The following is a 43,198-nucleotide window of genomic DNA, read 5'->3' as shown; positions in this document are numbered from 1 at the left end:
CGGCGCTTGCTGGTGCGCGATGGGGCACAGGTATCAGCCACTACTTTCGGTTCGGGCAAGGGTGGCAGCTTGCAGATTATGGCAACGGATTCGGTTGAGTTGATTGGTAGATCGGTCGATGGTCAGTTTCCCAGTGGCTTGTTTGCTTCTAGTGAAGGGAGTGGGGATGCAGGGAATTTAAGGATTGACACGGGGGGCTTGCTGGTGCGTGATCGTGCACAGGTATCCAGCAGCAGCGCGCGAGAAGGAACAGCAGGCAATATCAACATTACAGCCCGCGATACCCTACAAGCTAACAATGGCGGGATCTCAACCACCTCCGCTCGATCTTCCGGGGGAAGTATTGACATCAAAGCTTCTAATATTCGCCTATCGGGCAACAGTGACATCACCAGCAGCGTTAACTCTGGTGCAGGCGGTGGTGGCAACATAGACATAAAAGCTGACTCCATCCTCGCTTTCGACGACAGCGATATCCTCGCTTTTGCCCGTAATGGCAGAGGTGGAAATATCACCCTCGACACTAGAGTCTTCTTCGGCGAAAGCTACCGTCCAGCACCTCGCGATATTGACCCTCGTACACTCTCACGCAATAATCGAGTCGATATTAACGCCACTGGTAATCTTGCTTCGGGAAATATCGCCCTACCCGATACCACCTCCATCCAAAACAGTCTCACCGAGTTACCGGAAAATCGGATTGACACCGACAGCCTTCTGGCCTCTAGCTGCATTGTCCGTCGCGATCGACCAACGACGGGAAGTTTTACCGTCACGGGTACTGGTGGCTTACCGCAACGCCCTGGAGATGTCCAAATGTCCGACTTTCCCACAGTAGATGTGGAAACTTTACCCAGCGACACCACATCCTCAAATACCAACCCAAATCGTTCTTGGCAAAAAGGCGATCCAATTGTAGAACCCCAAGGCGTGTATCGACTGCCGAATGGGAAACTTGTTATGAGTCGAGAATGTCCTTAATTCACTAACAAAAATATGTACCCAATCTTCAGGTGGGTTGCCCTTTCAGGTTCAAGCATCGCGACATCAACTTGCATTACCCTCAGTGCGATCGCCCAATCCGCACCGCCACCAGGTGTCACCATTCCCCCTAACGCACCAGACGCGATCGAACAAACGATTCCCAATCCCTCTTTTACACCCCGTCCTCTCCCCGATGAAACCCCTTCACCACCACCGGCACCCGAACTGCAAACTCCCCCAATTCAAGAGTCACCTGAAGTTACTTCCCCGTCGGGCGATCGCTTTTTCATCAAAAAAGTAGAATTGCTGGGAAACACGGTCTTAGAGGACGAAATTGCCAAATTAATTCAGCCTTACGAGAACCGTTCAGTCACGTTTGAAGAGTTACTCGAACTGCGATCGGCGATTATTCAACTCTATATTAAAAACCGCTACATTACCTCTGGAGCCTTCCTGCCCAACAATCAAGACCTCAGCAGCGGTACAGTCAAAATTCAAGTTGTAGAGGGCGAACTCGAACGGATTGAAATCGGTGGGTTAAATCGATTGCGAGAAGGATACGTGCGATCGCGCCTAGAACTTGCCACCTCTACCCCCTTAAACCAACAACGTTTAGAAGAAGCCTTGCAACTGTTGCAACTCGATCCGCTGATCGAGAGGGTAAATGCCGAGTTAACCGCAGGCAGCACTCCAGGCCGCAATATCTTGCGAATCAATCTCAAAGAAGCCCCTGCCTTTCACAGTGCGATCGTACTGGATAACAACCAATCTCCCAGCATTGGTTCAGTCCAAGGTAGCGTACAAGTCAGTCATGATAATCTGTTGGGATTTGGCGATCGCTTATTAGCCCAATACGGTCGTACTGAAGGACTCGACCTCTACGACATCAACTATACTATCCCCGTGAATGCTCGTAACGGTGCCCTTAACTTCCGCTATAACAATGGCGATAGCCGAATTATAGAACGAGAGTTCCGGGATATCGGTATTAGAAGCGAAACTCAAACCTATTCCGTCAATTTCCGCCAGCCCATTACCAGAACACCGACCCGTGAATTTGCATTAAGCTTAGGTTTAGATCGGCGTCGCAGCCAAACGTATATCCTCGACGATCGGCCCTTTTCCTTCACAGAAGGTCCTGAAAAAGGCGAATCTAAAGTTACAGTAATTCGGTTTTCTCAAGATTGGGTCGATCGGGGCACGAGACGAGTCTTAGCCGCCCGCTCTCAATTCAGTCTAGGGATAGATGCCTTTGATGCAACTGTCAACAATACGGGAACAGATGGGCGATTTTTTTCCTGGTTGGGGCAATTTCAATTGGTGCAGCAGTTATCATCCAGAAATGTGCTAGTAGCGCGAATTGATGCTCAGCTAACTCCTAATTCTTTGCTACCTTTAGAACGCTTCAGTATTGGTGGAGTCGATACAGTTCGCGGCTACCGACAAAACCAACTCGTTGCCGACAATGGCATTCTGGGTTCAGTTGAAGTTCGCATTCCCCTCACGTCAGATACCAGTACACTGCAGTTAGCGCCTGCTTTTGAAATCGGAACTGTCTGGAATAACCAAGATCTTGACCCTGACCCAGCTACAATTGCCAGTTTAGGACTGGGTTTGCGATGGCAGATTGCCCCCGATTTATTGTTGCGCTTAGACTACGGCCTCCCCTTAATTTCAGTTGGCGATCGGGGAAACTCGCTGCAAGATAAGGGTATCTACTTTTCAGTACGCTATCAGCCGTTTTGAAGTAGGCTGTAGTAGTTTGCTAACCTAACTGCATATTTGTGCGATCGAGTTTGCACACTTGTGCAATATATTTTCTAGCTGATTTCTATATCATATAAAATGAAACCAATTTCATCACTTAAATCGACGATTTGCCTGACTTATACTAAATCCGCGTTTTCTACCACATTTATAATTAACCACAGAGAGCGTACAGAGTACAGAGAGAGGGAGAGAGTATAAAGGGGATACTAAACCCTGATTTGGTATCATTAACTGAAGCAAAAAACTTAAATAAACCTAAAAAAACGCGCTCTTTCGTAGTTATTTTGATAATAAAAACATACTTTCCCCAATCAGCTCAAGCTAAATGCTTACTGGCTAAGGAATTACCAATTACCAATTACCAATTACCAATTACGGTTTCAACAATGAGCCAAGATTTACCAGAGCCAAGCACACTCAAAATACTTGTAGTGGATGACCACGAACTAATCTTAAGCGGAACGATCGACTTGCTGAAACGGCAGTACCCACAAGCCGAAATCCTTACCGCTAAAACAACCCAGAATGCTCTCGAACAGGTCGCATCATTTATGCCAGACTTAGTTATTATGGATCTTTCCCTACCAGAAACCTTCGGGCACACTGCCGAAATCAATCGAGGCATAAAAAGCCTGGGAACTTTAATGAAAAACTATCCCACCCTAAATTTGGTTGTGCAAAGCAGTTATGTCAAAGCACTGGTGCGGATTAAACCAGATATCGACGCTCATGAAGGAGGGTTTACCGTAGCTGACAAAGGACTTTCCAGCGAGGAGATGTTGAAGCGCATTGACTTGGCACTCAAAGGAGTTACCCATACCAAAGATTTGAAAATGCCACCAGGGGAAGTCAAGCCAGAGTGGCTTGAGGTACTCAATCTCGCTTTTGAAGAAGAATTGGAAGATAAAGGCATTGCCGATCGTATGAACCTATCCCTCAGAACAGTACGCCACTACTGGACAAAAGTTCAAGACGTTTTAGGGGTTTACCCGGAAGATGGCAAAAGTCTCCGCATTCAAACGGAAAAACGAGCTCGAGAAGAGGGGTTTATTGATTGATCTGTTTTGTTAAGGAAGAAACTATTGTTACGCACTATTTCGAGCAAAATTAGAAAAGAATTTACCATCGGGTCTAGAGGAACACTGCCAGGAATTGTTGCTATAGCTCTGATTGTACTTGTTCGTTTGAGTGGAGCGCTGCAATTGATAGAATGGGTGACTTTCGACTCGTTTCTGAGGCTGCGACCATCGGAACCTATCGACGAACGAATTGTGATTGTGGGAATTGATGAAGCCGATATCCAACGTATCAGAAATTACCCTATACCCGATCGCGAAATTGCCAAACTGTTAAGAAAGTTGCAGAAGTACCAGCCCAGAGTTATCGGTCTTGATATTGTTAAAGATCTACCCGTTGAACCCGGTAATGCCGAACTGGTTGCAACTTTTAAAGATATCAAAAATTTGATTGTAGTGGAAAAAATTCTACCCGATTTTATTAAGCCGCCCCCCGACTTACCCTCAGAAAAAATCGGTTTTATAGATTACCTTTCCGATGATGACGGCAAGGTCAGGCGTGCAATACTAGGAATAAAGAGACCTGAAAACGATAAAAAATACGCCTTTTCCCTGCCTTTGCGACTGGCAGAAACCTATCTCAAAGCTGAAGGCATTGAAGTGAGCAATGGCATTCGCGATCGCGAGGCGATGCGGTTTGGTTCGACCGAACTTCCTCGCTTTTTACCCTATTCTGGAGGCTACGCGGGCGCTGATGATTTTGGCGTTCAGCTACTCCTCAATTATCGCAACGGTCGGAAACGATTTCGCACGCTATCCCTTCAAAATATTAACGATATTGAAGCCGACAAAGGTAATCCTAATGGGCTGCGCGATACCTTTGGCGATCGCATTGTTCTAATTGGGATAACGGCTCCTAGTATTAAAGATTTTGTCAATACTTCTGCGATCTCTAATTTAGAACCGCCTGGGAAAATTTATGGCGTAGAATTTCATGCTCATGTTGCCAGCCAAATCGTCAGTGCAGTTCTCGATGGACGACCCGTTTTAAAAACCTGGTCGCAGGGTTGGGAATATCTTTGGATTGTCGCTTGGGGCGTTTTAGCTATTTATCTCGGTCGGCTGACTCAATCTCCATTAAAAAACCTCGTATATGTTGCCGCTGCCAGTCTTGGGTTAGTTGGAATTAGTTATGCTTTCATCGTCGGGGGATGGTGGATTCCCGCAGCACCAGCTTTATTAGTTTTGGTGATTAATGGTGCCATCTTGAACACTTTCTATCAATACGATCGATTTTTAAGGTTTCAGATTGAGCTCCGCCAACACACCATTGAACGGACATTTGTTATAATTCATAATGGCCCTTTGCAAACACTAGCCAATATTTTGAGGCACGTTCAAGACCAGGATTTAGAACCAAATCAATTGCTCGAAGAACTGAAAAATCTGAACTGGGAAATCAGAGAAGTCGGCGAATACCTGAAACTCGAAGCTCTCGATCGAAATGAAAGCCTCCGTCTCGGCAGCGGTCTAATCCTAGACTTAAAGCTACCGATTCGCGACCTTCTCTATGAAGTCTACAGCCATACGCTACAGCGAAATTTTCCTTCTTTTAAAACGCTCAAAGTTAAAGCTTATTCGTTCGAGCCAATTGAAGAGCAATACTTAAGCCTGGAACAAAAGCGAGAACTCTGCCAATTTCTGGAAGAAGCACTGTGCAATGTCGGAAAACACGCTAAAAATTTGACCCGTCTCAGTGCTATTGGCAAGCAAAACAAAGGCTGGTACAGCCTAAGTATTAAAGATAATGGATCTAGCATTTGCTCTTCCTATGAAGGTCGAGGAACAAAGCAGTGTCTAAATCTCGCAAAAAAATTAAAAGGAAAATTTAAGCGAACCTGTCTCGGAGAGAAAGGGACTTTGTGTGAGTTAACTTGGCCCATTACGGAGACAAACTGGAATTTTGCTAGTATAAAACGTAACTTCACAACCAAGATTTTGAAAGGCAGGAGCTAGACCCCTCGTTATTGTGAACCTCACTTAAACGAGAATTGCTATATCCAAAACAGCCTCACCGAGTTACCCGAAAATTAGATTAATACGGAGGGTCAATAAGATTGCCGAGTTGTGCAATTATAACTACCTTAAAAAGCGACAGGAAATACAAACTCAAGCAATTAACTTGGCACAAGCTACTCTAGTTGGATCTAATCTATTTATTTATTATAGGACTAATACTCACACAGACGCCCTAAAAAACAAGGAGAAAAACAAAAAGGGTTGACCAACTGGTTGGTTACTTTGGCAATGAGCACAATACCCCAATAGAGGATCTAAGGTATGAGAAAAAACGCACAAAATCAAACAAGCCATGAATATTGTGAGATTAGGTGACTATGATTTAGAAGTTGAACAACTTCCTAATCAATTAAGGCATCGGCAATTTGATGTTACCATAGTTAACAATCAGTTAGGACAAAAAACTAAATTAGCTATTAAATAATTAAAAAAGGAAAAAGGGCTAAGTTATGATGTCAATTCAATGGTTCTTTAACAAACGCCTCAACATCAAAATACTCACCAGTTGTGCCTTGAGTTTAACGCTGATTGTAACTCCGGCAGTTCTGGCGGGTTATGCACCTGGCGATCAAAAGCCTCCCCCTCGAGAAAGAACATCGGATGGAGGAACGACTAGAGGGTGTTCTGGAGGAGATATGCCACTAACCGTTCTCGCCCCTGTGAACTACATAGGACGAACGATTTCTCGATACCCTACGTTCGCTTGGTTTGTGCCTAATGATTCTGCCTCCAAGCCAATAAAACTCACGATTTACGAGTGGGTTCCAGGTGCTAAACCCCAACAAGTTCGCGAGATATCCTTGCAGAGTTCACCGGGAATTATGAAATTATCTCCGTTCTCGAATAGCGAACAAGGACTGCAACAGGAGAAACAATATCTTTGGCAAGTTGTTATCAATTGCGACCCAGATAACCCATCAGGCGATCTAGTAAGCGAGGCAACTATTGAGGTTGTAGCAATGCCTGCTGCCGTGCAAAGTAAACTCAACAAAGCAGTAAATAGCGTTGAGAAAGCTAATATCTATGCTGAGGCAGGTTTATGGTACAACGCGCTAGATGAAGCGCTCAAACTCGCCCAAGCGTCGAAACTGGGAGAAATAGGTTCAACTTTGTTAAAAGATTTGGCTGTGTCGGAAGCACCAAAAACTACTTCACAATTGTCGCCAAAAGAACGCTCCGCTCGCGCGAAACAAATTGAAAACTTGAAGCAGATTGCAGACAGTACACGCTAACTAACCTCTAAGCAGTAATGAAAAACAACACTTCACGTCGTGCAGTTTTACAAGGTTTGATGGCTAGTGCAATTGTTATCGGGTTTGATGTAGCCAATCGTTCTTGGATGACATCGGCCAGTGCCATATCTTTGTTTGAAACTTTGCCACCTCTTTCTGGAGTTCTTTACTTCAGAAAGAGGTGGCAACGAGTCTAAAGAGGTTGCTCCATCAGCTTTATAGCTCTTAATTCCCTCTGATAAAATGCTCGCCCCTTAGGAAATAAACTCATCATGGACTCTACCCACTCCTGACAGGAGTCCAAGGCAATCAACCAATTTTCCCCCGATAAACCAATCCAAAACTTACTATGTCTTCTTCTATTTCTCCCTGGCTCTTTGAGACGGCATACATATTTTTACTGTCCTTGAAGCTGGGTTCTCTTCCCTTGTAACCATGCTGCCGTCATCGCCAAGGCTATTAAAATAATCAAACCAATTAATTTGTCAAGGAAGCTTAACAACGTTCTAGGTTAGATTCTCCAGTTTTACAGTCTTTAAACATTGCTTCGATGCCGTAACGTTGACCGTAAATTGCGATTGCACTTGTTCTTGTCTGGGAGATTTGTTAGCAAATACCAAGGTTAATCTTCTTGTTGACCTCGATATTTGCGTTGACCTGATGCTACCAGGTTAAACCGAGAAAAACCTTTCTTTTGAGTCAAACTAATTTTTGGATAGAAAAGATGAATTCCTGGGTGGACTGGTATGGTATCTAACGAGCAAAAGTTTTTTTTTTCGCAAAAGGTTGTATTGCCTTTTTGACGGAAGACAAAACTTAGATGCTGGCGGTGCAACCACTGCGCCAGCTCTATGCTGTAAAATTCCCGGTCGCCAATAATTACTAATTTATATCTTTTCAACAGCCGAATTACTGGGCGCAATACTTGTTGCTGTTCGGCGAGATTAGAAGCCCCTTTTTTGTCGAGCAGCGTCCAGAATATGGGAAACGCCCTTTCTTGAACGAGATCACTTACCATTAAGACATTATGTTCTTGACCTTGGGTTCTATCCAAGGCAATGACTAATTGACGAACGGCTTTGAGCTGACGGGATATCACTTGGCAAGACGATCGGGAACCACAGTATGAGTATGCTGAGTGCTTTAATCTTTAAAAATCGTTGTATGTGACGGCGACGGCTACGAAGCAATAGCGGTAACTGTAGGGTAGCAGCTAATCTTTCGATTCTAACTTCTTTCGCTCGACTTTAACAACCATACTAGCATCTGGAGGGTGAGTAATTGTGCAGGGGTGAGATATTTTTGGAGGATATCGTGATAGAATGAGGGCAACATTATTATTTATTGGGTCTTGTGATATTAGCAAGACCCTTCTTTTTTATCACAACTGGGTGCTTTTTCACTATTGAGATTATTTTGTCAATAAGCCGAATTTTTTGAGGCGTGTCGATCGCGCGAAAACATTTGCCTGTAAAGGTTCAGGGGCGCTTGTCGCCCCCTGAAGGATAAGTCTTACTTTGACTTTCTGAATCGTTTAGCTGACACAGTTGCCTACCTTAAATCCATCGGCGTTTGGTCTTATCCTCATCCCTGGTAAAATTTGTTTTTGCCTGGTAGCGCAGTTGAAAACTTTGTTGGTAAATTCGTTTCTACCTTAACACTAGCTAATACAGGTCAAGGGCCAATTCTGCTAGATCCAGTCAACACAAACCGTTTTCGTCTACCCTTGTTCCTGGTTCCCACAGAAGAGATCGTGTTTCTGTTTGCTATTTTGCGAACCGCAGCACCACCAGAGGATACTGTAGTTACACGAATGCTGTCTGATAATCGCAGACTATTTGAGCAAAACCGTGACTTAGGTGGTTACAGATATTCCGTAGATGCTATTCCCTTCTCCCAAAACGATTGGCGACAGAACTTTCGTCCGGTTTGGGACAAGTTGGTCAGTGCAAAACGACGTTACGATCCTAACAATTTGCTAACTCCTGGTCAGAGTATTTTTTAGCGACTGATTGGCGTTCTCACTTTGGTATTCCAGATGAAGATAATTTTTGGACTTGACTGAGCTTGACAAATTACTTGGTTTTTGGTTTTAACTGAACCGTATTGACCCCACCCTACAGCCAGTTACCGATGAGGATAAAGGGTGCTCGTTTTTGCAAATATTCACCAGCTTAGCTCGGTTATAAATGTCAAAATAGTCGCTTGGTTCAATCTATTTCAGCGTTGTTAGTTTACACAACATCACTTCACTTCTTAGAGTAAGAGTAATTTCAAATTACCCTTGCACAGTTGTGCAATGATAACTACATTAAAAAGCAATAGGAAATACAAACTTAAGCACTAAACTTGGCACAAACTACTCTAGTTTCATCCAATATACTTATTTATCGTATTACTACTACCAACCACACGCTCACCAGAAAAACCAAGGAGAAAAACAAAAATGGCTTACAAACTGATTACTTTGGCAACTGTACACAATATTGTCACCAAAAGAACGGGAGGCTCGCGCTAAACAAATTGAAACCTTGAAGCAGATTGCAGATAGCGCAAGCTAGTTAACCAAATCTTGAATTTAAAGATGCGTTACTGAACTGGCAGAGCAAAGTTAAACCAACCATTTTCATAAAAGGCTGTCAAATCTTGAGTGGTGTAATTTGGAGTGGAGAAAATGGGTATACTGAGCTCATGTTGGAACAGCTTACACCATAAGCTATTTAGGATAAAAGCCATGAACCAAACAATCTCTGTCCATGCCAATGCCTGTACTACGGTTTCAAGAATATCGGGCTAAAGTGTTGGCGATATATTTACTTTTGACATCTACCACATTTTAGGAGATGGTAATGAATCAGCCCCAAATGATGAGATTGACTTCGATAGGATTAGTCAGCATTCTGTTACTGGGAACGCTGAGCAAGGGTGCAGGAGGACAAACCTCCATCGCTCAGGCGACTTTACGTAATAGCCTCCTGTCTAAGCACAATACCTATCGCAACGCGCATCGTAGCTCTGCAATGACCCTCAATGATTCTCTTAACAGCACCGCTCAATCTTGGGCTAAGCAGATAGCAAGGACTGGAGTGTTGGCACATAGTTCCTCCCGCCAACGGAACGGTGCTGGAGAAAACCTTTATGTTTTCTATACGACGGCGGGTTCTATAGCTACAGATGCTCTCGCTAACAGCGCGATAAAAACCTGGTACGACGAAGTAGCAAAATATAACTACACTAATCCAGGATTTGCTACCACTACTGGACATTTTACTCAAGTAGTTTGGAAGAGCAGTACCCAATTAGGCTGTGGTGCAGCACAAGGCACCAAAACGCTTCAGGGCAAACAGCATCAAGCTTTCTATGTAGTCTGCCATTATGCTCCTGCGGGTAATGTGACAGGGCAGTTTCCAGCTAATGTCCTGAAACCGTAGTTACTGCTCTTGTGTCACTCTAAGCTTTTTTAGCTAGCTTCTAAACAGAAGGTTTAAAAAACACATCCTGATATTAATGACATGAAAATCAAAGTGACTGACTTTATTGTTTTTGGAACTTGCGCTATTCTTTGTGGGACGGCGACAATTACTATTCCAGCTCTGTCTGCTTTAGATACAAGTGTTGAGGCTATAACTTTTTATAGCTATCATGATAATAATCCACCGAACAGCAGAGCAATTAAATATCCCAAAGTACACAAAGAAGCTGGTGGGCGGGGAACTTATGAAGATCCAATTACGATTGCAGTACCCGAAAGTTTCCCGGCAAAACCTGGAACTTGGCTTTATGTAAGGGGGCTGCAAAAGTACATGATTGTAGAAGATTTATGTGGAGATTCACCATGCGGGGACCATGGAACCCAGAATTTTATTGATGTCTGGATGGAGAGCAATGAAAAAAACAATAAAGAAGTTGTAAAGAAATGTCAGGAAAAATGGACTAAGCGAACTAGAGATGGGGATCTGCCAAAGGCAGTGGTGTTCGATCCACCCAAAAATTTGCCAGTAAATACTACCCCATTTTTTGACACTAAAACTAATAAGTGCAATGAACCACCCAAAGGTTGGTAAAGGCATAACGTATATTAGTAGCTTCTCATCAATAAGCTAGAATACCTTTAGTATTTTGTGGGGAGTTTTCCTTTAATGTTTTACTGAAAACACCAGCCTTAAGAATAGTTATTGAATCGGAAGCATTTCATTTTTGTAAAAGCTAAAAAAATTGTTTGTTTAATTTATTTCTTCCACTTTTTTATAAGCTTTTATGGCCTACTCCGATTTAATATCGTAGAGGAATGCTTTCACAATGGAAATCCAAAACGTAGATTCACCTTGTAAAAATAAAGAAAAACACAAATGCCTATCCAAGAATTTTTGCAACTTTTCTCCAAAATAACCCTTAAAAGTTTTATTATAGGGGCAGTGATCGGCTTGTTTACTTACACCTTTGGCTCTTTTTTCGGAGATATAAATGGAGGGACTCAGGCTGCCTACGATCTAGGAGGGTTTTTAATGGAAGCTTTGGGAGCAATAATAGTTAGCTGCTACTGCTATTTTGTAATTAAATTTTGGCACAAAAAAAAATGGCGTTTATTGAGTAGACAACAACGATTTATTGCTAGATTTATTTCAGCATTATCTAGTTTTTTAACTTTCTATTTTACTTATCAATCAGGTTTCCGTGAGCGTATTGAAGAACGTCTACATTGGGGAGAGGCTATAAGCTATATGATTATATATGGAATAGTCTGTGTTGTATTTGGAGGAGCTATTGAATCTCTAGTTGAACTGAATGCTAACTCTCTCCCTCAAAATAAGAACTAACCCTTTGTCTAAGTTTAAATACTTGTGGATAGCCTATATATTTTTATCGCTATCCCTATTGTATGCCCGCCTAGCATTAACCACCTGGTTATAGAAATGGGGAAATAAAGACATCTGCCATTTATAAAAACGGCTGACTAAACTCTTAACAGCCATTTATAAAAATGGGTAGGTAAAGATATTAACCATTTATATAAATGGCGATGATTAACAAAGTACAAGATACGTTTGCCCCAGCGCAAATGGCACCCCTTCGGTAAAATTTTGATGTCGGACGTTCCCGAAGCTTTTGCATAAAAATCCACACAGGTTATTCCCTATGATTTCATTAGCCCTTGTTTTCATGTTGGTGGTATCGAGTCAGTCGCAAAATAGTGGAAATGCACCTTCCTCATGGGTCGTGCAGAAACAACCGGGCGATAGTGGACGGACATTTGCTGATTGGTGTCGCGAAAAGGCTTCTTTGAGTCCTGAAACTAAACATACTGTTGAGGTGTTGTTGGAGAGAGCGGAAACTACTGAGTGCGAGGCGGCGGATCGACAACTTTCGAGTCTCACGAGACTCACCCTCAACAACAATCAAATCAAGGACATCAAACCGCTAACATCCTTGACTAACCTGACTACGCTCTCCCTCGACAGCAATCAGATCGGGGACATCGAACCGCTAGCATCCTTGACTAACCTGACTTTCCTCTCCCTCGACAGCAATCAGATCGGGGACATCAAACCGCTAGCATCCTTGACTAACCTGACTTTCCTCTCCCTCGGCAGCAATCAAATCAGCGACATCGAACCGCTAATATCCTTGACTAAACTGAGTTGGCTCAACCTTGACAAAAATCCAATCAAGGACATCAAACCGTTAGCATCCTTGACTAAACTGAATCAGCTCGCCCTCGATGGCAATCAAATCAAGGACATCAAACCGCTAGCATCTTTGACTCATCTGACCGAGCTCTACCTCGAAAACAATCAAATCAGCGACATCAAACCGCTAGCATCCTTGACTAACCTGGCTTTGCTCTCCCTCTACAACAATCAAATTAGCGACATCAAACCGCTAGCATCCTTGACTAACCTGACTGTACTCTCCCTTTACAACAATCAAATCAGCGACATCAAACCGCTAGCATCCTTGACTAACTTGGCTGCGCTCGACCTCGATAAGAATCAAATTAGCGACATCAAACCACCAGCCCCGACATCACCTATCACACAAACCCGCCTCACTTCTCGCCATGACCTAGATCACATCGCGGAGAAACTGGCTGTTTCTTCGCAATCACATCCACTTGCTGGTTTCTGGAAATATGGCGATTGCTCCAATCCCTGGGGGTTAGCAATTGCTCCTGCAGGGAAAGGCCTCTACTCAATTTCGTTTTGTGGCCCTGGTGGGTGCTTTGTGCCAGGTACTTATCGGCCCAATAGTCCCATAGTCGGCGACCGAAGTTATCGTGTAGTTAACAACAATACAATTGATGTTGAGGGGCGTGACGGCTTCACTCGTTCCATCCGCTGTCCATCACGCTAAGAGCCGTCAACAACGGGCTAACAAGTCGCTGCACACCGACAACCTACAGTCTTTGGTCGCAAGCTCCTTGCGCTTCCGGTTGCGGATGAGCTCTGGCTTTAGGTTGCCAAATGCTGACCGTGTACTGGGGTCGATCACAGCTAGCCACAGGGAACCGAAAACTAATATCAGGGTGACAGTATCCAAAATTCGATTTTTCAATACCTAACCTCCGACACCCGCAGGCTGGGTCAGGATAGCTACATAACCTGAGATAGCTGTATTGGGGGTATAGCCGAGATACGCGCATTCCGAGGACACGACGTAAAGTTTTGTAACAAGATCACCTTTTCAATATCCCGTTCGGACTTTGGTTCGGCTTCAACGGTGAGTTCAGCCGAGCTGCACAGCGAAGCTAAACGCCAAGCGTGAAGTTGCCAACACTCAGTTAGCGAAGGCAGAGTATTGGTTATACTCTGCCTCCGTACAGACCCAAACAGCGTCCATCTTTTACTGCTAAACATTTCAGGCTTTGCTACTTCAAGTCATTTTGTCTTATATTTACAAAACTTTACGTCGTGTCCTCGGAAAGCCCGTATCTCGGCTATACCCCTGATAAGTTTGCTTTGTTATTCATTACCGTTTCTATAAGTGACGGATGTCAAAGTTAAACCAACCATTTTCATAAAAGGCTGTCAAATCTTGAGTGGTGTAATTTGGAGTGGAAAAAATGGGTATACTGAGCTCATGTTGGAACAGCTTACACCATAAGCTATTTAGGATAAAAGCCCTGAACCAAACAATCTCTGTCAAATCTTGAGTGGTGTAATTTGTAGTGGAAAAAATAGGTATAGTGAGCTCATGTTAGAACAGCTTACACCATAAACTATTTAGGATAAAAGCCATAAACCAAACAATCTCTCTTAAATCTTGAGTGGTGTAATTTTGAGTGGAGAAAATGGGTATACTGAACTCATGTTGGAACAGCTTACACCATAAGCTAATTAAGATAAAAGCCCTGAAACCAACCATCTTTCTCAAATCTTAAGTGGTGTAATTTGGAGTGGAAAAAATGGGTATACTGAGCTCATGGTGGAACAGCTTACACCATAAGCTAATTAAGATAAAAGCCCTGAACAAAACAATCTTTCTCAAATCTTGAGTGGTGTAATTTGGAGTGGAGAAAATGGGTATACTGAGCTCATGGTGGAACAGCTTACACCATAAGCTAATTAAGATAAAAGCCCTGAACAAAACACTTTCTGTCACTGCCAATGGTTTGTACCACGGTTTCAAGAACGTCGGGCTAAAGTCAGCTAAAGTGTTGGCGATATCTTTACTTTTGACATCTACCACATTTTAGGAGATGCTATGAATCAGCCCCAATTGATGAGATTGACTTCGATAGGATTGGCCAGCATTCTGTTACTGGGAATATTTGGTAAGTCGCTAATTAGTGGAAATGAACCTTTCTCATGGCTCGTGCAGAAACAACGGGGCGATAGTGAAGGGACATTTGCTAATTGGTGTCGCAAAAAGGCTTCTTTGAGTGTTGAAACTAAACATACTGTTGAGGTGTTGTTGAAGAAGGCGGGAACTACTGAGTGCGAAGCGGCTGATCGACAACTTTCGAGTCTCACGAAACTAAAGCTCGACAAAAATCAAATCCGTGACATCAAACCGCTAGCATCTTTGACTCACCTGGATTGGCTCTCCCTCGACAACAATCAAATCAGCGACATCAAACCGCTAGCATCCTTGACTAAACTGAATTACCTCGCCCTCACCCACAATCAAATCAAGGACATCAAACCGCTAGCATCCTTGACTAAACTGAATTACCTCGCCCTCACCCACAATCAAATCAAGGACATCAAACCGCTAGCATCCTTGACTACATTGACTCATCTCTGGCTCAACAAAAATCAAATCCGTGACATCAAACCGCTAGCATCCTTGACTAAACTGAATTACCTCTCCCTCGACAAAAATCAAATCCGTGACATCAAACCGCTAGCATCCTTGACTAAACTGAATTACCTCTCCCTCGACAGCAATCAGATCGGGGATATCGAACCGCTAGCATCCTTGACTAAACTGAATTACCTCTCCCTCACCAGCAATCAGATCGGGGATATCGAACCGCTAGCATCCTTGACTAAACTGAATTACCTCTTCCTCGACAGCAATCAGATCGGGGATATCGAACCGCTAGCATCCTTGACTAACCTGACTTCGCTCAACCTCAACAACAATAAAATTAAGGACATCAAACCGCTAGCATCTTTAGGCCCCTCCCATAATTCTTGTGGGGTAGGCATCCTGGCTCCCGTTAACAGGCTTTTTGGGAGATGTCTCTTGACTAACCTGACTGTACTCGATCTCCACAACAATCAAATCAGCGACATCAAACCGCTAGCATCTTTAACTAACCTGACTTCGCTCAACCTCAACAACAATAAAATCAAGGACATCAAACCGCTAGCATCTTTAGGCTCCTCCCATAATTCTTGTGGGGTAGGCATCTTGGCTGCCGTTAACAGGCTTTTTGAGAGATGTCTCTTGACTAACCTGACTGTACTCGATCTCCACAACAATCAAATTAGCGACATCAAACCGCTAGCATCTTTAACTAACCTGACCGATCTCAACCTCAACAACAATCAAATCAAGGACATTAAACCGCTAGCATCCTTGACTAAACTGACCACTCTTTACCTCAGCAGAAATTCGAGCGCACCCAAGACTTGTCCTCTCAAGCCAGAGTCTATCTGTAATTGGTAACAAGAACCTAGCTCTTAAAACTTGAGAGTTCAGAAAATTAGAGTATCCCCAACAAGAACAAGGTTTTGGAGTGAGTGAGAAATTACCCTATCCTCGCCTAAAGCTCCCAGCGGGATTTTTACGACTGGCCGCCATGGTCTTCTTCGTAGTCACAATTAAAAAATCGGCCATCGGAAAAATAGTCGCCTGCCCGTCCGGCTGAGGACACCAAAAACTCCTGTGTCACGCGCTTGAAACTACTGAGCGTTCTTGCTAGACTAAATGAAACGCTTGACACAAGGGATTTATTTGTTATGCCTAACCCTAAAGGACACGAAGATTCAATCAAAAATTCCCGCTTTAAAGCTGCTTGGCAGAACGGTCCGACTCGCACTATTCGAGTTCCGATCCTCCTCGCCGAACTCACTCTCGAATATGCTCGACAACTCGACCAAGGAGTTGAACCGCCTGACACAAAAGATAAGCCAGTTGACACGGCAAGTAGTAAACCGCGTGACACAGCAGATAACATCATTAGTCCCGAAACCAAGGTAAACACTACTCAATCGCATGACACAAGGAATTTGGTTGACGAAGTGACATGGTTAAAGTCTGAGAATAAGCGGTTACAGAATTTGTTGAGTGACTTGAGGGTTGAACTGAATGATACGTTGAAAAATGCTCCTGTAGTGCTTGAATTGGAGTCACCAGATGCTGCTGACCTATTAAACAGGCTGAAAGCCAAGCACAAGAAATCAACCGCCTCGCTCGCGGACATCGAAGCGATTTTGGAGATGATTGAAGAGTAAACCCCAAAAGGGAATTAGAAATCTATACCCTGGTTTATCCCGGAGATGTGCTGAGATAATTTCTATGGCGTTAAGCCACAGAAACTTAAAACCCTATCAGGGATTGAAACTCCTTCATTACTTACTGCGTTACTGCAAACCGCACTAAAGCCCTAAAACCTTATCAGGGATTAAAACTTGACACACGTTGATTCCCGTTTTTGCGCGGTTTGCACGGCAACTGCACTGTCAAAAATCTAAAATCTGAATCTAAAACCTGAAATTATTTGACCGGAAAGAGCAACCAATATTCTGTTGACTGTCGCATAGCGTGCGATCGCACTTGCCAACCAATCACAGGAACCAGAATCCTCAACCAATCGAAAGTTGGGGGTTTTTTTTTCTCAAAACATCCCATCTAGTAACTCGGTAACGTCTTGCTGATCGCGGCCCCGGTTGTCGTCATAAATCATGAGCGTGTTTAAATTCCTGTGCCTGCTTAACTTCTGCACCTTCCGCACATCCCCGTCTGTTGCATCCAGTGCCGCTGTGATGGCTGAGTGCCGGATTCGGTGGGGACTCATTTGTTTTTTGATACCAGCCTTTTCGCTATAACGGACAACCATCTTGCAGATGCCGTCACCACTAAGTCTGTATCCGCTGTGAGCGGAGTCAAGTGCTATAAAAAGCGGGCTATCGTGCGAGCAACTTCCCCTTTCCTCCAACCAATCGGCGATCGCCTGCACTGTTGCAGAACCCAAATCGATCGTCTCAGCTTGCGTACCGCGTCCCTTGCCCCTAATCCGCAAACTCTTACCGGCAGGATCAAAGTCACAAACATTCAACTGACTAATTTCGTTTCGTCGCAAAGCATTGCCCCACAACAGCCGGAGCAAAGCATAGTCTCTCTTGCCAGCTTTCGTTGCCCGGTCGCACCCGCTCAAAATTCGCTCAAAAGTTGGTCGGTCAACCCCGGTTGTATCTCGGTAGCCGACAATTTTCTCCCCCTTGATATCCTCCAAACTGTAATGGCACACACCGAGCTTACGGCCCATTTCCACCAGACTTTTGACAGCCGCCAGTCGCCGATTGACCGTGGCCTCCTTCAACCCCTTGTCGATCAACTTAGCTTTGTACTTCAACACCACCGACACAGCCTGACGCTCTTCGAGGTGCAAAAACTCCAAAACGTTATCAGGCAAAGCGGGCATCCCCGTCATAGTAACTAAAAAGTCATTGACATCGCGCTCATAGGCGCGCCGTGTATTCTCGGAGCGCTTGTCGGCGAGTAATCGTTTGAGCACGTCAGGGTCAGTATCTAAAGTGTCAAAATATCTTTCAATTTTGGCATCAAGGGAAGCTTCCAGGCGGGCAATCCTCTTCGAGGGCAACGCTTCCGAAAATTCTGATTTCATGGTTTTTTGCTATTAATAATCCAAGTTTACGATGGCAGGAGGGTAAAAATGAAGCCCCATCTGCAAAACGGATGGGGCAACTGGGATTAGAGATTGCTAGGCACTCCCCGGACTAGATAGAATTCGACTGCTACCCCTGACGCTCGCAACCGCGGCTAAACGGTAATAGCCATCAATAATCTTGTAGTCGGAGGGAGAAAATCAGTATCGAGCCAGCTTTCCACTCGCCATCTCGCATTGAAAGCGCGTAATCGTCAATCACAGATTGATCAATCTCTCGGGACTGTGCCACTCCGAAAGACAGGTATCATGCAGGCAATGTCAGGGGTAATGGTGACAGCAATCAATTCGCTCCTGTGGCCATCCGGGCTAGCAGAGCGGATAAGAGCTTCGAGATCATCGTTGCTGTTGTTCATGGCTTTTTATTCCTCTGTTATTGGTTGCCTCGCTCCTTTTAGAGATCGTGGCGGTACGCTCGCTTGGAATGTTTAGGCGACTTTTGGTTTCTTATCTTAGATTCAAATATTTTAAATGGCCCCATCCGATTGCTGGGATGCGGCCACGCAGCGTCGAAAGCGACGAATTTCAGCATCTTAAGTTGGGCCAAAGCCGGCGAAACGCCAATTTCACGCCCCATGAAACACGCGCTTATAGGGTTAGCGTAGAAAACCCAGAAAAAAAGTGAATTATAGGTATCGAACTATTATGTAGTGTGCTACATAATAGTTGTTGACTGGATTTTTAAATGGATAACAACTCGAACACCAACGAACGGCGACAGGTGGGGAGGCAGCTTTCATTTGCCCTCTATAGTGCGTCGAACCGGGTCATTCGGCTTCATCGGCCCTTTCTTGAGCCTTTGGGCCTTACCTATCCTCAGTTTCTGGTCATGCTCGCTCTCTACGAGGGCACCCCGCGCACTGTTGGGGAGGTAGGACAAGAACTCGGTATGGATAACGGGACTTTGACGCCCCTCTTAAAGCGCCTTGAGAGCGCGGGGTTGGTGACGCGCACCCGTGACCTACTGGACGAACGTCGCGTTCTTATCGATCTGACAGAAGCGGGCGAGGCACTCCGCGAGGTAGCGTGCTCGATCCCTGAAAAGATCGAGACGGCCTGCCGTCTCTCCGATGAAGACCTTGCCGAGCTTCGCGACACCTTGAACGGGCTGGCAATACCCCGTCAAACAACTCCGTAAAAGGATTATTTATCATGGATAACACGAAAAAAATGAACATCGGGATCTTAGGCACTGGCCATATCGGGAAGACTTTGGCACGCAAACTGGCTGAAGCCGGACATGACGTGAAGGTGGCCAACTCTCGCGGCCCAGAGACGATCGAGGCCGATGTGCTGGCTTTCGGCGCACACGCAGTATCGACGGCCCAAGCTGTCGAGGACGTTGACGTGGTGATTCTCTCGATCCCTCTCAACCGCCTTTCCACAATCGCGCCACTGATTGCCAACCTACCAGCCGAGACAGTTGTCATCGACACGTCCAATTACTATCCCCACCGCGACGACAAGATCGATGCCATCGAGGCCGGGCAGGTTGAGAGCCTCTGGGTGGCCCAACAGCTAGGCCGGCCGATCGCCAAGGCGTGGAATGCGATCGGGTCTGGCTCCTTCGCCACCAAGGGCCTGCCTGCTGGAAGCCCTGACCGTATCGCCCTCCCTGTGGCTGCTGACCGCGAGAAGGATCGCTCCGTGGCGATGACGCTCGTCGAAGACACTGGGCTTGATGCTTTTGACGCTGGCACGCTCGCCGATTCGTGGCGTCAGCAACCCGGCACGCCCTGCTATTGCACCGATCTCAAACGTGAGGAGATGGCGGGAGCGCTGGCATCTGCTGACGCATCACGATCTCCAAAGCGCCGGGACTTAGCAGTTGCAGTGATGCAAGAGCGGCTTGGTGACGCCACGACAAATCCGGATGCCGATTTCGGAGTTCGTCTGAGCCGTGCGATTTATATGTAACGTGAGTTCGGGATAAGAAAGGGGCAAGCAAGTAAGCTAAAAGTCATCACACCAAAGCTTTACAAGCTCGTCCCATGTATAGTTTGCGATGGCATGGGGGTAAAAATGCGCCTCGCCCAAGGTGGACGGCTGTGGTTTTTACTTGTCTTACCTGCTGTTTTACAAATTAGTGACTTGTAAAACATTAAGTTGAGATAGTAAGACATTAAGTAAAACAAACTGTCAGACACTGGTAAGACAGTATGACGTTGTTGGTTTTACACTTTTAGTTAGGGGAGTAATTTTTGGGTTATGCGGTGGCGACCCGGACATCAGACTGTATGACGATCGCCTTTAACCTCGCTGCTAAGTTTGCTTTGGTTCCGCGCGCATCCGTACCTTTCAACTTGGCGAGCGTCCGCAAGAGGGGAAGGGCATTTCTTTAAGGGCTTGCTCAATATCCTTTGGTGGTGAGGATTCTGACTCGCTCGGTATAGGGGGTTTCGCTGCGTGTGTAGCTTCAACGTCAATCACTGCATCGGTTTTATGTGCCCAGGGAGTATATGGTGCAGGTGGTTCCGGTGCGGATGTGGTTCGGCGGGTTCCGGCGTTACCGATTCCAAGATGCCGATCGCTTAGCAGCCAAATTTAACTACCAACGCATCTTGGAAAATTTCAACGTGCGACGGATCGACGGGGCGCATCATCATCAACGCCGTGTCAACTTGGGAGAGTGCGCTCTGGCAAGCTTGTTCGACTGACAGCAGTTACTGCTGATGTTCTTTAGTTCGCTGAGCTTGGCTTGTAGGGTGGCAATTTGAGCGTTAGTGTTGTCGATTTCTGGAGCGATTTGGTTGAACTTGGGGGCGAGTAGGTTGATCATTATTTTTTCTTGTGGTGTGTGGCGTCTGGGCTTGTCTTACTTTTTTGTATTACATCGTAAGAATAGGTAAGACTGAGGGTAAAAGGTAGTAAGACGAGTTTGTCAAGCTTTGTAAGATATATAAATAATCGTAAGACTATTTTGTGCTTATACGTGTTACCAAAAATCAAGTAGTGTCTTACTCTTAAGTAAGACATTATAAGACATTGGTAAAATGTATGACAGAAAAAAAGTCCGTTACCTTCCGCTGTGACGCGGATTTACTGGAAGCAATCGACAGCCTAGGTCTAGAACGCTATCCCGCAAAAACTCCGCACGGGTACGATCGCTCTAAAATTTTGATGGAAGTTTTGCGACTAAATATCGAAGCGCTGTCCGATGGCTCTGTTGTCTTACCCACACCCACTAACGTAGGACAACAATCCTCTAATGTAAGACTAAAGTTGTCTGACAGTTTGTTAGACGAGCGTATTACAGAAATGCTTACCCGAAAAACTGAACCAATTCTGGCAGAGCTAGCTGACATCAAGGTATCGCAGGCAGAGGCAATCGAGCGAGCGAAAGCAGAATTGAGGACTGAACTGCTGGGGGAGTTAGCAGTTCAGTCCGATCACACCAATGACGAACCGCTCAGTCAGCAATTAGACTCGATGCCGACAGAGAATCACCAGGACTACGACCAACTTTTAGAATCTAGTTCTGCAACGATCGACAATCAGCGCAAGGTCGTGGCACTATTGCAATCCCGCCTTAGAGAAGAACGTGCAGAGCGGGAGAAGCTTGAAGCTCAACTCGCAGAACCCAAACAAAGTCCAGCAACAGCGATCAAGCTTCCGGAGCCAGCCGACTTGTTCAATCAATTGAAAGGCTTGCACCCAAAATCGAAGGCTACTTTAGGTGATGTTAAGGTGCTGGTTGAGATAATTGAAGAGTCCTGAGACACACATCCCACGGACTTTAGGAATCGATACCCCGGTAAATGTCGGGGGTTTTCTGGGTTCGCTTATCCGATCGCCCGATCGCCCCCTAAAACACAAGCCCCCAGTGTGATACTGAAGAGCTTTTTATGACGGGTAATTAGTAATTGGTAATTGGCAATGAGTAATGCCATTACCCCATAGAACCTCCGTATAGCGACTTCTAGGTTTGCTCGTACTCGGCTCTTCTAGCGCCCAGCTCAAGAAAATAATCGACTTTGTTTTTAGCGTCTCTTCGAGTTCCATGGTGATATTGGATATCACCATGAAATATGCCACGAGCACACCTTGCATTTCATGGTGATATTGGTATCACCATGAAATATGCCACGAGCACACCTTGCATTTCATGGTGATATTGGATATCACCATGAAATATGCCACGAGCACACCTTGCATTTCATGGGGATATTGGTATCACCATGAAATATGCCACGAGCACACCTTGCATTTCATGGTGATATTGGATATCACCATGAAATATGCCACGAGCACACCTTGCATTTCATGTTCGTCCAGGGTTAGGGAAAATTGATAGAAAAATTAATCACAATTGGAATTTCCTATTGTAAGATCAGAAGGAACGGCATTCTTTTGGAGTTCTTATGTCTCGTTTCCCACCAATCAGAATGACTTGTACTATTAACAGCGAGTTGCTCTCTGAACTAGATGATGCTTGCTACAAAAACCGAGTCAACCGTTCTAAATTCGTGCGCGAAGCTGTAGCAAGCTATCTTAAGCATTTTCACGCACAGAACGACACACTTAACGCGCCAAATGAAGAAGCGCTGGTAGCATAAAGCTCCCAGCGCTTCTTTTTATTATACAATGAGTTTGCTTGTTGTCGTGTGCCCTTGCAAGATCGCACGACAAAGTTTGAACTACTATTAATCGGCCTCGTTAAGAGTGCCGACTTCCACCATCATGCCACAATTTGAAAAAAAAATAAAGCGCCGTTTTAGCGTTGGTTTGCCAATTGATGCTGTCGGTAGGGATTCGATCGCACGTTCCCAGAATTCTGACACTACCCATAGAGTTAAAAAAGCTTCAAACCTAAGCTGTAACTCAATTTTATCACAATCTCCGCCAAATACGATAACTAACCGGGGATTTGATGCACCCACCTTTGAAGCGATCGGGGGTGCGGTTTAATGAGTACCACACAATCTACACAAGAAAGCCAAGGACTTGATACCGCGCAATCCACACCGGATTTAGAGGGATTAGGAACGCTATGCAGCATTGACAAAAAATCCCTCACCGCCGACCACGAAGCCCACATCTCAGGTAGAGGCTTACTCAATGATTGGGCCCGCGCCTGCTGCCACAGTGCCAGCATTGCCCAAGCTTCACTTTATTTGGGATATTCAGTAAAATCGGCGGGCATCCTATTCATGGGGGAAAATGGGCAAGTACAATTCCGGCCTGATATCCAGGAGCCGAAGCGAGGCAAAAAGGAACCCCCGAAATACCTTTCCCCAAAGGGAGAATTTGACGCTCTCCTCCCCCCATCTCCCGACAACCCGCTCTACTGGGAGATTGAAGCCCTAAAGCGAGAAGCTTTTTATATAAACGATGTACCCTACATCCTCATTACTGAGGGAGTGTTTAAAGCCCTTGCCGGGTGCTACAATAGCATCCCTACAGTTTCCTTACTGGGAGTAGAGCAAGGACTCACTGGCAAAGCTCGCGATCGCGAAAATCTGCGGCATTTGGTGCCGGCACTGAGAAGGCTTGCAGAGGCTGGATTTGGCTTTATTATTGCCTTTGATGCTGATGCGCTCACAAATTCCAATATCTGTGCGGCTGAGCGGAAACTGGCTAAGCAATTGGGTAAATTCGGTGTGCCAGTGCGATCGATCACTGGAGCTTGGCCCGCTGCCTCAGCAATTGAGGGAGGCGAGGTGAAAAATACCAAAGGTATGGATGATTTTATTCAGCATAAAGGGATTGAAGAATTCCGAGCAATCCTCACCAAAGCCAAGTTATTTGGCGAGAAAGAGGGTAACGCCGAAGGGAAGGAAAAAAGCAAATTCCCTAGCTCGGATGCAATGGCGCGGCAGATTGCAGAGGATTATCGAAATAAGCTGGCCTTCAATAATGAAGTGTCGTGCTGGTATCGATATGAGGCGGAATCACCGGGAATATGGGCCCCAGAAACCGCTGAATATATCGAATCGATCATCTACCAGATCATCAAATCTAAAGGGATTATTGATATCCCCCCCTCCTACATCAGTGCAACTGTGCGCTTCCTGCGGTGTGAATTGATAGAGCGGAAATGGAAATCGCGCGCCGATCTACTTCCTTTCCAAAATGGAGCTCTAGAAATTGCCACGGGTAAGCTGTACCCGCACTCACCGGGCTACAAATTCACATGGGCATTCCCGCGCCCGCACTCGATCGTGGCTACCGATTGGGGAAAAATCAGAGAATGGCTAAAATTTGCCACACACAACAACACCCATGTAGAAAACCTCTTACTAGCCTTCGCCGCCGCTACTCTCAAAGGCCGCGCTGATATCCAGAAATTTCTCCATCTAATCGGCATCGGCGGCAGTGGCAAGGGAACATTCTGCCGCCTTTTGATAGCACTGATCGGGATTGAAAATACTCACAGCAGCACCCTAGAGGATTGGTGCAGCAATCGCTTTGAAGCGGCGCAAGCCTACGGCAAGCGGCTGCTTATCTTCCCGGATGAAGATAAGGGCGCGCGGTCGCTAGGAAAATTCAAGCAGCTAACCGGCGGCGATTGGTTGCGAGCTGAGGAAAAAGGCAAGAAGCCGTTTAAGTTCAAATTCGAGGGTATGGTCGCGGTGGCCTCGAACTTCCCTATTTTTGGGGCGGATAACTCCAGCGGTATGTCGCGTCGCACCATCGCCGTGCCCTTTGATGCGATGGTAGCTCGCAATACCCGCCGGAATCTTGATAATGATTTTGCGCCAGAATTGGCAGCATTCACAAATTATCTGCTTTCCCTTGATGATGCTTGGGTAGAGGGCATTTTGCGGGGAGTGATGGATGTTCCCGAAGTGGGGGCCCAATTCTGGGAAAGTAAGATTCGGGAGGATAGTATCGCGGGATTCCTGAATGACAAACTGATTCTCGATCCACTTGCTCAAGTATCGATCGGTGATTCCCCTAATGCTGAAGGCTCCCTATACCAGGCATACCATCAATATTGCTCTGATCAGGGTCATAAACCGCAGGCGGTAAAGAATTTTAGCCCCAACTTGATTGAGTGCGCGAGCGTGATTCTCGGCTGGCAAGTGGAAAAAACCCACACGAAAATCGGGAAAATAATCAAGGGAATCCGCCTTCGCAGTAAAGGCGATGAGCATATCCCTACCTATGACTACGAGCTTCGATCACGCTGCGAAAAACCCGGTGACGGATTGGGTGACAGGTCGGTGACGGATACGGTGACGGGTCAGAACCTAGAGCCAGAGCCAATTATAGCTCCAGTGACGGATTCCTCCTATACTCAGGTGGAAAAAAATATCAAAGCACAAACAGAAATTAAGCAAGGCTCTAATGGATTTAGCAATGAGGAACTCAATAATACTCAGAGTGATATAGCTCTCAATCCGTCACCGCAGCCGGAACCTTTACCAGTAGCTAATCCTGGCCCGTCACCGCATCCGTCACCGCATCCGTCACCGCAGCCAGAAACAGAACCATCAACGCCGATCGCCTTGTTAGTCGAAAGAGTAAAAGCAGCGCAAACTTGGGCTGAGGTCGAAGCTGTGTGGGATGCCGACTTACAACTCAAAGCTCAAATCAAGGCCCAGCTCCCAGAGGCAGAGTCCAAAAGAGTCGGCAAGTTATACAAGCAAGTTGAAACCGCGCAAAAGGCGATTGCCCTGGTCTCAGAACAGCAGCCTGTACCAGAACCGCACGAACCGATCGTGCCTACTTCAGACCCCATGCCACAACAACAACCAGGGGAACCGGAACCGATCGCCCTTATTGATTTAGAACCCGAACCCGAGCCCGAAACCATCACCCCAGAGGATGCCGAGACAATGCGGGAAATTGCGACAGTGTGGTGGGATGACTATTACTCGGAACAATTGCAGAACTTGCTTACCCAGATGTTTAGCTGGGGTGCGCCGGGGACTAAATACTGTCGCGAGGCGATCAAACTCTGGCTTGAAGGGGAGGATTCTCTTGTGGGCGATCGGCTTGATGAGTTGTGGCAGATAAAGCACGGGGAGGGTTTAGTAGAATCCCCCGATTGCGGTTTTTAGGCGGACTATCCGTACCCCTGGTCTTCATTCCAAAATACTGGAGTTATTCCCATGAAAACTTTTCTAGGGTTCCATCAGACTTATCTGTTCGTGAGTCGCACTTTAAGCGAAGCCACCACCAAAAAATTAGCTAATTTTTGTGTGCCCTCAAGTCAGGCCAGTGCCGTATAAAATCAGGCGGAAGCTGTACAAAATCAGTGAGATACAGGTTTTTGCAAGGGCTGCACTCTACCTGTATTTACCCGAAAATATTCTGCTTGCCGCCTGCAATTTTATGCCCAATTACTGCTTTTTTGTGCAGGGACTGCCTTTGTTTGTTGAGGCTGGTTACGGCGGTTCTCTCTCGGTAGCAAGCAATGCTTTTGTCCGTACAAACCTGACTTTTACGCGCAAAAACAATGCACCCTTATGAATGGGGAAGCCTAGGTGTCAAATAGCTTGATTTTTACCCGCTCTTCGACTGTGCCGATTGCCCACAGTGCTCCTACTGTTGTGACAACGTTGTAGCAGCACTGGCATCAATTGCTGCCGTCACACCTGGGTAGCGAGTGATCGGCTTGAGCGACAGCTCGATCGCCCACAACGGAGTTCATAGAATCAAACAGGTGATGGGCTACCCATCTCACGCCGTAGCTTCAGCTATTGAGGAGGATTTGGCGGCGACAATCGACGCGGGTTTTTCTTGTATTGGTCAATATTGTGGCGATAGTTGGCGAGACGCAATTTGAAGAGTTTAAGCAGCTACAAGGTGATGGGCGATCTCATAAAAACGCATATTGCCGAAAGTTTTCCTAGGTCTGCCGCTTTTTGATTTTTCCTTGCTGACCACGGAGAAACCAGGAGCGATCGGCTTGTTGGGCAGCCCGATCGCCCCTAGTTGATTCCCCGGTAAATGGATAGGGAATAAGGCAGCTACCATTTCTATAAATGGATAGGCGGGGAAACTGCCATAGCCCGATGAAGCTGTAGCGATTTCCACCCCTAGGCTGGAAAATATACAAAGCTGACTCTCGTACCAGAAAAACAACGCATTAAACCAACGAAACTACCTATGACAATTGGCAAGCTTGAACTCATCATCAAAATTAACGAACTACCGAACAACGTAGAGACTAACAAAGACAACTGGAAAACCTTTGAGCTTGACTGCGACGGTCGGGTAGTGTCCGTTAGTGTTAAGCCAAAAATATGGAAGAAGCTTGAGGACGCTGCTGCCAACTATCCCATGTGGGTAGCTGCTATCGGTGGCAAGATGGGTGAATTAACCTCTAACGGCTTTGTGCTATCAGACCCAAATATCCAAGTTTTTGAGAAAAAACCGAAGGAACCTAAACCTGAAGCCCTGCAGTGATATAGGTTTGAGTAGCAATTGTGTATAAACTTGCGAACAGAGCTGAAAGTCTCGCTTAGCAAGAATTTAAGCTAAATCAGCCAGCAAGCCAATTTGGGGTAAATGGCTTGCTAGCCGATCTAACTGGCTGGTTTGTTGTAATCCATTGACAGCCGTTTATGGCAATAGCACAGAAGTTACTGTCACAGTTCCGCAATCCCAAAAATTCCCTCTCCTGATGAAGCTGTAGCAGTTCCAAGCCAAGGGTCAGAAAATAACTGATTTATAAAGTACAGCGTAACAACCAGGAATCGGGGCAGGCACGGGGGTTCTGCCCCTAAAACCGAGTTGTTTGTACTTCACGAACCTGCAAAAGTGCAGTAATAATCAAGTTTCAGCATCATTCTCAAATGAAATCACCCTCAACGGTTCCACAATGGGTTCGGGCAGAATTCCCGCCGAGAGCGACTGCAACGCTTCCAAAGCAGGAGCCACCTTCTGAGAAGGAGTGCGGCGATCGTAGATTTGACCCTGAGTTTTCTGAGAGTGAGCCATTAACTCCGCCAAAGCCGCCAGCACTATATCCTCCGCTCCCGACAATTTAAGGTGAGTAACAATGGAATCCCTCACCATGTGCGGTGTAAACACTTGGCCTGTCAAGCGATAGCTCCGGTTACGGAAGTAACTACCCAAACTGCTAGTGTCAAGCGGATCGCCATTGACTTTCGTAAAAAAATACCCATGCTTGGGATTGAAAATAGGCCGCCATTTTTCCAGCCATTCCGTAAAAAAGGGATACAAGCTCTCTGACAGTTCTATTACTCGCTTTTGACCATTCTTGCAAAAACTATCACCCGTCTTGAAGTCACCGGCACTGTGCTCAATAAACCACTTGCCATCGCGGTTGAATAAAGTGCGGCCAACCTCTAGTTCCCTCAGCGTGCGGCTGCGGTCTGGAAAAGCACTGAACAGCATAAAAATCAAAGCTACTTGGTAACTTCGGGCGATCGCCTTCAATGGCCGATTCTTACCACACGCACTTCGCTCGCTACATTCCTCTACCAGCCGTCTTCCACAGGCTAAGAAAACTGGCCAATCGAGCCATTTCTTCGATTCATCGGAACGGCGCGGGGTTTGATGTACCCTGACCATAATATCGCGTTCCAACTGCCTCAATTCCTCAATAATTGGAATATCTTTGTACCCAACCTGCTTGCCACCAACAAGGTGGCGGCTGCGCTGTTTCGATGCTTTATGATAAAGAAATTTCGCCACAGCTACCAGAGATTCCACAGCTTTTAGTTCAGTATTAGGAGAAGCGCCTCGCGATTCCCTCAACCATTCTAAGTGAGATTCAATTAACTCCATCACTGCATCTATCCGTGCTTCATCTTTCTTGCCTTCAGGAGTTAATCCACTGTAAGCCACCAGTTTTTTGAGACTTAACTCTTCAAGGGGGATGCCCTGATAACGGTGCAGCCAACCTAACAGCCTCTTCGCGGCTGTAACGTGAGCCATTGCACTAACAGGGCGCAGAGCTTGATCTTGGCGATTGCGATTCCCGACCAGAGCAGTTTGGAATTTCAAGAACAGATCGAGTTCCTGCTGTAAATCAGGCAAAATCTCTTCAGGTTTCAAGGTGTATTGAAAATTAGGGCAACCCGGATTGATCTGGCGCTCGGTCACACGAGGTTTGTCCTTACTGAAGCTTCTGGTATTCCGCATCTTCGGACAGCGTTTCTCTCTATCTTTCTCTGTAACAAGAACTGCCCACTTCCACCAAGATTGTTGCTGATTCCACAAGATAAACTTTGTCAAGTGCATTCGATAAGTTCGACGGGTAGAGAGCGTACACTTCATGGCACTAAAAACCTCATCTTGATAAATCAGAGCATTCTTCAATTCATGGATAGGAATTTTTTCCATCAATTCCCAAGCTGCTTTTAACTCAACTGAGGTTAACTTTTTGCCCTTCGGGAAAGGCAAGCCATACTTAGGTAAAGTATATCGGAAGAAAGCCGTTCGCAGGAGAGCTAAGTGCTGATTTTTAGCCTTAAGACTTTTTGCCTTGAAATCTTGATCGTAGAGGCGGTAAGCCTCAGCCAAACTTTGCGGTACGGTATTGATGAGTTTGTCCATTTTTACTCCTTTGGGGTGTAATATATCACACTTTAACATCAATTGAGTGGCACTCTTTTTGCCTTTTATCTAGTAAGAACTAAGCAAATAAATGCGGTGAAACTCTTGCGACTAAGCCCTTACAGCCTCAAGCTCTAACTCAAACGTGATAAATAACTGTAAGAATACTTATCACGCTATTTAGACTTGAGTTTCTGTTAGCTCTCGTCTTGAAAAAAACAAAAAAGCCGGGACAGTAATCTGCCCCGGCCAAGGGTGTTTTCTTCAATTCTTGCTTTGACTCTTGTAACCTTTTTTGCCTATTTCAAAGTCTCCTTGCTTATTAGATTTTGTAACCAGCTCTCACTTCGTTCTGCTCTGGAAACGAGCCAAAAAAAAGGAGCTCCTAGTTAGGGCTCCTGTGTAGGTCGTTTTATTATGATTAATCGGAAAGTCGGTTCTTGATTATGAGGCGTTAAGAAAAAAAGCGCCTGCAAAACAAGATGACTAGCAGAATTTTAGAGAGATGTATGAGTGCTGGTTTCAGATAGCAGTGCTTACTTTTTGGAAACCACTAAAGTGTTATATTCCTGAAAGTCGTGACTGCTGTAAAAAATGATAGCACTAAAGAATCGGAATCGACAACCGGTAGTGGTGATGACTGTCGGTTTGAGATTGGAGAGCGAGCGCCTGAAAGTCGTCAAGAGGAATGCAAGCGGAACCAAACCCATACCCAACCTGTGCCAATTTTTTAGTCCCCAACGATTTATCTTCTGGTCAAAATTGCCCAAATTTTGAGAAGTTTCTGGCTGTTATGGCTGAAAAACTAGAAAGCTTGCAAGGATTAAACGCTCAGCAATTACAGGCGTTACTCAGTTGGTAATCTATAAACGTCTCGCAAGGCGTTTCTACCCCCCCATAAAAAAGGTTTTTTTTAGTCCAGTCACTTGTCCAGTGAGCAACTGGACTAAGCAGAGTTATAATTTGTCCAGTACCAAACTGGACAAACTGGAAATATGGAAACTTACCCGATCGCCAGCCTGCAAGAGCGCTACCGCCTAAGCAGCAAGCAATCTGTGTACGATCGCATAAAAGCTTTATCGATCGAACCAGTAGCCCGAGGCAAAATATCCAGTGACCAACTGGACAAACTGGACAAGTTAAATCAGCATCTAAAATCTGGCGGCACCCTATCTGATTTTGAGAGCAGCCACACCGAAATTTTCAAAACAGAAGCGATCGAACCTGCTGCCGCAACAGCTATAAATCAAGACCGAGAAAACTTTCTCGAACTCATCGAGGCGATCGCTCGGCACATTGCAGCAACTCGCGACCCTTTGCAACATTACGCAGCGTTGGAACAGGCGATCGCCTCGGGTTGGATTCTATCGACTGCCGAAGTTAGAGCGCTCATCGGAGTTAAGCCCAGCGGCGATCTATTCAAGCGCGGCGCTTTTGCATTCATCCGAGCCGACAAAGTTGGGAGTCAGGCTGGATGGAAGGTTGAAAAAATATGAGATTTTAAGGCGATCTCTTTGAATAATGGTTGTTCAGCACCGGCGAAGTTTAATCGCTCATCAGAGTCAAACCACACGGCGTTCAAATCAATCGCGGAAGCTTTGCGTTTGTATAGAGAGTTGGCGAAATTAGGTATGAGGATGAAACAGAAGAAGTGTTTTTACAAATATGAGATGCTCTCACCGAGTGCGTAGGAGGTCACGGGATTTCGAGCACAAGATTGAATTAAAGCGGAGGGAGCCAATAATTTGCAATCCTTCATCCGACTTTCGTAATTATTCGGTTATTCGGCCTCTCACGACTGAGAATAATTTGCTATTGAACAAAAGAAACAGCTTTCCTTTATTTCAAACATCGGACGATCGAGGAAATGTTAATGACGAAGGTCGAGCGCTCGAAAGGCGGAGTATGCGTTGACTTTTACAGCTACCAACACCATAGCCATCGACTGTAAATAGCGATTGATCGCAACGCAGGCAAGTGCCGTATAAAGTCAGACGGAAAGCAGTACAAAATTAGTGAGAATGCAGGCTTTTGCAAGGACTGCATTATACCTGTTTTTATCCGAAAAGGTCCGGCAAACACCTGCATTTTACTGTTCCTTTACTGCTTTTTTGTGCAGGGACTGCCTTTGCTTGTTGAGGCTGCTTTTGGCTGTTCTCTCTCGGTAGCAAGCAATGTTTTTGCGATCGCAAACCCTTACTAATTCGTGCAGACAAAAAATAATGCACCCTGATGAATGGCGCATCCTAGGTGTCAAGGCGCTTCATTTTTACCCGCTCTTCGACTGTGCCGATTGCTCACATTGCTCCTGCTGTTGTGGCGGCTTTTGTGGTAGTATAGGCATCAATTGCCACAACTTTCCCATTGCACCTGGGTAGCGATTGATCGACTTGAGCGATAGCTCGATCGCCCACAACGGAGCTCATAGAATCAAACAGGCGATCGGCTACCCATCTCGCCCCGTATCTTCAACTATTGAGGAGGATTTTGCGGAGGCAACCGACGCGGGCTTTTCTTACATCCACCGATGTTTTGGCGATCGTCGGCGGATGGTGGAATTTGCCCACTTCAAAAAGCTTGTGAGTTCTCCGGCAACAACCGGAAAAGGCATAGGCGTTGCTGATTCTGGCGTATGAATAAACTTTTGGCTTGAAGTTACAAAACTTACTCTACTTGGCTTGTAGCCATTCCGAAAACTTGAATTCATACTTGTATTCAGCAACGCCGAGATTATTATCCTACTCCTATACTAATTAAAGTAGGGTGCGTCGCCGCCAGAATTCTGATTATTTACGACTATCAATGAGCGACGCACCATACCGCTATACTCTCGCCCGAAGTGACAAAAGAGAGATAATATTAGATCGAGCCGCTTTTTGTTGCTGACAATTACAGCAAAAACAACCTAATTCCGCTCTATAGCCAGTTACCGATAAGGATAAAGGAGGCCCATTTAGCGGGATGAATATTCTTGTTTTGATTAATCAGCGCCTTCTGTGCTTCCTTTAGGGCTTCTGCTTTGCTCATTTGCGATGATCGCAAGTTATCGTAAAACTTAGCGACTAATTCTTCTGTAAAAGCATCGTCAACGTACCAAAGAGAAGCCAAAGCACTTCTGACGCCTGCTTGCACCGTAATGCCAGCCATACCTAGTGTCGCACGGTCATCTCCTATACCCGTTTGACAAGCCGTGAGTGCGAGCAACTCCACTGGCTCTGTACCTTTACTAAAGCGGCGAATATCACTCTCTAGCTGAGTAATTGTCATCTTCTCATTATTACCCGTCACTAAAAAGCTATCTTCTGGAATAGTGCCAAATTGGCCGTGCGTGGCAATGTGAATAATCGGGTAAGCCGTTTGTTTAAGTTCTTGCTCTAAGCTCTCGGGAGTAAATTGTTCGTCCAAGAGTTTCTTGCTACCTGGAAATAGCTTTATAACTCGATTGATTTCATCGGTGACATTTGCCAAAGCCTTAAATTTTTCACCATCAACGGTAGCAGCTTCGGTTAAGCCCAAAGCTAGCGTCCGCAGACTTGGAAAATTTAGGGGTTTAGGAGATGTCAAGCGCAAACCGGGAGTCGTAGCAATGGCGTATTTCTGAACTAGAAATTCTTCACCATTGTGGAGCGCAGCCATCGGTACGCTGCGTAATAGCCCATCTTGGATGAAAACGAGAGTTTTAATTTTTGTTGGTGTTAAATCGGAGGCGAAAGGGCGAATCAGCAAGTTATATAGATTTTGTGCTGGTGTTAAAAAAGCGTCAGTAGGATCGTAAAATTTCTGAATTTCTATACGAAATTTTTTGATTTCTTCTGTAAGTTTTTTACTATCGTTTATCCAGACTAGCCGTTTAAATCTTCTTTCAGTATTTGGCTTTCCCTTCTCGTCAGAGTTGGGTAAACTCACCACAATCGCCGTTCGATCGTCCAAAATTATAGAACTAAAGACAGCAGTGTCTTCTCTTTCTAAGTCATCAACTCGTTCTGGCTCAAAAACGGTAAAGACACACTCATTGCCGAAGTAATTTTGCAATTCTGCTAGTTTCAAAGAATCAATCGCGTTGAGTGCAGAATCGAGTTCCTTTTGGTACTCTTGACTTGCAATGGTTAGCGCTTCAGCACGCTCTAGCTTTAACTGAGCAAACTCGCGGTAGAGAGGAGTAATCGTATCCCGAAAGCTAAATTGCAAGTCTCGCTGGGTAATTAACAGATTGTCTCGAATACCTCCCTCACCTTCTAAAGTTGCGATCGCGCGTTCGTAAGCAGCAATTGCCTCAGATTCTTTCGCCTGTGCTTTAAATATTCGTCCCGCTTGCCACTCCCACAAATAAAGACTATCTTTAGCAAGTAAGTTTTGGTCGGCTGCCAATCTTGCCTGTTTGGTAAAATCTAAGGCTTTATTGTAGTCTTTGCGGCATTCGTAGAGATGACCTAGTTTACCTAACGCAAATGATTCGGAGCGAGAATCTTTAATGCCTCGAGCAATATAAACAGCTTTTTGCAGGAGTTCTTCTGCCTGCAATTCATTGAGTTTTCGCGGCTGACATTGAGCTTGAGATGAAGTATAATTAATAGAATCAACAGGTTGTTCTATTTCGGCTAAATTGATTGCTGCATAGACTTTATTGGGAGAATCAGGGATGATATTAAGTAGAGTTAGAGCTTCTTGCAATGCTTGCTCGGCCTTATTAGTGCGATCGGGTAACTTAAAATATTGCGATCGGTAATAAAGTTGAATCAAATTGAGAAGCGATCGCATTTGACTCGCTCGGTCATTTTGAGTGCGACTCTGCTCGAGACTGATCTCGAAATAACCTAAAGCTTTTGTGTAATTAGCAGTAGCTTCTTTAATGAATTCATTAGCTTTATTTTCTGCATTTCTGGACTTAGCAGAATCAGCACGCTGCTCGTTGAGTTGAGCTTTACTAAAGTAAGTATTACCGAGACTATTAAGCACTGATGCGCGATAAACTGGGGGGTTAATCTCCCCGACAATCTTTAAGCTAGCCTCTAGAGTTTCAATGGCTCGATCGTACTTTCCTGTGAGGCGATAGGCTTCTCCCAAACTTCCCAAAGCCGCCGCTTCTCCCTGGCGATCTCTAAATTTTTCGGCAATTTGCAAAGCACTTCCTTCACTTTTGGAGCAAATTTCATCAGCCTCAGAAGCACCGCATAAAAGCGATCTCGCTTCTCTATTTTGCCCCAAACGGCTGTAGGTTTGAGCGAGTTCTGTGAGTAACCGTCCTACCTTCACGAAATCTCCAGAGGAACGATAGTTGGCGATCGCACTTTTCCAATAATCGATCGCTTCGCTGAATTGACCGATTTGTTGATAAGCTATGGCTAGTTTTTCTCGAACGATCGCCTCGTGAGCACGGTTGTTAGTGCTTTGATAGGCGGTTAAGGCGGTTTGCCAAAGTGCGATCGCGCCTTGCACGTCTCCTGTTTTATATCGTTCGATTCCTTGTTGTACGAGCTGGCTGGGATTGGTAGACTGTGCAGTTGCTACTTCTGTCCATCTTAGTTGTAAAGGATTAAAAGAAACATGACTCAGCCACAGGCAATTGGTGAGGCTGGTTAGGAATAAAATTATCAGAACGTGGCGGACACAGAATCGGCGGTGTCGGCTTGGCATAGAAGTAAGATATGATAGGTTCTTTTGAAGATTTTAGACGAAGCTTTACTCACCTCTTGCAGTATTCTCGATTTTGCTACCTAACCAGCCTCGAATTTAAACTCCGCTCTAGCTTTTGTTTGCAATTAACTACATTATTTATTTAGGTGGTGAAGAAGACCCTCAAACGCTTGAAATTTGGTTGCTGACGTTAGCGCAAAGCCCTCGAAAAGGATCGTTCGATCGAGTGCTTTTTAAGCGTAATCGACCATCAATTTGGTTTACGAGCGAAATCCGACAGCTAGGATGACGTAAGTACGTCGATAGCACCTTGACAGGGCGGGCATTGCGCACCCAACTTTAGCTCCTTCTTCTAATGTCTACCTATATCCAACCACTCACCAGTCGGGCCCTGATACTGAATTAAGCGACGTGTTCGCTCTTGACACCACCCGACCGCATGACAGCGAACCCATTGACCCCATCGTTTGACCCAGCCCCAAGCTTCCTCAACAGCAGATACCTCTGTTGTGTTTTCCCCTGCTGGTTCTGTCACAGATGATTGCTGTATTTGTTTATTTATAGCTTCATCTGTGACAACCTCAAAGTCCTGCTGTTCAAGCAACTCAGCCTGTTTTAAATCTTCCACTTTTTTGACCGGGCCAACGGCTGTAAGCTCAGCCAAAACATCCCAATTTTCAGGAAGGGAGCAGACCCGCTGAGCACCCTTTGAAGTAAGTTTGGTGGTGGCTTCTGGCTGATATCGGTAAGACCAGACGCGCTCAGAACCCTCTCGAATTTGTTGGGCGACCAGTTTGACACCGATACTCGCTAGCAAGCGGTTGATGTACCGCATGGGAGCCTTCTTGTCGGGATAGCCCAGCACGTTAGCCACAGCTTTTTTCTTGCAGCGCTTGATGAAATCTCGGACTTCTGGAGAGTCAGCAGTCCAGGAGCTATCAGGGTTTAGAAATTGTTCAATTCCTAGATTTTTTAGGAGTCGCAGCTTCAGCCAGCGATCGGAAATGTCGGGCAGAAAAGTTCGGAGCTGTTGCTTCCACTTGCGGCGCTGCAAATATTCGGCATCCTCCTGGTTTTTAAAGAGCCAGGAAGCTTCGAGCTTGTTTAGCAACGTGCGGTCTTCAAACCTGACAAGCCGAACAAACTCCCACGTCCAGAGAGCCGAGCGTTCGATTCCTGGTAGTTGAGCCTTGAGCCGAGCTTTGATGGCTTGACAGCGTTCTGCCCAGGACGCGGAGTAACTGCGTTCTATTTCGAGGGCTTGGTTTAAATCGATATCGTCAGCGTCGAATATCTGTTTGGCCGCTTTGTCGCGACATTCTTGTTTGGCTTCCAAATGCTCGTTTGACTCGGAGCTGCCAGCTTGTACCCATTGCGGAGCATAACCCCCAGCTTCAAAAGCTTTGAACAGATACCCCCGCAAATCACGCCGCTCAAAATTTTCTTTAGCCTTGATTTTGCAGTAAGTCTCATGATGCGGTGATTGTGCTTGTTGGGCGATCGCTTCTCTTGTGGCTAATGGCATCGCTGCTATCGCCACCAAATAGTCGGGTCATTGTTCCCATTATTTTGAAGTTCCGATTTGAATGTTTACGCGGACTGAGGGAAGTAGGTTAAGTGGATTGATTTGTCGCCAAAGAGTCATCGCCAGAACAAACACTCCCGCCAATGCGATCGCGAGTGCGATGAGTTGTGAGAGGTCAACCCAGTCAAAAAAATTGGTGGAATTTTGGGGAGTGAAGCTGCACATTGGGGATGAACCATCATTAATCCATCCGCTTGTGTCAAGCGATTTAATAGTGTCTACACCCCTGTCTACAGCGTCTAGCGTCTTGTCTAGTGGCACGTCTAGCATTGTGTCAAGCGATTCGCCCTCAACAAGGTAGAGTTCTAGCAGAGTTTCCCAAGTAGCAGTTTTGCTGAGTTTACCGAACTGTTTAGCGTCTTCATTGGTGAAACCGCGCTCAAATGCGATCGCTTTTAAACGGTCAATCCGTCGGTAGCTGGCAATGGGTTTAGTCATGGCAAAACCCCGCTAACTCCGTTAAGAGTTGCGATCGCCCCTCAAGGCAATCGGCTGAATATGGCATTATAGTTAGGCTCCAAACGTTCTCAGATAACGGTTTGGGGAAGCCGTGACTTGTTAAGCATTGGACGTGCTTAGCAGTCGCGCATCAATCTTCCTTAATTACTTACGATCGCAGGTTTTACGCCTTGGTGTCAAGCAGGAATTGTAAAGTTTTCCCCACCCAGGCGTTGAATTTCTGTCTTACATTTGTCTAGCATCTGCTTAGTAACTTCAACCGCGTGACACATGGATTCTGTCAGTAGTTACATAAAGCTGTAGGCAACTCTAGTCTTACAATTGTCTAGTAATGTCTTACACTTGTCTAGCATCTGCTTAGTAGCTTCAACCGCGTGACACACGATTTTTTGGTATCCTTGCGGATGGCGTTGCGGCTATTTTTCCGATGGCCGATTTCTATCTGTGACTGCGAAACAGATGATAGCGGCCATCGGAAAAATCCCGCTAGGGGTTAGGCGGGGAAAGGGTAATTCCCATTTAGAGCTGGAAACTGTTACAGATCCCTTAGCTTATAAGTAGGTAAGTGGGATTAAACCGAGCTATGTAACAATATGTAAACAGGGCTAACTTAGCCACGCTTAGGGTTAAGGATACTTTACAATCCTTAACATAATTGTGTTTTACAGCGCCTACCTACTTACATATATTCTCAGCTTTGACAGTTGCTTGAGCGCTTCTGGGATGAAGCGAATTTCATTGTCAAAGAGGGCAAGCACTTCCAGGTTCGACAGTTGCCCGAGCGCATCTGGAAGGGAGGTAATCTCATTGCTATTGAGGTAAAGCTCTGTGAGATTGGACAGTTGCCCGATCACATCTGGAATGGTTGTAATCTGATTGCCCTCCAAAAAAAGCACACTCAAATTGGACAGTTTGCCGATGGCTTCTGGGATGGAGGTAATTTGATTGTCATCGAGGTCAAGCGATTTAAGATTGGACAGTTGTCCGATCACGTCTGGAATGGAGCGAATCTCATTGCTATAGAGGGTAAGCGATTCCAAATTTGACAGTTGTCCGATCACGTCTGGAATGGAGTTAATCTGATTGTCACTAAAGGAAAGCGATTCCAAATTTGACAGTTGTCCGATCACGTCTGGAATGGAGCGAATCTCATTGCTATAGAGGGAAAGCTTTCTCAGATGCGTACACTTGACAATCTCCCGCGGCAGTTCCTTCAACTCCAATAGAGACAAATCCAGTTCCTTCAATTTTCTCTTAGCAGCCCATTCAATTCGTCGCACCGCTTCCCTTCGCGTCATATCCTTTAGCTCTCAGTAATATTCATTTTATTGTGACCACTTTTCCAAACCTATAGCTTGTAACCCTTGCACCTACATCAGGATAGGAACATATTCTGACCTAGGGCTTGAATCACCACAGCTCACGTCGATCCATCCCAGCAAATGTCTTCAGGGAAAGTTAGCATGATTAATCACCTCTAAACAATTGAAACCGAGCCAAGCGTATAATTCTTGAGGAAAATGAGGGAGTCATTTGCAGAATTGAATCCAGCCACTGCGTCATTGAAAGCGATGAAGGTTCCAGCTAGATCGGAAACTGTAAATGCTTCAGCACTGTTAGCTGTAAACACACCACTGGTTAGTAAAGTAGAGATAGCTGCTTCACTCAAACTAGCTGCATTACCAACAGGGGTAGTGAGTGTTGCTGCAACTATATCACTAGGAGCATCAATTTGGTCACCAATAGAGTAGTCAGTAATCACATCATAGTTGGCTAACAAGGATTGACTGAGAGCCGTGTAGGTAAATCGATCGCTCCCACTCCCACCAGTTAAGATATCTTTGTCATTGCCACCCACGAGAGAGTCATTGCCCTTGCCACCCATTAAAGAGTCATTGCTAGCCCCACCATTAAGGATGTCATTACCAGACTCGCCGATTAAAGAGTCATAGCCAGCCCCACCGTTGAGAATGTTATTGAACTCATTGCCAGTAATCAGATCGGCAAAAGCAGAACCATCGGCATTCTCAATTATTGCACCATTCGCAATAGTAAATCCGCCAAAAATGCCCTCGGCAGAAGAGATATAACCACCAGCACCTGCCCCATCTACAGGGTTGAGCGAGGCATCATTGAGATCGATCGTGACACCCGATAGTGCCCCCACACCACTAATAGTATCAATTCCGCCAGCATCCCAAATACAGGAATAATAGGTACCTGATTGGTTGGCAGTGGGCAGGAAGTATGTGTCGTTACCAGTTTTGTAGCTGTTGTTTGCCCCATAAAGATACTGAATAGCAGCAATATCAAACGCCATAGGTGTGCCTTGATAGCCGTAGTCCAGTGTACCTGGAGCGCCACCACTGTTAACTAGCCCATCATTGTAGGACATGGTGGTGTAAACGCCCTGGTTCAAGCCATAGTCCCCTGTATCACCAAAGGGGGCGGTAACTTCTGGATAAATTGATGAACCGCCTGCATTGTCATGGGGGTGAGCCAGGCCTAATCCATGTCCAAGTTCATGAATTAAAGTGATGAAGCTAAAGTCACCTTGCGCTATTCCCTCAGTATTCCAACCCCCTTTTTCCCAGTTGAAATAGCCAATTCCCTGTCCATCTGTTCCAGGAGGATTGAACATTCCTAAGAAATCATCCGCATCGGCATTATCCACATTATAGAAGCCAAGGGTAGCTGATTCGTTATTGTCCCCAGCATTCACAAATTGAATATTGGCAACCGCTGACCAACTGTTTAAAGCGTTTACCATAGAAGCTTTTTCCCCTGCAAACCAGTCATAGGGGTTTTGGGCGATGTTGTCGTAGTAGGCGTCATCAAAACTGGCAGTTTGGGAATTCCAGAAAGAGTAATCAATTGTTGTTGTTGACGATGAACTTGATGTCCAATTATTCCCACCCCAGAGAATGCCATCAATGTAGACATTGCCTGTGAAATCCTTATTGCCAACAGGCAACTTAGCAATTTCTGAAATCTGGGATAGTGTGCCTCCACGAGCATCTGCAAAACTTTTGCTATTAAGGTCTGCCTGGAATGCAATATCAGTTGGGATGGTCGCGATGGGTTTGACATCTAACTCATTTTCAATGTAGGGACTTGTAGAAGAAGTTGTTTTTCCAAAAGTTATTTCAGAAGGCATAGTTGGTTGCTCCTAATAATTTCATCTGCGTGATTTATAGGATAGGAGGTCAAATAGAAAGAACGCATTAACCTTCTATGTCAACTTAATGACATAACCCAACTAATAAAAATACATACTTGTGCAGGCAAGCTTGCATAAGCCTGCAATGTTAGCGGGACATTATCGCGCTGATACTCTGAAGGCATCAACGACTGTAAGGTGTAGACTCGCTTGCTGGGCATGGGCAAGAATTGTTTGCATTTTTCTGGCTTTTCTCAAGGCATTTTACGCCCTTGTATCTCATATTTTTGGTTGTCAGTGCAATCGCAGAGAATTCGTATATGGAGTGCTTAGTCTCCCAGAATTGTCTTATTTATAGGGCTAGAAAAATTTTGGTTTTAGACGATTTATTATTTATAACTAAAAATGGGTTAGAGACCCCAACTTCTTAAGCAGCTTACGTTTAGGTGGTTTAAAATCGAACTTAAGCTTTCAGCCCGAAATTTATTTGGAGGCTGTTTATCGGGTATGTGCAAGATGTGAGTTAAGGCGACTCAAAAAGAAACTTTAGTGATAGATTTATCAATATGTTTTAGAAACCAACCTATGATTGCTAAAAGCTGGTTCGATCGGTGTTGGCAGTGGCAGATTGGGGGTTGCGTCGCCATATTTGGGACACTCCTCGTAGGAGGGGGCGAGATCGTTAACGCTCAAATCGTGCCTGACAATACGCTAGGTGCTGAAAGTTCTGTCGTTACACCCGATGTTATCAAGGGTATTCAAGGCGATCGCATTGATGGTGGCGCAATACGAGGCGCTAATCTGTTCCACAGTTTTGAACAATTGAGTGTTTTAGAAGGAAGAGGCGCTTATTTCACCAATCCAACAGGAATTGAAAACATTCTCTCGCGCGTAACCGGGGCGAACCGTTCGGATATTTTGGGACGGTTGGGGGTTTTAGGCACTGCTAATTTGTTTTTGATTAATCCAAACGGCATTGTGTTCGGGCCATCTGCCAGTTTAGACGTGCAGGGTTCATTTTTGGCAACGACAGCGAATGCGATTCAATTTCCCAATGGAGAGGTTTTCAGTGCTTCAATGCCTTCTGCTCCCTCGTCGTTACTAACAGTCAATCCTTCGGCTTTTTTATTCAATCAAGTTCCGGCGGGAGCGCTCGCCAACTACTCAAGAACACCAGTAGGAGCCACTCCATTAGGAGAGCAGTTTGGTCTGCGAGTGCCTGATGGTCGGAGCTTGCTTTTACTGGGTGGAGACATAGCGATGGATGGAGGAGGAGCAATCGCTCGGGGAGGGCGAATTGACTTAGGAGCGATCGCTGGTGGGTCGGCAACGGTAGGGCTGAATGTGGATGGCAATGACTTCAGCCTGAGTTTTCCAGATGACGCAGACAGAGCAGATATATCGCTCAGCAATGGAGCGCTCGTCAGTGTCAATAGTGAGGGGGGAGGCGGTATACAGGTTCAGGGCAGGCGTATCACCCTCAGTGGAGGTTCGCAGATAACAACGAACACTCTGGGGACGGAAAAGGGAGGGACTCTAGCTGTGACGGCTGCTGAATCGGTCGAGTTGATTGGTACATCAGCCGATGGTCGGCTTGGCAGTGGCTTGGCTGCTCGGAGTGTAGGGAGTGGGAATGCAGGGGATTTGACAATTAACACTCGGCGCTTGCTGGTGCGCGATGGGGCACAGGTATCAACCAGTACTGGTGGTGCAGGCAACGGCGGCAGCTTGCAGATTACCGTTGCTGAGTCGGTCGAGTTGATTGGTAGGTCAGCCGATGGTCAGAGGGGCAGTCGCTTGTCGGCTCGGAGTGAAGGGAGTGGGGATGCAGGGGATTTGACAATTAACACAGGGCGCTTGCTGGTGCGCGATGGGGCACAAATATCAACCAGTACTGGTGGTGCAGGCAACGGCGGCAGCTTGCAGATTACCACTGCTGAGTCGGTCGAGTTGAGTGGTACATCAGCCGATGGTCGGTTTCCCAATGGCTTGTTTGCTTCTAGTGAAGGGAGTGGGAATGCCGGGAATTTGAGCATTAACACGGGGCGCTTGCTGGTGCGCGATGGGGCACAGGTATCAGCCGGTACTTTGGGTGCAGGCAACGGTGGCAGCTTGCAGATTACCGCTGCTGAGTCGGTTGAGGTGATTGGTAGATCAGCCGATGACCAGAGGGGCAGTCGCTTGTCTGCTCAGAGTGAAGGGAGTGGGGATGCAGGGGACTTGACGATTAACACGGGGCGCTTGCTGGTGCGCGATGGGGCACAAGTATCAGCCGGTACTTTGGGTGCAGGCAACGGCGGCAGCTTGCAGATTACGGCTGCAGATTGGGTTGAGGTGATTGGTAGATCAGCCGATGGTCGGTTTCCCAGTGGCTTGTTTACCCCTAGTGAAGGGAGTGGAGATGCAGGGAATTTGAGGATTGACACGGGGCGCTTGCTGGTGCGCGAT

General features: G+C 45.8%; 33 protein-coding genes and 2 pseudogenes. 25 read left to right on the top strand and 10 right to left on the bottom strand.

From position 1 onward, the window contains the following. From NDI35_RS26275 to NDI35_RS26250, 6 genes and pseudogenes are all read left to right on the top strand, one after another. Positions 1–981 (top strand): annotated as a pseudogene (locus tag NDI35_RS26275) (hypothetical protein); the annotation flags it as partial. Between the two features lie 15 nt (positions 982–996). Then, a complete protein-coding gene (locus NDI35_RS26270; protein WP_445315297.1) occupies positions 997–2,730 on the top strand; it encodes a ShlB/FhaC/HecB family hemolysin secretion/activation protein in 1,734 nt (577 codons plus the stop codon). A gap of 410 nt (positions 2,731–3,140) precedes the next feature. Next, complete coding sequence (locus tag NDI35_RS26265; RefSeq protein WP_445315296.1) at positions 3,141–3,812, top strand: response regulator; 672 nt, start codon at positions 3,141–3,143, stop codon at positions 3,810–3,812. 24 nt (positions 3,813–3,836) lie between these two features. After that, positions 3,837–5,786 (top strand): sensor histidine kinase, encoded by a 1,950-nt coding sequence (locus tag NDI35_RS26260; protein ID WP_445315295.1) that lies wholly within the window; start codon positions 3,837–3,839, stop codon positions 5,784–5,786. A 512-nt stretch (positions 5,787–6,298) separates the two neighbouring features. Next, positions 6,299–7,081, top strand: coding sequence for a DUF928 domain-containing protein (locus NDI35_RS26255; protein ID WP_445315294.1), 783 nt, complete (start codon positions 6,299–6,301; stop codon positions 7,079–7,081). Positions 7,082–7,098: 17 nt separating this feature from the next. Next, on the top strand, positions 7,099–7,278 hold the full coding sequence (locus NDI35_RS26250; protein ID WP_445315293.1) for a hypothetical protein: 180 nt from the start codon (positions 7,099–7,101) through the stop codon (positions 7,276–7,278). A 425-nt stretch (positions 7,279–7,703) separates the two neighbouring features. Here the strand turns inward: NDI35_RS26250 and NDI35_RS26245 are convergent, their stop codons facing one another. After that, positions 7,704–8,180 carry a transposase gene (locus NDI35_RS26245; protein ID WP_445315292.1) on the bottom strand — a complete coding sequence of 159 codons (477 nt, stop codon included), beginning with the start codon at positions 8,178–8,180 and terminating at the stop codon, positions 7,704–7,706. A 399-nt stretch (positions 8,181–8,579) separates the two neighbouring features. On the opposite strand from NDI35_RS26245, the pseudogene NDI35_RS26240 reads away from it, so the two are divergent. The 7 genes and pseudogenes from NDI35_RS26240 (at position 8,580) to NDI35_RS26210 (ending at position 16,983) form a co-directional block, all read left to right on the top strand. Continuing rightward, positions 8,580–9,086, top strand: a pseudogene (locus NDI35_RS26240) (hypothetical protein). 844 nt (positions 9,087–9,930) lie between these two features. Next, the gene (locus NDI35_RS26235) at positions 9,931–10,512 is read left to right on the top strand and encodes a CAP family protein (RefSeq protein WP_445315291.1); all 582 of its coding nucleotides are present in this window, start codon (positions 9,931–9,933) and stop codon (positions 10,510–10,512) included. 81 nt (positions 10,513–10,593) lie between these two features. Then, positions 10,594–11,145 carry a hypothetical protein gene (locus NDI35_RS26230; RefSeq protein ID WP_333078920.1) on the top strand — a complete coding sequence of 184 codons (552 nt, stop codon included), beginning with the start codon at positions 10,594–10,596 and terminating at the stop codon, positions 11,143–11,145. A 285-nt stretch (positions 11,146–11,430) separates the two neighbouring features. Then, on the top strand, positions 11,431–11,898 hold the full coding sequence (locus NDI35_RS26225) for a hypothetical protein (protein ID WP_445315290.1): 468 nt from the start codon (positions 11,431–11,433) through the stop codon (positions 11,896–11,898). 319 nt (positions 11,899–12,217) lie between these two features. Continuing rightward, positions 12,218–13,432: a leucine-rich repeat domain-containing protein gene (locus tag NDI35_RS26220; protein WP_445315289.1), complete on the top strand. Its 1,215-nt coding sequence runs from the start codon at positions 12,218–12,220 to the stop codon at positions 13,430–13,432. Between the two features lie 1,350 nt (positions 13,433–14,782). Continuing rightward, complete coding sequence (locus NDI35_RS26215; RefSeq protein WP_445315288.1) at positions 14,783–16,195, top strand: leucine-rich repeat domain-containing protein; 1,413 nt, start codon at positions 14,783–14,785, stop codon at positions 16,193–16,195. Between the two features lie 293 nt (positions 16,196–16,488). Beyond that, positions 16,489–16,983 carry a hypothetical protein gene (locus NDI35_RS26210; RefSeq protein WP_445315287.1) on the top strand — a complete coding sequence of 165 codons (495 nt, stop codon included), beginning with the start codon at positions 16,489–16,491 and terminating at the stop codon, positions 16,981–16,983. A 383-nt stretch (positions 16,984–17,366) separates the two neighbouring features. Here the strand turns inward: NDI35_RS26210 and NDI35_RS26205 are convergent, their stop codons facing one another. Beyond that, a complete protein-coding gene (locus NDI35_RS26205) occupies positions 17,367–18,377 on the bottom strand; it encodes a tyrosine-type recombinase/integrase (protein WP_445315286.1) in 1,011 nt (336 codons plus the stop codon). Positions 18,378–19,122: 745 nt separating this feature from the next. Here NDI35_RS26205 and NDI35_RS26200 point away from each other — a divergent pair. From NDI35_RS26200 to NDI35_RS26180, 5 genes are all read left to right on the top strand, one after another. After that, entirely contained in the window at positions 19,123–19,575 is a 453-nt protein-coding gene (locus tag NDI35_RS26200) for a MarR family winged helix-turn-helix transcriptional regulator (RefSeq protein ID WP_445315285.1), read from the top strand. Positions 19,576–19,589: 14 nt separating this feature from the next. Further along, positions 19,590–20,354 carry an NADPH-dependent F420 reductase gene (locus NDI35_RS26195; protein ID WP_445315284.1) on the top strand — a complete coding sequence of 255 codons (765 nt, stop codon included), beginning with the start codon at positions 19,590–19,592 and terminating at the stop codon, positions 20,352–20,354. Between the two features lie 542 nt (positions 20,355–20,896). Then, complete coding sequence (locus NDI35_RS26190) at positions 20,897–21,094, top strand: hypothetical protein (RefSeq protein ID WP_445315283.1); 198 nt, start codon at positions 20,897–20,899, stop codon at positions 21,092–21,094. A gap of 340 nt (positions 21,095–21,434) precedes the next feature. Next, positions 21,435–22,154 carry a hypothetical protein gene (locus NDI35_RS26185; protein ID WP_445315282.1) on the top strand — a complete coding sequence of 240 codons (720 nt, stop codon included), beginning with the start codon at positions 21,435–21,437 and terminating at the stop codon, positions 22,152–22,154. Positions 22,155–22,822: 668 nt separating this feature from the next. Continuing rightward, positions 22,823–22,993 carry a ribbon-helix-helix domain-containing protein gene (locus NDI35_RS26180; RefSeq protein ID WP_445315281.1) on the top strand — a complete coding sequence of 57 codons (171 nt, stop codon included), beginning with the start codon at positions 22,823–22,825 and terminating at the stop codon, positions 22,991–22,993. 87 nt (positions 22,994–23,080) lie between these two features. Here NDI35_RS26180 and NDI35_RS26175 read toward each other — a convergent pair whose 3' ends face one another. Then, positions 23,081–23,218: a hypothetical protein gene (locus NDI35_RS26175; RefSeq protein ID WP_445315280.1), complete on the bottom strand. Its 138-nt coding sequence runs from the start codon at positions 23,216–23,218 to the stop codon at positions 23,081–23,083. A gap of 126 nt (positions 23,219–23,344) precedes the next feature. On the opposite strand from NDI35_RS26175, the gene NDI35_RS26170 reads away from it, so the two are divergent. From NDI35_RS26170 to NDI35_RS26160, 3 genes are all read left to right on the top strand, one after another. After that, entirely contained in the window at positions 23,345–26,443 is a 3,099-nt protein-coding gene (locus NDI35_RS26170) for a phage/plasmid primase, P4 family (protein WP_445315279.1), read from the top strand. 274 nt (positions 26,444–26,717) lie between these two features. After that, on the top strand, positions 26,718–26,855 hold the full coding sequence (locus NDI35_RS26165; RefSeq protein WP_445315278.1) for a hypothetical protein: 138 nt from the start codon (positions 26,718–26,720) through the stop codon (positions 26,853–26,855). Positions 26,856–26,991: 136 nt separating this feature from the next. Further along, a complete protein-coding gene (locus tag NDI35_RS26160) occupies positions 26,992–27,171 on the top strand; it encodes a hypothetical protein (RefSeq protein WP_445315277.1) in 180 nt (59 codons plus the stop codon). Between the two features lie 5 nt (positions 27,172–27,176). Here the strand turns inward: NDI35_RS26160 and NDI35_RS26155 are convergent, their stop codons facing one another. Further along, the gene (locus NDI35_RS26155) at positions 27,177–27,422 is read right to left on the bottom strand and encodes a hypothetical protein (RefSeq protein WP_445315276.1); all 246 of its coding nucleotides are present in this window, start codon (positions 27,420–27,422) and stop codon (positions 27,177–27,179) included. 72 nt (positions 27,423–27,494) lie between these two features. On the opposite strand from NDI35_RS26155, the gene NDI35_RS26150 reads away from it, so the two are divergent. After that, entirely contained in the window at positions 27,495–27,794 is a 300-nt protein-coding gene (locus NDI35_RS26150) for a hypothetical protein (protein WP_445315275.1), read from the top strand. Positions 27,795–28,160: 366 nt separating this feature from the next. On the opposite strand, the gene NDI35_RS26145 is transcribed toward NDI35_RS26150, so the two are convergent. Then, positions 28,161–29,912 (bottom strand): tyrosine-type recombinase/integrase, encoded by a 1,752-nt coding sequence (locus tag NDI35_RS26145; RefSeq protein ID WP_445315274.1) that lies wholly within the window; start codon positions 29,910–29,912, stop codon positions 28,161–28,163. Between the two features lie 995 nt (positions 29,913–30,907). On the opposite strand from NDI35_RS26145, the gene NDI35_RS26140 reads away from it, so the two are divergent. Next, positions 30,908–31,408 (top strand): hypothetical protein, encoded by a 501-nt coding sequence (locus NDI35_RS26140; protein ID WP_445315273.1) that lies wholly within the window; start codon positions 30,908–30,910, stop codon positions 31,406–31,408. 885 nt (positions 31,409–32,293) lie between these two features. Then, positions 32,294–32,548: a hypothetical protein gene (locus NDI35_RS26135; RefSeq protein WP_445315272.1), complete on the top strand. Its 255-nt coding sequence runs from the start codon at positions 32,294–32,296 to the stop codon at positions 32,546–32,548. A gap of 280 nt (positions 32,549–32,828) precedes the next feature. On the opposite strand, the gene NDI35_RS26130 is transcribed toward NDI35_RS26135, so the two are convergent. From NDI35_RS26130 to NDI35_RS26110, 5 genes are all read right to left on the bottom strand, one after another. Beyond that, positions 32,829–35,546: a CHAT domain-containing protein gene (locus NDI35_RS26130; protein ID WP_445315271.1), complete on the bottom strand. Its 2,718-nt coding sequence runs from the start codon at positions 35,544–35,546 to the stop codon at positions 32,829–32,831. 352 nt (positions 35,547–35,898) lie between these two features. Next, on the bottom strand, positions 35,899–37,071 hold the full coding sequence (locus tag NDI35_RS26125) for a hypothetical protein (protein ID WP_445315270.1): 1,173 nt from the start codon (positions 37,069–37,071) through the stop codon (positions 35,899–35,901). A gap of 39 nt (positions 37,072–37,110) precedes the next feature. Continuing rightward, complete coding sequence (locus NDI35_RS26120) at positions 37,111–37,569, bottom strand: hypothetical protein (protein WP_445315269.1); 459 nt, start codon at positions 37,567–37,569, stop codon at positions 37,111–37,113. Between the two features lie 692 nt (positions 37,570–38,261). Continuing rightward, positions 38,262–38,888 carry a leucine-rich repeat domain-containing protein gene (locus NDI35_RS26115; RefSeq protein WP_445315268.1) on the bottom strand — a complete coding sequence of 209 codons (627 nt, stop codon included), beginning with the start codon at positions 38,886–38,888 and terminating at the stop codon, positions 38,262–38,264. Between the two features lie 179 nt (positions 38,889–39,067). Beyond that, entirely contained in the window at positions 39,068–40,747 is a 1,680-nt protein-coding gene (locus NDI35_RS26110) for a M10 family metallopeptidase C-terminal domain-containing protein (protein ID WP_445315267.1), read from the bottom strand. Positions 40,748–41,335: 588 nt separating this feature from the next. Here NDI35_RS26110 and NDI35_RS26105 point away from each other — a divergent pair. Beyond that, positions 41,336–43,198: two-partner secretion domain-containing protein (locus NDI35_RS26105; RefSeq protein ID WP_445315266.1), on the top strand; the 1,863-nt coding region annotated here is incomplete at its 3' end.

The organism is Microcoleus vaginatus FACHB-2002, from assembly GCF_040004035.1.
In the GTDB taxonomy this organism is placed as follows: Bacteria; Cyanobacteriota; Cyanobacteriia; order Cyanobacteriales; family Microcoleaceae; genus Microcoleus; species Microcoleus vaginatus_C.
This window is presented reverse-complemented; position numbering and strand designations above follow the sequence as displayed.

Coding starts and splice junctions, on each gene's coding strand:
- NDI35_RS26270 (WP_445315297.1), top strand. CDS start 997: ATGTACCCAATCTTCAGGTGGGTTGCCCTTTCAGGTTCAAGCATCGCG.
- NDI35_RS26265 (WP_445315296.1), top strand. CDS start 3,141: ATGAGCCAAGATTTACCAGAGCCAAGCACACTCAAAATACTTGTAGTG.
- NDI35_RS26255 (WP_445315294.1), top strand. CDS start 6,299: ATGATGTCAATTCAATGGTTCTTTAACAAACGCCTCAACATCAAAATA.
- NDI35_RS26250 (WP_445315293.1), top strand. CDS start 7,099: ATGAAAAACAACACTTCACGTCGTGCAGTTTTACAAGGTTTGATGGCT.
- NDI35_RS26235 (WP_445315291.1), top strand. CDS start 9,931: ATGAATCAGCCCCAAATGATGAGATTGACTTCGATAGGATTAGTCAGC.
- NDI35_RS26230 (WP_333078920.1), top strand. CDS start 10,594: ATGAAAATCAAAGTGACTGACTTTATTGTTTTTGGAACTTGCGCTATT.
- NDI35_RS26225 (WP_445315290.1), top strand. CDS start 11,431: ATGCCTATCCAAGAATTTTTGCAACTTTTCTCCAAAATAACCCTTAAA.
- NDI35_RS26220 (WP_445315289.1), top strand. CDS start 12,218: ATGATTTCATTAGCCCTTGTTTTCATGTTGGTGGTATCGAGTCAGTCG.
- NDI35_RS26215 (WP_445315288.1), top strand. CDS start 14,783: ATGAATCAGCCCCAATTGATGAGATTGACTTCGATAGGATTGGCCAGC.
- NDI35_RS26210 (WP_445315287.1), top strand. CDS start 16,489: ATGCCTAACCCTAAAGGACACGAAGATTCAATCAAAAATTCCCGCTTT.
- NDI35_RS26205 (WP_445315286.1), bottom strand. CDS start 18,377: ATGAAATCAGAATTTTCGGAAGCGTTGCCCTCGAAGAGGATTGCCCGC.
- NDI35_RS26200 (WP_445315285.1), top strand. CDS start 19,123: ATGGATAACAACTCGAACACCAACGAACGGCGACAGGTGGGGAGGCAG.
- NDI35_RS26195 (WP_445315284.1), top strand. CDS start 19,590: ATGGATAACACGAAAAAAATGAACATCGGGATCTTAGGCACTGGCCAT.
- NDI35_RS26190 (WP_445315283.1), top strand. CDS start 20,897: ATGGTGCAGGTGGTTCCGGTGCGGATGTGGTTCGGCGGGTTCCGGCGT.
- NDI35_RS26185 (WP_445315282.1), top strand. CDS start 21,435: ATGACAGAAAAAAAGTCCGTTACCTTCCGCTGTGACGCGGATTTACTG.
- NDI35_RS26180 (WP_445315281.1), top strand. CDS start 22,823: ATGACTTGTACTATTAACAGCGAGTTGCTCTCTGAACTAGATGATGCT.
- NDI35_RS26170 (WP_445315279.1), top strand. CDS start 23,345: ATGAGTACCACACAATCTACACAAGAAAGCCAAGGACTTGATACCGCG.
- NDI35_RS26165 (WP_445315278.1), top strand. CDS start 26,718: ATGCCCAATTACTGCTTTTTTGTGCAGGGACTGCCTTTGTTTGTTGAG.
- NDI35_RS26150 (WP_445315275.1), top strand. CDS start 27,495: ATGACAATTGGCAAGCTTGAACTCATCATCAAAATTAACGAACTACCG.
- NDI35_RS26145 (WP_445315274.1), bottom strand. CDS start 29,912: ATGGACAAACTCATCAATACCGTACCGCAAAGTTTGGCTGAGGCTTAC.
- NDI35_RS26140 (WP_445315273.1), top strand. CDS start 30,908: ATGGAAACTTACCCGATCGCCAGCCTGCAAGAGCGCTACCGCCTAAGC.
- NDI35_RS26130 (WP_445315271.1), bottom strand. CDS start 35,546: ATGCCAAGCCGACACCGCCGATTCTGTGTCCGCCACGTTCTGATAATT.
- NDI35_RS26125 (WP_445315270.1), bottom strand. CDS start 37,071: ATGCCATTAGCCACAAGAGAAGCGATCGCCCAACAAGCACAATCACCG.
- NDI35_RS26120 (WP_445315269.1), bottom strand. CDS start 37,569: ATGACTAAACCCATTGCCAGCTACCGACGGATTGACCGTTTAAAAGCG.
- NDI35_RS26115 (WP_445315268.1), bottom strand. CDS start 38,888: ATGACGCGAAGGGAAGCGGTGCGACGAATTGAATGGGCTGCTAAGAGA.
- NDI35_RS26110 (WP_445315267.1), bottom strand. CDS start 40,747: ATGCCTTCTGAAATAACTTTTGGAAAAACAACTTCTTCTACAAGTCCC.